Here is a 57,671-nt window from a genome sequence, read left to right on the forward strand (position 1 = left end):
ATATACTCTGTTGATGGCTTTGATCAGTACGTCTTTTCTTACATCTTTAGGGAGATACCCAGACACGCCATATTCCAGTGCTTCTGAAATAAACTCTTCTGATATCTCCATAGACATTAGAATAATTTTTGTTTCTGGAGCCGTCTCTTTTATTTTTTTGAGCGCTTCTATTCCTGTCATTTCTGGCATCATGATATCCATCAATACAACATCTGGTAGATGATGCTCTACACGGATAATCGCTTCTAGTCCGTTGACCGCTTCTGCCACGATATTGATATTGTCTTCATATCTGAGCATGGCGTGGATCCCATCACGAATGAGTCCATGATCATCAGCAATTACTAATTGTATTTTCTTCATTTGTCGTTAGATTTTCATATGGTATATTAATAGATATAGCAGTTCCTTCGTTTGGTTTTGACCATAAATCCAAGTAGCCATATAGTACTTTGGCTCTTTGTCTTAGGTTGGTCAATCCATTTCCTTGTTTCGTTTTAGGGTCATTCAAATCAAAGCCTATCCCATTGTCTTTGATGACAATGGACAAACTATCTCGTTCCTCTTTGATGGTCACCAATCCGGCAGTAGCTTTCGAATATTTAAGCATATTATTGATAGACTCCTGAACCATCCTATAAATGCTGCGCCTTGCATTTTCACTGAATTGTACATCTTTGGTACAATATTCCAAATTAATCTTTAGTCCCAGTAAATCATGAGCCTGCGTACATAACTCCATGATTGCCTTCTCCAAACCCAACTCGTCCAATATCTTCGTTGACAAATTGCGTGTGATTCTTCTTGCCTCATCAATGGTCATCTCCAGTGTTTTGTGAATTTTATCATGCTGCTCCGCTTTGTGCTCTTCAGGCATACCTTCCATAGCGGACAAGTTAAACTTGGTGGCAGCTAATAGCTGACCGATACCATCATGAACCTCACGGGCAATCCTCGCCCGTTCCATTTCTTGTCCTTCAATCAAGGCACTATCCATTTCCTGCTTGTCAGTGATATCCTCGATCGTCCCAAACAAATGCTCCGGTTGATCTGTCTTGTCCTTTTTAAATCGGCCTATGGCACGGAGCGTTTTTATTTTTCCATTGGGTAGCAGAACCCTATGTTCAATATCATAGCTATTACAATCAGACAATGCATCAAATATCTTGTTGCGTGTCAACTCTCTATCGGATGGATGAATCCTTTCAATGTAATTGTCAAAGCTGGCCCATATGCCACTGGGTTTTAAATCTAGTATGGTTCTAAACTGATCCGTACAATGCAGTACATTTTGTGAAATACTCCAATCAAAACTACCAATATTAGCGATTGCTTGAGCCTCATCCAGTAATTCCCTCTTCATTAATAAGCGCTGATGAATATTTTTATGTTCTGTGATATCTTGAACAGTTCCTATTATTTTGTCTACCACGTTTGACTCATTGATGACTACCTTGCCTTTGATGCGAACCCAAACAATTCCACTCTCTGCCTGTACTACCCTATGTTCTATATCTATATTTTCTCCTTCGAGAATGGCATTTTGCAATGCAGACAAAAATTCGTCTTGATCATCTGGATGACATTTATTGATAAAAACACTGTAGTGCCAAGTACGCTTAGACAATGACAAATCAAAAATTTTCATCATTCCAATAGATCCAGTTATGAGCTCCCCTGCTACCGTAAACTCCCAGCTACCAATTCCAGCTATGTTTTCTGCCTCTAATAATAATGCTTCGCTTTGCTTTAACTCTTCTTCTGCATTAACACTAAGGGTTATATCTCTACATGCCCCCACTATTCCTATTATGTTTTTTGATTCATTAAAAAAGGGTGCATTGTGACTGTCATAATAAGTTACCCTTCCGTTTTGTCTCTCATATGAAAGAATGGAGCTAACATTTTCTTGTTTTTCAAAAATTTCATCATCTATATTACTGATCTGTTTGGCAAGAGATTGATCCATGAAATCCTTATCTCTTTTACCTACTATGTCCTTTTCTTTGACTGAAAATGTCTTCTCAAAGGCCTTATTCACCATTACATACCTACCCATTTTATCTTTTAGATATATTATATCTGTAATCGTCTCCATAAGGGTTTCAAACAACTGGTTTTTTTCCTTGAGTTGCCTTTTTATATTGACTTGTTCAGTTACGTCTTCAAATGTCCCAATAAAAACATTCTCTCCCAAAGTATTTTGATGTGGGATACATGTGAAATTGATATAGCGATCCTTCTTATTGTTTTGAATTATAATAGACCTGCTGTTAGTAGGGTGCTCCTCTTTTAACCATTGTTTAAGTGCCATTTTTTCTCGAGTGTCCAACAAATCAAATAAGGAAGGCGATTTTTGCATGATGCACTCTGTGATTCGAAACAAATACTTCCCAAATTCATTAATAGACAATATCTGACCTTCTAGGCTTAATTCACTTATTCCAATAGGAGCGAACTGAAATAACTGTCGTTGGTGTTCTTTTAACTTCCTAAGTTCTTCTTTGGTTTGTAGGTCTTGTTCACGCTTTCTCAAATCAGACAAAGCTCGTTTAACTACTATAGGCAATCTTGGTAAATTATCTTTAAGCACAAAATCAGTAGCTCCCATTTTCAACAAATCCACTGCTTTTTCTTCGCCTAATGTACCTGTCACAATGATAAATGGTATTTCAGACTTGAAAGCAATGGCATCTTGAAGCGCTTCCATACCGGTATATGAAGGTAAATTATAATCAGATATGATTAGATCAGGTTTGAACTCACGTAAACTTTGATTAAAATCCTTTTGGTTATCAGTAATATATACCTCCATTTTTATCCCTTCTTTTGATAAACTGCGTTTGATCAGATCTACCTCAAAAGGGACATCTTCTAATATTAAGAAGCGATATTTATTATGGTTTAAATTGGTTGATTCCATAACTAATCCTTATTCAATAGTTCGGTTAGTCAAAGTCCAGTACAAGCCTATCTGTTTACATATCTCAGAGAAAGCATCGTATTTCACAGGTTTTACGATATAGCTATTAACCCCTAATTCATAGCATCTATTCAGATCTTTTTCATGATTAGAAGAAGTCATTACTACTATGGGAATGTTTTTGGTAATAGGGTTAGATTTTAATAATTCTAACACTTCAATCCCATTGATCTTTGGTATGTTTAGATCCAGTAATACAAGTTTTGGTTTCGCATAATTCTTGTCGTTCACAACACAATCTTCACCAAGGAAGAAATTCCTAGCTTCTTCTCCATCTTTTAACCAAATGAGCTTATTAGCTAAGTGACTTTTCTTTAAAGCACGGATAGTCAATTCGGCCTCAAAGTGATTATCCTCCACAAGTACTATTTCAATATCATCAATGTTTTCTATCATGCCTGTCTGTTTTAGTTGGTTACTTTTTTAGAGAAAAATAGAATATAGATCCTTTGTTTAGAGTACTCTCAGCCCAGATATTTCCTCCATGCTTTTCGACGATACGTTTGCATAATGCTAATCCTATTCCTGTCCCTTCAAATTCATCTTGTGCATGTAGTCTCTGAAAAACCGCAAATACTTTTTCATAATACCTCATATCGAACCCTACCCCATAGTCGTTAAAACTCAATTGAATCTGATTATCAAGATCTTTCCATGCTATGTCGATTCTCTTGGTTCTAGATGTGCCACTATATTTAAAAGCATTACTCAAAATATTGATTACTACTTGCTTGATCATATTTCGATCAGCATATAGTTTTGGGATTCCTTCACTCACATTGATTTCAAATTGACTGATATCACATATAGATCGCATATAACCAAGGCATTCTTCAACCAATTGTCCTCCATCCATCTCCACTTTTCTCAATTCAGTCTTGCTTAGTTTAGAAAAAGACAACAGCTCCTCAATCAAATGATTCATATTAGAAGCATTCTTTATGATATTGAAAAGTAAACGATTACCCTCCTCATCTAACTTACTCCCATACTCGTCTTTCAAGATTCCTGCATAACCATTAATTATTCTCAACGGTGCTCTCAAATCATGTGAAACTGAATATGAAAATTGATCAAGTTCCATGTTTTGAGATTTTAGCTTCTCATTTAGTTCTATTATAGGTGTCAAATTGTTGTGTGCTCCAAGCATACGTATGGCTTTTCCGTTCTGATCACGAATAGCTAACCCTCTACATCTGATCCATACTATGCCACCATTTTTATGTCTGTACCTCACTACTTGATCATAAGGATGCAACGGATCTTCTAAATGTTTATGAAAATTGGCGATGGCTAGTTCTAGATCACTTTGATCAATTATATCTTGCCAAGCAGATGCTAAATGAGGTTTTTCGGCAGGATCATAACCCAATTCAGTCCAAAATTTGGCGCTCATCCACTCGTGCTCAGGACTCTCCAAGTCCCAAAACCATACCCCGTCTAACGATGACTCTTGAATAAAATCAAAAATGGTATCCTCCCTTTTCACCAACTCATACAATTCCTTCTTTAAATAGTTTTCCATCTTCTTACGCCTTTAAAATTTACCTGGAATACAAACACTCTCTTTTTATGAAAGTCTTCTTGGTAATTCTTAAATAATGAAAATGTGCTAATAATAAGACCTTTTAAGCTTTGGAGCTCGAACTCTAACCGTGGTTGGACAACCATGCGAGTAATAATGTTCTCTTCTAAAAATTGAAAATGTTTAATAAACATAGGAATGTTGATAATGTGAAACATACATTACTAATAATCCTCCCCGTCTAAATGCTGAAATCAATATAATTAAAAAAACATGAAACACAAACTACCTTTTAATAATAGAAAAACTAATACTACGCAGTTAATGAACTGACTATAATCAATCTTTCAAAGAGTTCATGGGTGGTTTCCCGATAAATAACATTACAGAAATCACCGATTACAATTGCTTGGCTAAGAATCTACTTTTGACTTAAGCAATTAAAAAAATAGAATCATGAACACGTCAATCGAATACTTTCAGCTCCCTGGTTTAATCAGCTCTGGATTTTTAATCATCGCCATACTGATCATGTTTAAAATCAATAGTTCTATGCACGGTGGACTATACAAAACCATTTGGTGGACTGCACTCATCTTATTGTTGTTGTTCACCTATTTCAATTTACTCATCACTGTACAAGTATTGTTGGAGTTTAACCTACAGCAAAGCCCAACCTTCAACTCTATGCAACTATGTGGTTCTGTTTTTTCCTTTGTAGTGGTCTTTGCGGGACTCAAAACAACCACAGATCTAAAAGTTACCAACATCTCCAAAAGATACTTGGACAAGGTAATGAAATCCATGAGTTCTTATTTAATTGTTACAGATTCCAATTTTCAAATTCAAAAAGTCAATGAGGCACTGTGCATAGAAATGGGCATAGATGAAAGCCAACTCAAAGGAACGAATGTTAGTTCTATATTTTTTGATTGCAACCTTGAAGAATTGGTTCAAAACTATTCAGAGCAATCTGAAGCCTACATCATGTCATACAATACTGAATTAAAATCCGTCATGCTAACTGGCGAGGTTATTTACAGAAACTCAAACGAGGTAGATGGTTATGTATTCATTGCATTCAACAACTACCAAAAAGAAATCACCAGACTGTACTCTTATTTTAGATCCATTTTTGATCACTCTGAATTTGCTATTATCACGACTGACCTTGATGGATCGATCACAGGAGCTAATCCAGCCGCAGAACGTTATTTCGAAAAAAGTGAAGAAGATATGGTCATGTGTATGACGCCAGAAGATTTGCACTGTACTGAATGTCTTGATGAGTTTGCTGAGCAACTAGGTAGCACAGATGAATCTGATGCCATGAGTATTCTACGAGGACATGTCAATGAAGGTAAAACTGTCAATCAAGAAATGCTCATGCGGAGAAAAAACAACACCCTCTTCCCAGCACTCATTACTATCAATGCAATCAAAGATGAAGGACAGACCATAGGATACTTTGAAATTATAGCCGACCTCACCGAAAAGAAAAAAGTAGAGGAAGAGCTACGAAAAGTAAACAAAGAATTGAAAGACTTTGCTCACATCGTTTCTCATGATTTGAAAGCACCACTTAGAGCTATCAGCTCACTATCTAGCTGGTTGCAAGAAGATTATGCAGAACAGCTAGGTACTGAAGGACAAGAGCAATTCAAGCTCATCAATAGCCGTGTGAGTAGAATGGAAAACCTCATCAACGGGATTTTGGAATACTCAAGAGTAGGTAGGATCAAAGAAGATGAAGCAACTGAGGACCTCAATGAGATAGTCAATGATGTCAAAGATGCCATTGTACCCAAAGAAAACTTTGAGGTAATAATTGAAGGTATCCTGCCAAGTCTCAATATTGATAGAACTAGAACACAACAGATCTTTCAGAATATCATCAGCAATGCAGTAAAATATATGGACAAAAGCCTAGGTAAGATTCAGGTTGCTTGCCAGCAAGACAACAACAACTGGACTTTCAGTATCAAAGACAACGGACCAGGTATTGAGAAACAATATTTTGAAAAAATCTTCCAAATATTTCAAACGCTAAGCCCGAGAGATGAATACGAAAGCACTGGAGTAGGTCTCGCTATCGTCAAAAAAAGTGTAGAACTCTATGGAGGTAAAGTATGGTTGGAATCCATCAAAAATCTTGGAACAACCTTCTTCTTCACAATTCCAAAAACATTTAATACATAAACCATTAGCCATGAAAACCACATTACCAATACTTCTAGTAGAAGATGACAAAGTAGATCAGATGACAGTCAAAAGAGGTCTATTCCATCTGAAAATGAAAAACGAATTGATTATCCGACAAAACGGTTTAGAAGCACTCGAATACCTAAATGATGAATCTAACCCAAGACCTGGCATCATATTGTTGGATCTCAACATGCCCAAAATGAATGGCATAGAGTTCCTGCAAGAGGTGAAAAAGAATTCTGCTCACAAACTAATCCCTGTAGTAGTGATGACTACCTCCACACAAGATCAGGATAGAGTAGACAGCTTTCAACAACATGCATCAGGATACATGGTTAAACCAGTGGATTACCCACAATTCCTAAATACACTAAAAACAATTTGTAGCTACTGGCTTACAAGCGAAATAGCCCATTACTAGAATCAATCATTCACTTCAAAACAAAATACCATGAAAACGAACATACTTTTAATCGAAGACGACAAAATTGACCAACTAGCATTCGAAAGATTCTGCAAAAGAAAAATGTCTGTCTACCACATAGATATTGCTGGATCAGTAGCCATTGCCAAGGTAAAACTCTCGCAAACTGAATATGACATTGTCATTACTGATTACCAATTGGGAGATGGAGATGCTTTTGATGTGATTTCTGAATGCATCAACAGTACTGTCATTTTCATCAGTGGCGCAGGCAACGAAGATGTAATCATAGACGCCATGAAAAGTGGAGCACAAGACTTTCTGATCAAAGACAGTTCACGCAATTATCTGAAGGTTCTGCCATTGATCATTGAAAAAGCCCTGCAACAAAGAGAGGATAAAAAAATACTAAGGACGGCCGAAAAGCAAATCAAACAGCTATCCTTGATCTCCCAAAAAACAACTAACCCTGTTATACTTTTTGACAAAGATCAAAACATAGAATGGGTCAATGATGCATATTTAGAAATAACCCAGTACACTAAAGATGAAATCATTGGACAACCAGCAGGTGTACTCCAGCGAGGTGCGAATCCTTTTGATGATGAAATAGTCATCAACAAAGTTGTCCGAAACAAAGGCTCACATTCTTTTGAATCCATTAATTACACTCGTTTTGGTACGCACTATTGGGCTCACAATTCTCTAACTCCAATATGTGATGATAATCATGATGTCACTCAATATATAATAGTACAAACAGACTTGACCCAGAAAAAAGAGATGGAAGAAGCTCTTATACACGCAAAAGAAAGTGCTATAAAATCCGAGCAAACCAAACAGAATTTCCTTGCCAATATGAGCCATGAAATTCGTACTCCTATGAACAGCATCATTGGATTTACAAAGCTTCTATCTAATACACAGCTCAACGTGACGCAGAAAAAATATTTAGAAGCCATCAATTGGTCCTCTAATCACCTACTCCGTCTTGTCAATGATATACTTGACATGAGCAAAATTGAATCAGGTAAAATACAATTCGAGAAGACAGTGTTTGATTTGAAACAACTCGTGGATTCATGCATGGAATCTTTTACACAACAAATCAGTGAAAAAGAGCTCAGTATAAAAATAGAAATAGATAAGGATATGCCTCAGTTCCTAGTAGGTGACCCGGTGAGAATTTATCAAATTCTCACCAACTTGATCAGCAACAGTATAAAATTCACTTCAAAAGGTAGTATAGCAATAAAAGTTTTTAAAAAGAAAGTAGACAAAAATGGATACAGAGTAGGGTTTGAAGTCTCCGATACGGGTATTGGTATTCCAGCAGATAGGCAAGATCATGTGTTCGATGTATTCACTCAAGCCAACTCTGACACGACGAGAAAATATGGGGGTACTGGTCTTGGTTTGCCTATCGTGAAACAATTGGTTGAGTTGCAGCAAGGAAATATCTTTTTGACAAGTAAAGAGGGGAAGGGTTCAAAATTCGAATTCTCTCTACTATTGAGTGAGGCAGAAAATATCGAAAATGTAATTCAATCCAATCAAAGCCAAAACATTGAAATCTGCAATAAAAAAATATTGATCGTTGAAGACCATGAAATGAATCAATTTTTGATCAAAGCCACTTTGGATGGACAAAATCTAGATTATGACATTGCTAAAAACGGGAAAGCTGCTATTGATCTACTCAAGAAGAAGGAATATGACCTTATATTGATGGATCTTCATATGCCAATAATGGACGGTATAAGGACAACGCAAATCATAAGGAATCTATACAACGAACCTATCAAGAATATTCCAATCATTGCAATGACAGCTAGTGCAATGAGTAGTGACCTTCATGACTGCATGAACTGCGGAATGAACGATTACATTTCCAAACCTTTCAAAACCGAGGAGCTGTTTTCTAAAATTGAAAAATGGTGTAACAACCCTATTATGGTAACAAAAAAAGCTTCTTAAATATCATATTAGTCTAAATAATATAATCATGATAAATCTTAATTATTTAAATACGCTCTTTCCTAATCAACCCCAAATTATAGAAACAGTCATTAGTCTTGCTATCTCTGAGTTTCCTCAATTCAAAAGAGATTTTAAGAGGTGTACCAAAAATGAAGACAAACATGGACTGAAAAAACTTGCGCACAAATGGCAATATACTGCTATGATATTAGGGATAGATGATATAAAACATAATTTGGAAAAATTTCGAGAATGTGAAAAATTTAAAGCAATCCAAATTGCACAATTATCTTCGGAGGTTATCAATCAACTTGAAGGTGTAGTAAAGGAGCTACATCACTTAAAATCAGCAGCTTGATAATTTACCGGTTATGCACTATGAGCGGCAAAGGATCATAGCCACGATTAGATTTTTGGCAGGGCAAGTCACTCTTTATCAACATTGGACTTGCAACAAAAAAGTGGACATCCCCTTGCAAAACTGGAGCTTGACCATACAACAACTAGCTATTAAATTTGGAGATAGATTATCATTAGAATTAGATCATAAACCTAATGAGTAAACAAAGAAGTCAGAGTTGGACTTGCAACAAAAAAGTGGACTGATCATACCTCAAAAAATGGGACAGTGAGTTTAGTTCAGAAATGACAACTAAATTTACTGATATGACACGTAAAAAGTATACATCCAAATTCAAGACGAAGGTGGTTCTAGAAGCCATAAAAGAGCAATCCACAGTAGCGGAGTTAGCACAGAAATATGAGCTTGCTCCACAGCAAATCAATATGTGGAAAAGGGAGTTTTTAGCCAATGCAGAAGGCGTTTTCGAGAAAAAAGGCAAGAGCAAGAAGTCTCAAGTCGAAGATGAACGTGATCAGTTGCTTAAAGTAATTGGCCAACTTAAAGTGGAAAATGATTTTTTAAACGACGCCTTGCGGTAAGGCCACTTCCTGAACGGCGATCATTAATTGAGTCTAGCCAAACAGTGCAAACTGCTGTCGCTACACCGTTCAGGGATATACTATAGGCCCAAAGAAGAATCTGAGTTGAACTTAATGCGCATGATGGACGAGCATTATCTGCACCATCCTTTTAAGGGAGCCGGCAGGATGCATACCTGGCTGACCAAAGACCAAGGAATGCAAGTGAGCAAGAATAGAGTCGAACGCCTCTATTACCGCGTGATGGGGCTACAAGCTGTGATGCCTGGCAAACACACGTCCAGACGTCATAAAGCCCATAAAGTATACCCATATCTGCTTCGTAACCTGACCGTGGAGCGCCCCAATCATGTCTGGGCAATGCCTGTCTGCCGACAGGCAGGGACATCACCTACATCCCAATGAAGAAAGGGTTTATGTATTTGACAGCCATTATTGACCTCTACAGTAGGTATGTGGTCAATTGGTCAGTATCTAACTCAATGGATGCGGATTGGTGCAGAAACTGCCTAGAAGAGGCTATAGAAACACATGAAAAGCCAGAAATCCTCAATACCGATCAAGGCTCACAGTTTACATCGGAGGTCTTCGCTAACTTCGTCTTGAGTCAGGACATCAAACTGAGTATGGACGGAAAAGGAAGGGCTATCGATAATGCCTTTATTGAGCGGTTGTGGAGAAGTGTAAAGTATGAAAAATTGTACCTCAATCCACTAAAGGACGGTATGGATCTGTACCTACTAATGGCAGAATACTTCAACTACTACAACATGGAAAGAAGGCATACAAGTATCAAGGATCAGAGGCCGTTTGATCTCTATCAAATCACCCAAAAACAGGTCGCCTAATGAGTAGATCATTTTTGGGTTTTATTGTTAATGAAAGGAATATTGAACACTATTGCAGAACTTAAAACCGAACAAACCCTGTCCTAACTATTGGGGTATGATCATAACTCCTACGAGCTTAACTTACTGTCTCTTCAAATGTAGCAAGTTCAACTGGTCAAAATATCAGTCTGATCTAATAGCTTTTTCATAAAGACCATTCCACTCCAAGGGGGTGATTTCTTTGCCCGTGAAAATTAATTTTCAGCTTCATCAACCTGTGTAAGCTTCCCATTTTTAGGACAGCTGTAATTTATAATTATTGTCTAATACTTCAACCTTCAGAGAGTCCAAGAGGGTACCCTCTTGGACTCTCTGAAGGTTTTCTCCGAACATTTTTGGAGTAATCCTACCAAGGCTATCATGCGGGCGATGGTTATTGTAATCTTCCATCCACTTATCTACTTCTTCTCTGGCCTGGTCGATGTGCTCAAATACAAACGCATCAAACACGCCCCGGCGCAGAGAGCCATTGAACCTTTCGATGTAAGCATTCTGCGTGGGCTTGCCTGGTTGGATGTAACAAAACTCAATTTCTTGCGCATAACTCCATGTTTGGGTCATTAAGGCTATGAATTCTGGCCCATTATCCATCCTGATGCGCTTTGGTTTTCCTCTCCTATTGATCAGGTGGTTCAGTACCCAGATCACTCGACTGCTTTTTAGTGAAAAATCTACTTCTATATGCAATGCCTCTCTGTTTGCATCATCCATTACGTTGAAACTTCTGATTTTTCGACCATTTACCAATCTATCCTGCATAAAGTCTATTGACCATGTATGATTAAGGTGATTCGGAGCCTCAAGATGCTGCTTGGACCTAGCGGGGAGACGTTTCTTCTTCTTGACCCTTAAGGATAGCCCCAGAGCTTTGTAAACCCTATATACCCTTTTATGATTCCAATGCTTGCCCTCTAGTCTAAGGCGGCCATAAGCCTTCCAAAAACCTTCTCTGGGAAATTGTGCAGCCTTATCATTCAAAGCCACTTCAATCGGGGTGTCATCCTTTTGGGGTTTATAATACATCACCGACCTAGACACATCCATTACACGGCACGCCCTGTTGATACCGTATTTAGGCAGCTCTTTACTAATCCTACGCTTATCACAGGGCTTTAGAGCTTTTTTTCTATGATCTCTTTGGCCATCTGGTGATCCAATGCCAGCTCAGCATACATACGCTTTAGTTTGGCATTCTCCTCCTCCAGAGCCTTCAAACGCTTCAGGTCTGAGGCTTCCATGCCGCCATACTTCTTGCGCCAATTATATAGCGTGCCTTGGCTTATACCATGATGGCGGCATACCTCTTGTGCCGATTTACCTTGTTCAAATTCCTTGAGAATCTTAACGATTTGCTGGGGACTAAATGTACTCTTCTTCATTTCTACAGTTTAAATCTATTCATTTTTAAACTGTCCTGTTTTTGGGGAAGCTTACACCTGTAAGAAAATAAGCACAGTCAGTTTTGAGGAAAATTGATAAGGCATCTAATATTACGAGAATCTAGTAAACTTTTAATTACGAAAATCACGAGTTACAAAAGCGTAGATAATAGCCCACTTTTGAAATATATAATCACAAACGCTAAAATCTAAAAGCCATGAAAACGCTAAAAACAATGCTCGCCATTACAATACTAACTGCTATTACAAACAACATTTTTGGACAAGACTTGAAATTATCTGTTTATTCAAAACCTAACAGAGAATTGAGCAATATGGGTACTTCAATTGGACTACTATTACTAGGTACTATTGGGGATATCGAAGTAGGAGCATTCTATGAAAAAAATAATCAATTCAACACTCAAAAAGTAAATACTGATATTAATATTCAGAACTCTGCCAATTACTCTGGAATATATTCCACAATCTATCTACTAGGCACCAAAAACTTGGTTGCAGGGATCAATATGAGAGCTGGAATGGTCAATACAGATCGTGTAGTTATCACATTCGCTGCTGTCACAGAATACTACATCAATCATAACATATCAGTAGGGGCTGCTGCACGGTTCATTAGCAAAACACCAGTAATAGAAGCCAAATTATCATTAAATTTGGCTGGATCCAAGCGAAGAACTCAACGTCAAAAGAAATATGCAGAAAACAAAAATTTCTACCGTACACTTAGAACCTCTAGGAACTAAAATTTTTATGATTGTCAACAATTGCTTAAACAGTGGCACAAAGGGCTACTGTTTTTTTACATAACCACGTCAAAAAGCACTCCTTAATTATACTTCTTAGGTAACTCCTGAGCAAGTAAGAACTATAAGTTGCTATGAACTACTAATATATCAAAACTCGCTGGTAAAGTGGAACTCAATGTCTGGAAAATTGTCTTGCACCATTTGCAACCAGGCTTTGGATTCGGCCATGAAGACCAGCTTGCCATCTTTGTCTTTGGCAATATGTCTGAATTTGGATTTAATGAACTCATCCAGTTTTTTCTTATCCTTGCTCGTAAACCAACAAGCTTTGAACAAATTCATCGGTGCAAATCTACAAGAAGCACCGTACTCATGGAGCAACCTGTGCTGGATCACCTCGAATTGAAGGGCTCCCACAGTCCCGACAGCCTTTCTCGACCCCATCTCGTAGGTAAACATCTGAGCAACCCCCTCATCCATCAATTGCATCAGGCCCTTGTCCAACTGTTTGGTCTTCATCGCATCGGTGTTGATCACCTCTCGGAATATCTCAGGAGAGAAACTTGGAATGCCTTTGTAAGAGCCTTTTTCTCCTTCACTTAGCGTATCTCCTATTTTTAGATTGCCTGTATCATATAAACCCACGATATCTCCAGGCCATGCTTCATCTATGATTTCCTTGCTTTGCGCCATAAAAGCCGTCGCGTTAGAAAATCTAAATTTCTTATCCAGTCTGGTGTGGTAATAGGTGCTACCTCTTTGGAATTGACCTGCACATACTCTCACAAATGCTATACGATTTCTATGCTTAGGATCCATATTGGCGTGAATCTTAAATACGAATCCAGAGAATTTTTCTTCTTCTGGTTCTATGACGCGCACATCCGTTTCGCGCTTCATTGGGTTGGGGGCGATATCGATGAAACAATCGAGCAACTCCTGCACTCCAAAATTATTCACCGCACTACCAAAAAAGACCGGAGCAACCTCCCCACTTCTATAAGTCTCGATATCAAATTCAGGATATCCACCTTCTACAAGCTCCACATCTTCACGCAAAGTTTTGGCATAGTTGACCCCAATCAATTTATCCAATTGAGGATCATTGATATCATCGATGCGGATATCATTCTCCGTATCCAATTTCTGCTTGCTGGCTGTAAATAACTTCAACCTCTTTTCATACAAGCTGTACACTCCTTTGAATGTCTTTCCCATGCTGATGGGCCAGCTCAAGGGACGTACCTTGATATTCAACTTCTCTTCTATCTCATCCAAGAGATCATAAGGATCCTGCCCCTCTCTATCCAGCTTGTTGATGAATACCATCACAGGCGTATTGCGCATTCGACAGACCTCCATCAATTTTTCAGTCTGAATCTCCACTCCTTTCACACAGTCCACAACCAAAACCACACTATCCACAGCTGTCAAGGTTCTGTAAGTATCCTCTGCAAAATCCTGGTGACCAGGTGTATCCAGCAGATTGATTTTTCTATCCTTGTATTCGAATCCCATCACCGAGGTAGCTACAGAAATCCCCCTCTGCTTTTCTATTTCCATAAAATCCGAAGTAGCATGCCTGTCAATCTTATTTGACTTGACAGCCCCTGCAGTTTTGATCGCTCCTCCAAAAAGCAAAAGCTTTTCTGTCAAAGTGGTCTTACCAGCATCAGGGTGACTAATGATACCAAATGTCCTTCTCTTCTGTATTTCTTGCTGTATACTCATGGATTTGATTCAAAATGAGGCGCAAAGATAGCATGCCATTTTTTAGTTGTGAAAGAATGTTGACAACTACCCTCCAAATTCATCGCTCTCAAAATCATTTCATAAGACAGCATAGATATTGTGTGATATTTTTTATTTTACTGACACTAACAAAAAAGCCAAATACTATGACCCTTGTTTTGATCAGATTGATACTGTCAGCCATAGCTGTTTTGATATGTACCTACATTTTACCTGGTGCGCAGGTCGATGGGTTTTGGACGGCTCTCGTAGTAGCTGGTGTTTTAGCAGTGGTCAACATCCTATTCAAACCCATTTTTGTGATTTTGACTATCCCCATTACGCTATTTACCCTCGGGCTTTTTTTACTCGTCATCAATACACTGATGATCATGCTAGTCAGCGCGTTAGTTCCTGGATTTATAGTTGATGGATTTTGGTGGGCTTTTCTGTTCAGCTTAGTTCTATCTGTAATCAACTCCGTATTGGGAGGCATGAGTGAAAGCCAATAGTTTATAAAAACGTGCAGATCACCATCCCAAGTCCAAGACTACCTTCAAATTAAAAATCAATCTTTGTTTCAATTCTGGAGGCAAATCACCTAGTTTTTTGACCAATCATCGATTATCTATCGCCCTGATTTGATCGACCAACACATCTGATTCTATATCCAAGCCAGCCATCCCCATTGGTACACGCAGACGAAGTACCTCAGAGTCATCCACTAGATTAGTGGTCAGCGGACAAACCAGCGTGCTTAAATGCACCTCGTTGAGTGTTGAGGTCTGTCAACCAGATTTCAAAACGCTTGACCTTCATCAGTCAAGCAGGAATCCATCATCCTCCAACTCTTCTAACTCTCTGAGTACCTCGACCGAACTAGCGTACACTGCCTGTGACTCTGCTACCAGCTGATGACGCATCATCCTGCGTTTTTGGAGTTTGTTGTAGAAACTCAAGGCCTCATTGATGTATTTGTTTCGCTTTTTGTTGATTTGAGTGATTACCTCCTCGGTTTCTTCAAAAATGCTTTCTTCGAGTTTTAAGGATAGACTTTTCATCTCTGTTTGTTTATTCTCTTCAAATACACTAAAAGTATATACTAAGTTTAATCCTTCTAGTTTTATTCTCCAATTCTTCTACTCAAAACTGTCACCCACTCCGCTAACCTGACATAAGGTGTGGACATTCAGCACACTTAGTCGGTCAATATTCCCCAATACAAAGTCGTATCTATGACAATGTGTCACTTCTGTCAGTCAAATCCTAATTGGCACAGCTGTTGCGTAAAGCTGAATATCAGTTTGAAAAAGAAGTTAAAAGAAGCGATAAATTAAAATTAGATCATGGGAAAAATAATCGGAATCGATTTAGGAACTACCAACTCTTGTGTCGCCGTTATGGAAGGTAACGAGCCAGTTGTCATTCCTAACAGCGAAGGCAAAAGAACAACTCCTTCTATCGTTGCATTTCTAGACGGTGGCAAAGGAGAGAGAAAAGTAGGTGATCCTGCTAAAAGACAAGCAATCACTAACCCTGAGAATACTATTAGCTCAGTAAAAAGATTCATGGGTAAGAAGTTCGGTGAGGTATCTGAAGAAGCCAAAACCGTCTCTTACAAATTAGAAAGTGGCAACAACGATACTGTCAGAGTAGCGATTGGTGACCGAAAATATACAGCGCAAGAATTGTCAGCGATCATCCTTCAGAAAATGAAGACAACTGCTGAGGATTACCTAGGCACTGAAGTAAAAGAAGCAGTAATCACTGTCCCTGCGTACTTCAACGATGCAGAACGTCAAGCAACCAAAGAAGCAGGCGCTATCGCTGGTCTTGAAGTCAAAAGAATCATCAACGAACCTACAGCAGCAGCCCTTGCATACGGTTTGGACAAGAAAAATGCAGACATGAAAATCGCAGTGTTCGACCTTGGTGGTGGTACATTCGATATTTCAATCCTAGAGTTGGGTGATGGTGTATTTGAAGTAAAATCTACCAATGGTGATGTTCACTTGGGTGGAGATGACTTTGATGCAGTAATCATCAACTGGTTGGCTGACGAATTCAAAAACGACGAAGGATTGGATTTGAAAAAAGATCCAATGGCACTTCAGAGATTGAAAGAAGCTGCTGAAAAAGCGAAGATTGAATTGTCTAGCAGCAACTCTACAGAAATCAACTTGCCATACATCATGCCGGTAGACGGTGTACCAAAGCACTTGGTAAGAACTTTGACAAGATCCAAGTTCGAGCAATTGGCTGATTCTTTGGTCAAGAGATCAATGGAACCTGTCAAGCAAGCATTGAAAGATTCAGGCTTCTCATTGTCAGAAATCGACGAAGTAATCTTGGTAGGTGGATCAACCAGAATTCCAATCATCCAAGAAGAGGTAGAAAAATTCTTTGGCAAAAAACCATCTAAGGGTGTGAACCCTGATGAAGTAGTAGCTATCGGAGCTGCAATCCAAGGTGGCGTATTGACTGGAGAGGTCAAAGATGTATTGCTACTAGACGTGACTCCATTGTCACTAGGTATCGAAACTATGGGTGGTGTATTCACCAAATTGATCGATGCGAACACCACGATCCCTACCAAAAAATCCGAGGTATTCTCTACAGCAGCTGACAACCAGCCATCTGTTGAGATCCACGTACTACAAGGTGAGAGACCATTGGCCAAAGACAACAGAAGCTTGGGTAGATTCCACTTGGATGGTATTCCTCCATCACCAAGAGGTGTGCCTCAGATCGAAGTGATCTTTGACATTGACGCAAACGGCATCATGCACGTGACCTCTAAAGACAAAGGCACCAACAAAGAGCAAAGCATCAGAATCGAGGCTTCTTCTGGATTGACAGATGAAGAAATCGAAAGAATGAAGCAAGAAGCTGAAGCTAACGCTGACGCAGACAAAGCAGAGAAAGAGAAAATCGAAAAAGTAAATGCTGCTGATTCGATGATCTTCCAAACTGAAAAGCAGTTGAAGGAATTTGGCGACAAATTGTCTGATGACAACAAAGCTAAAATCAACACCGCACTAGAGAAGCTAAAAGAAGCGCACAAAAATGCAGATCTTGCAGCTATCGATTCATCACTAGAAGAACTCAACGCTGCATGGCAAGGAGCTTCTCAGGAGATGTACGCTGGTGGTCAGGACGGAGCAGCAGGTGCAGGAGCACAAGCAGGTCCAGAAGCTGACGCAAAAGCTGATTCAGATGTTTCTGACGTAGAATTCGAAGAAGTCGAAGACAAGAAGTAATTGCATTAGATACTAGATATTAGATGCTAGTATTTAGACAAATACAAAAAGCCTTTCTGGAATCCAGAAAGGCTTTTTTCATAATCAGCCACATACCTTCAATCTTCCTTTCGCTGCTCTCCCATGAGAAATTTGCCTACAAAGGTTGCAATCACCACTACCAGATAGAATTGACCAATTAGACCTAGGACTACCACCATGCTGCGTGCCGCAGGTGAGACAGGCACGATGTCTCCATACCCAATCGTAAGCATAGTCACATAACTAAAGTATACCAAATCCTGTATCGATTTTTCATCATCTCCTACATTCAAAAAGGCCTCTGGATAAAGTACATGAATCAATAGCATCATCAAAGAGCCGATATAGCCTATCAACACATAACCATCCATAGCTCCCATGATTTCATTGAATTCAATACTCTTCTTCCCTATCAGGTCACTGAATAATTCATAGGTCACTATGGCTATAAACAAAGAGAATATCAATAACCCAACTACTTCCGTTTCACCTCCAAAAATATTGATCAACAGACCAATTCCGCCTATCACTCCAATTGCAATAACAGCCTTTTTGAGTTTTTGTACGATCAACATCGAGGCTGCAAAAAGCATCACGTCCAAAATCGGGCTGATGATGCCGTCTCCAAAATTAGAATTGAGAATTGAAGGAAAGAATAGTTTACCCATCATCACTACAAACAGGATGATGTATCGATACTTGATAAAAAACCGTTCTTTGTGTTTCTTGAAAAAATTCATTGTATCATTCAATTGAAATGTTATTCAAACAAAACGTAGATCACAGAATCTTACTTTTGCATAAAGTATTGTGCCAAATACGAAAGTTAAAGACTTTCATGATCTAGAAACAGGATCAAGATATTTTATCCCATAATTTTTTGACTATCCTTTTTAAATTAAAACGACATAGATATCTTGGACTCAAATCCATCCAAAACATGAATTTGTTTCAAAAATTATTAAGACTCCTAGCTATTTTATCCACAGGGCTATCTCTTGTTTCCTGTGTCTCATCCAAAGGATTAGAATTGAATGCAGTATGGGAAAGTGATCTTTACGAATCCAAAAAGTATAGAAAAATCGTGGTTTTTGGACTCACAAAGAGCATGCACAATAACCACAGTTTTGAAATAGACGCGGTCAAATACCTAAAATCAAAAGGAATCAATTCGGTAGCTGGCCATGAGGTCTATGACATAAAAACAGACGGCAATATCAATCCTACTCATATGAAGAGATACCTGTTTTCTTTGGGGTTTGATGGCATTCTTACTGCTTCCCTGATTGATCCAATCGATAGTCAAGACGAGCATGTCAGTCAGGAAGCATTGGGTCATCATGGTGAAGGGATGTATCGCTTTGGACAATACTTCCAAAACAGGTATGAAACACTAGAATCATCCGAAAAAACAGATTTTGCCATCTTGGAGACTAATTTTTACATGATGATGGATTACAATGAATTTGACGGTAGTGGCTTAGTATGGATTTCTCATTACAACATTGACCAAGAATTGCGCAATGATTTCCCTATAGATGAGTACGCTAGGACGATTACCAAAAGCCTGTTGCATGACGGGGTGGTTATGACCAAATAATTCATTTGTATTACTAAGTTTAACCTCCAATACAGCACAAAACATGATGAATTCCCGTAGACATTTGGTGACATCCCATCCAATGATTTGTCAGCAATCTAATCTCATGTTTTAATAGATTGACTATATTAGAGGAGTGCAGAATGAGATAAAATTGAGTTCTCTTATTTCTATTTTTGACTTCTGCCAAAACCAAGAATTACACAACGTTAACATTAAAAATACACAAGCATGAAAATACTGGTTTGTATAACACACGTACCCGATACGACTTCCAAAATCTCTTTTACCGACGGCAATACCCAGTTTGACAAAACAGGTGTGCAATTCATCATCGGTCCATACGATGATTATGCACTGGCAAGAGCAGTCGAACTCAAAGAACAGTCCAACGGGACTATTACCGTGCTAAATGTCGGAGAAGCAGAAACAGAGCCTACATTGAGAAAAGCCTTGGCTATTGGTGCAGATGATGCCATCCGTGTCAATGCCAATCCTACTGATTCTTATTTTGTAGCAAATCAAATTGCCGCAATTGCCAAAGAACACCAATATGACTTGATCTTAATGGGGCGTGAGTCGATAGACTTCAACAGTGGCGCAGTGCACGGAATGGTTGGCGAAATACTAGGTATTCCTTCTCTCTCTCCTATCATGACACTTGATATCGATGGCACTACCGCCAAGATGACTAGAGAAATCGAGGGAGGCAAGGAGACCTTAGAAGCCGAACTACCCTTGGTTTTGGGATGTCAGGAACCAATCGCTGAGTGGAAGATTCCAAACATGCGAGGCATCATGACCGCCAGATCCAAACCCCTCAATGTCGTAGAACCCACTGACAACTCAGTGAGAACTCAGTTGAAAGAATACCAAATGCCTCCTGCCAAAGGAGCCGTCAAGATGATCAGTGCTGACAATGTCTCAGAACTCGTCAATCTCTTGAAAAATGAGGCAAAAGTCATATAAACCTCAACTGGAAAACATTTGTTAAACATTGAACCAAGAAAAACATGTCAGTTTTAGTATTTATAGAAATATCAGAAGGAGCAATCAAAAAATCATCATTGGAGGCAGTGAGCTTTGCTGCAGGATTTGACTCCAATGTGACAGCCATTGCATTTGGCGAAGCAAGTGCGGATTCACTCAAAATAGCTGGAAAAGCAGGAGCCAGTAAAGTTCTGCACGTCGGGGATACCAAATACAACGATGGCAATATTCAAGCTTATGCTTCGGCCATTGCCAAAGCAGCTGATTCAATAGCAGCAGACACTGTGGTACTTGCCAATTCATCTTTGGGTGATCCAGTGGCAGCAAGACTCTCCATCAAAATGAATGCCTCACTAACCAGCAATGTCATCGAACTCCCGGACACTTCCAACGGCTTTGTAGTCAAGAGAAGTATTTATACAGGCAAAGCATTTGCTCAAGTAAACTTGACCGAAGGAAAGAGAATCATAGGAATCAAAAAAAATGCTACCACAATCAAAGAAGATGGAGCAGATGCCAGTGTTGAGGCGTTCTCAGCAGAGGATAGCACAGATGATTTCAAAGTAAAAATACTATCTAAAGAGAAAGCAACTGGAGACGTATTGCTACCCGAAGCAGACATCGTCGTGTCTGGTGGTCGTGGACTCAAAGGCCCAGAAAACTGGGGAATGATCGAAGACCTAGCCAAGACACTAGGTGCTGCCACTGCATGTAGCAAGCCTGTGTCAGACATGGATTGGAGACCTCATCACGAACATGTTGGTCAAACAGGCATTAAAGTGGCTCCTTCTTTGTACATTGCGGTCGGAATTTCGGGGGCGATTCAGCATCTAGCTGGAGTCAACTCTTCCAAGTGCATTGTTGTCATCAACAAGGACGAAGAAGCGCCATTTTTCAAGGCGGCAGATTACGGCATAGTAGGTGACGCATTCGAGGTAGTTCCAAAATTGACAGAAGCAATAAAAGCGATAAACGGATAAAGTAGTTTGGATAAAATTAAGTTAGATATCGTTGGTCTCTCCTCTAGTCACGCGCAATCGGGATCGTTTGCCTTGGTGCTAGGTGAGAGCAATGGAAAGAGAAGGTTACCTATTATCATAGGGATGTTTGAAGCACAGGCTATCGCCATTGAGATTGAAAAAATCTCTCCAAACAGACCCATGACCCATGATCTATTCAAATCCTTCGCAGGCAGCTTTGGGATTCAAGTCAATCAAATTTTGATTTCTGACCTGAAAGAAGGTGTTTTCTTTGCCCGAATCATCTGTGAAGATGTGGATGGAAAAATCGTTGAAATAGACTCTCGACCCTCTGACGCCATCGCCATTGGTATCCGCTTCAATGCTGACATCTACACCAATGTAAAAGTGATAGAAGAAGCAGGCATCGTCGTAACAGATGAGTTTGAAGAAGAACTGGACACGATAGTGGCCAACGAAGAAGAGGAAGAAGATGAACCAATAGGCTCTCCAGAATATCTAAAAAACCAAACCATAGATGGACTCAATAGACTGCTAGAACAAGCACTCACAGATGAGGACTACGAAAAAGCTGCCAAAATCAGAGACGAACTCAATCGCAGGAACTAAGTTGGCAGCTACATAAAAGTAAGAGCCAAGAATCAAGATGTAACAGTCTTGGTTCTTGGCTCTTTTTAGTTAGTTGATTGTCTACTCCTTCTCTTTAAAATCCAAAGAGGCAGAGTTGATACAATACCTAAGACCTGTCGGTGCGGGACCATCCGTAAACACATGACCAAGATGACCGCCGCAGTTGCTGCAAGTGACTTCTGTGCGCGTCATCCCGTGCGAACGATCTACATGATTGGTCACTTTAGACTTGTCTGCGGGCTGGAAGAAACTGGGCCAACCACAACCTGCGTCAAACTTGGTCGATGATTCAAAAAGTTCCTCTCCACAACCTGCACAGTAGTATTTCCCATCTTGGGAAAAATCCCAATACTTACCTGTAAACGGACGTTCTGTCCCCTTTTCGCGAAGCACATGGTATTGTTCTTCGTTCAACACTGCTTGCCACTCCTTTTCTGTCTTTTCCATTTGTTCGACGTTTAAATTCATTAACAAATCTGAACCAAATAAGTTCTCATGATTTTAGCTATAAAAGCTCTTCTCCTTCTTTTTGATAAAAATCTGCCTGAAGCTGTTGCCAGTAAAAGCGCCCAAAGCTCCTGCAATTCCTCCCAACACACCAGTGGCAATGATGATCATGTTGACATCATCGATAGGAAAAAGTTGAATGATCTTGGTAGACATGATGGAGTTGGTTTCTACGTCGACTTTCCACGCCATCACCATCCACAGCAGGCCTCCTCCCAGCAATCCACTCAATATGGCATTAAAATTACCTCCTGGTAAAATAAATGACAGAATACCCGCCACTAAGATCAAAATCCACCAAGGCATGACCAAGGATAGCAGGTAGCTAAATATTGCTATTAACAAAAGTCGGATGATAAATTTCATGATTAATTGGATTTAAGTGTTTGGGTGAATACCAGGTTTGCGTTTTCTTCTTGTTCAGATTTAAGGAAGTTGAGTGGATAGTACTTGCCTACAGACCAGTTTTCGATCATCTCAGCATAGGCTGGATTGCCAGGGTTGCCTGACTGACTACCTGGATATACTCCCCAAGCCCTGACCTGATCAGGTCCCAGCTCAACCACCATCCTCCAAGATGGTCCATGACCAGAACTCGCTGCATTCACAATGTTGTTGTTGCCACCTATTTTGATTTTCTCTACAGAAAATGGAGCCAACTTCAACAAATGCCTGGCAGTTGTGTTTTTATACTCATACCAATTGACCTGGTCATTTTCATTTTCTGTTTTCCAAGCCTCAATCTTCTCCAAAGATGAGACGAATGATTGATTGATCAAATCAGTAACCGACTCCTTCTGAGGCGTAGATACCTGATCAAAATATTTGTTATATGGATCTCTATTCATCAGGTAGATCGTATTGAACACGTGAGGCTTTTTCAATGCTACTTCTCTGTCCACAAATTCATCCCAAATCATCGCATACAAATCATTCCACCACGCTTCGTAGTAGCTTGGTGCCTGCATTTCAGGCTCATTGAAATAATCCCATCTTCTCAGAATATTGTATGCCGCTTGCGCCTTAGAAGACATGTTGGCTGTATCCAGACTATCCAACATCAGCGGTAGACTTTCTGAGGCGCGGTAGTTATAATTGTCATTCTGCAACTTCATCATGTCTCCTACTTCCATTCCACTCATTAGCTTGAGCCGATCATTGATTCTCCTGTTTCTATAGAATTCATAATTATAGTCATAAGCATAGTATGGATAAGTAGAATCCACTGGGTGTTGATTGGCAGAACTGACGAATCCTTGCTCTGGATTCAATATGTATGCACTTTGATTGCGTGGAATATCTCCAGCCCACTCTTGTCTTGAATCGCTACCATTCATCAAGAACTTCCCTTGTTCATCCCATTTGATTGGAAAACGGCCATTAACCCACATGGCAATGTCTCCAGATGCTGATGCAAAGGCAAAATTTTGAGCAGGTGCTACGAAGTATTGTATCGCATCTACAAACTGGTCATAGTTCTTGCTCCTATTCAATTGGTAGAATGCCTTGAACTCCTGCGACTCTTCGTGTGCCGTCCATTTCATCGCAAAATTGATTTGCTCTCCGTTGCCCATAAAATTTCTATCATACACTACTGGTCCATAGTGAGTATGAATAATCGTGTCGTACACTGTACTACCATCCCTCACCTTGATTTTTTCAATGACCTTTTCGGTCTTCAGCCACTTATTATCATAGCGGTATTCTTCCCTGCGAGAGTTTCTAAACTCAATTTGATACCAATCGACTACATCACGTTTGGCATTGGTGACACCCCATGCTATAGAGTCATTGAATCCCACAATGATCCCAGGTACTCCTGGCAAATTAGCTCCAAAAGTATTGATACCTGGAGCATGCAACTGCGTCACATACCAAATCGAAGGCAGATTCAGAGCCAAATCTGGTTCATTGGCCAACATGACCTTGCCGTGTGCAGATTTTCCCCTGCCAACCACAAAATTGTTTGAGCCATTGCGTGGGTCTGGTTTCGCTATCGTGGATGGAGTCAAAGTCTGAGGAAAGGTAACATCGGGTCGTTGAACAGGTATAGGATCAAAATCCCACTTTCTAGAGGTCGGGATCACAGGGTCAACACCTCTGAATGATTCAGGAAACAACAACTCAAAATCTGCCCTTCCAAACAGTGTCAAAGCATTGGTATTCTCCAAATCTGCTTCCCCGGAAGACAGCATATCGGCCATATACTTGAGTAGCAAGGCACATTTGAGTTTAGTCCATGGCTCTGGGGCATAATCGAGCAATTTGTACTCAATCGGATAATCTTCATAGGACAGTGAGTTGATCCAGTAATTGATCCCATCGGTATAGGCCTGCACCATGTTGTTGAGATTAGCATCCTTTTCCATGAGTTCTATTGATCTCTCAGCTGCGTACTTCAATCCCTTTCGCCTGTTGGTCTTGTCAAAATCCAGTGCCTTTGCACCAATGATTTCAGAGATCCTGCCTTCGGTCGCCATCACTTGAAACTCCATCTGCCAGAGTCTATGGTAAGCCGAAATATACCCTTGGGCAAAATACAAATCGTAATCGTTTTTGGCAAAGATGTGAGGAATGACCTGGTCATCAAACTTGATCACGACATCTTCTTTGAGCTGCTTGGCCTTCAACTTGGACGGCATGTCAATTCTGTCCTTTTCACCGTTTTTCCAAAATCCAGTAAAAGGACTCATAAACTTGCCTAATGGAGGGATATCACCTTGCTTAAAATTGACATAGAAGATGAAAAGTATCGTCAGAATGAGGGCTAACAGAAACCTAAAAATTTTCATAGTGGTTTAATGTGAATTGAAATCCTAAGATAAGAGAGATGCAGCGAGCTGGCAAAGAGAGTCAATAATAAGTTACAAATATTCTTGAGACACAGAGCGTCTAAAAGATATCAATTGCTTAAATTTCGCCTTGAACTAGAATTAATGTGATATAATCTCGGGGGTTTGGGGAACTATTCGATCAAAGAACTGGAACGGCTATCTGGCATCAAGGCACATACCATTAGGATTTGGGAGAAGCGCTACCAACTCATAGAACCATCACGCTCTGATACCAATATCAGATCCTACAACGACGGTCAACTCAAAAAAATCCTCAATGTATCCTCTCTGGTGGCTCTTGGATATAAAATATCCAAGATAAGTCAGATGAATCCCGACGAAATCACCTCGATTTTAGAAGAAAATCAGCGTTCTATACTGGAAGATAACAACACAGATGTCACCATACATCAGTTGATCAAACATGCCATAGACTTCAACGAAAAGGAACTGGATGACTTGATCAACCAAATCATCTCTCAATCCAGTTTGGTAGACGCTTTTACAGAGATACTATTCCCCGTACTCAATCGCATAGGTTTCCTCTGGACTGCCAACAAAATCACACCTGCACACGAGCATTTTATGTCTCACAAGGTAAAACAACTCCTGTATGCATCTATGAGCGTAGGCAAGAACACCGAGTCGACTGACCTAAAATACCTGTTGTTCTTACCACAGTGGGAGGAGCATGAGATCCTACTACTTTTTTGCAACTACCTACTGAAGAAAAATGGAATGACTACCATCTATTTAGGTAGTCGTGTACCTTTAGAAAACTTGATCGAAACCATCAAGGACACCCAACCTATTGCGCTGGTCTCTATCCTAACCACACCCAATTATATCAGTGAATTCAAAAAATATCAGAAGAAAATCACGCAAACCAACCCTGAAATAAAATCCATACTTGGAGGTGCAGAAGTGTACAAAACTCAACTCTCTCAACTTCCAAATGTGACTTGGGTTGACAATACGCCTGAGTTTCTATCTTTAATTAATGTTTAACAAATTGTGTTTTTAATTAAACAAAGTGTAAATTAGTACCATGAGCATCTCCAATTCACATAAGATCACAGTTTTAGGAGCTGGTTTTGCGGGCTTGTCCGCTGCGGCTGTCCTGTCACAACATGGTGCTCAAGTTGATCTATTTGAAAAAAACAGTGGACCAGGGGGACGTTGTAGGGTGTACAAAGAACAAGGATTCACCTTTGACATGGGACCCAGCTGGTACTGGATGCCCGATGTATTGGAAAAGTTTCTGAGCAGGTTTGACAAATCGATTTCAGATTATTTTGACTTGATCAAACTAGACCCAGGGTTTAGGATTTATTTTGGCAGAAACGAATTTATTGACATTCCCAATACACTAGAAGAGCAAAAGGAGCTTTTCGAATCACTCGAACCTGGTAGCGGTGTAAAACTGGAAAAATTCCTAAAGGAATCGAAAATCAAATATGATGTAGGTATCTCAGATTTGGTGTACAAGCCCTCTTACTCCATCATGGAGTTCTTCTCCTTTGACATCATCTACAAGATGATCAAAATGAACGCCCTGCAATCCATTCACAGTTACCTAAGAAAATCGTTCAAACACCCCTATTTACTCTCACTACTAGAGTTTCCAGTGCTATTCCTAGGAGGAACTGCCAAAAGCACCCCATCTTTGTACAGTCTGATGAACTATAGCTGTCTCTCACAAGGAACCTACTACCCAATGGGGGGCTTTTACAAAGTAACGGAGAGCTTGTACCAACTGGCTCAAGAACAAGGCGTCAATTTCCATTTTGATGCCCCTGTTGACAACATTGACATTCGAAACCATAGTGCTCGAAGCATCCACAACGGTCAAACGCACCACACCGATGGCATTGTATCATCTCTTGACTACCATTTTCTAGAAAAAGAAATACTAAAAACCCAATCTAACTACAGCGAAAAATACTGGAACGAGAGAACCATGTCTCCTTCGGCGCTGATCTTTTATTTGGGCGTGAAAGGAAAAGTAAAAAACTTGATCCACCACAATTTGTTCTTTGACGAAGATTTTGATGAGCACGCCAGAGACATTTACGAAGACCCAAAATGGCCCCAAAAACCATTGTTCTATGTCTGTTGCCCATCCAAAACTGATGACTCGGTTGCTCCAGAAGAGGATGAAAACTTGTTTATCTTAATGCCTCTAGCGACAGGAATAACCGACAATGAAGCAATCAGAGAAGAATACTATCAAAAAATCATTTCTCGACTAGAAAGAATCATCGATGATAAGATTTCTGATAGAGTCATCGTTAAAAAATCATATTGTATCAATGATTTTAAAGAAGATTATAATTCCTTTAAGGGAAATGCATATGGTCTAGCCAATACCCTAGGCCAAACTGCTATGTTCAAACCGAGTATGAAGAGTAAAAATGTAAAAAACCTATTTCACTGTGGACAGCTCACTGTGCCTGGCCCTGGTGTACCCCCAGCTATTATTTCTGGTCAATTGGCCGCCTCACAATTGTTGTCTTATCTAAACAATACTTCTTATGAAAAGTATCTTTGATGAAGTATCTTTTCTTTCTAGCAAACTGATAACTAGGCGCTATAGCACTAGTTTTTCATTGGGGATTTATTTTCTACATAGAGAAATTCACAACCCCATTTATTCCATTTATGGTTTTGTCAGGTTGGCAGATGAAATTGTAGATTCATTCCATGATTTTGATAAAAAAGCCATGCTGTCCAAGATCAGACAGGATGTCCAAGAAGCCATTGAGCAAAAAATAAGCATCAACCCCATTCTCAATGCTTTTCAAAAAACTGTACACGACTACCAAATAGAATGGGAGCTGATAGATACTTTCCTCAACAGCATGGAAGCTGATTTGACTGAGGATATTCACGATGTGGCCTCTTTCGAAAAATACGTTTTGGGTTCGGCTGAGGTAGTGGGATTGATGTGCTTGAGGGTATTCTTAGCCAATGATGGTGACATGTACCAAAGACTCAAACCCTCCGCCATGAAGTTAGGTTCGGCTTTTCAAAAAGTGAATTTCCTCCGAGACCTAAAAGCTGATTATCAGGCACTCGGCAGAAGTTACTTCCCTGGCATAGACCTTAACAGCTTCCAAGATGAAGAAAAAGCCAAGATAGAAAAAAGCATCGCCCAGGACTTTGAAGAAGCATATGAAGGCATCAAGCAGCTACCATCCAATTCTAAACTAGGGGTCTACATCGCCTACATTTATTTCAAGCATCTACTGATCAAAATCTCCAAACTCCCTGCACATCAAGTAATGTCCAGAAGAGTGAGAATATCCAATGGGCGCAAACTGCAACTGATGGTCAATTCGATCTTCAAATACCAAATGAAAATTATTTGATTTTAGAGAAAGTGAAAGTGTGAATATTTTTGCATCCAAAAGACAGAAAGAAATGGAAGAGGTAGTATTGGTGGATCACATGGATAACGAAATTGGGGTCGCAGAAAAATTGTCAGCTCATCTGGATGGTTCATTGCATCGGGCCTTCTCTATTTTCCTATTCAACAGCCAGGGAGAGATGCTGATACAAAGGCGAGCTTCGGACAAATACCATTCCTCCGACCTCTGGTCCAACACTTGCTGCAGCCACCCTCGTCCCAACGAAAATTTGCAAGCAGCAGCAGAAAGACGACTCTACGAAGAACTAGGAATGAAGACAGACCTCACTTGGTTGTTGAGTTTCAAATACAAAATCAGCTTTGACAATGGCCTGATCGAACACGAACTGGATCATGTCTTTGTAGGAACGACCGATCAGGAAGCCAGCCTCAATCCAAAAGAAGTCTCTGAGGTGAAATACATCTCACCTGAAGACCTGAAACTTGATCTTGCCCAAAACCCTGACCACTACACCTTTTGGTTCAAAGAACTCGTTGACAAAGTCATAGAAAACTACCCAAAACAATGATGTATATCAATATAGCCGTCATGTTGGTCACCACCCTCCTCATGGAAGGTGTAGCGTGGGTCACACACAAATACCTCATGCATGGTGCTCTTTGGTTTTTGCACAGAGACCATCATGACAAGAAATCAAAAGGCTGGTTCGAAGAAAATGATTTCTTCTTTTTGATCTTTGCTATTCCAGGAATTGTATTGACCTATCTTGGATTTTATACCATGACCACCAGCATTACATTTTGGATCGGGGCGGGTATTACCTTGTATGGTTTCCTTTATTTCTCCATTCACGACATCTTCATCCACCAACGGTTCAAGTGGCTATCGAAAGCTTCACACCCTTATTTCAAGGCAATCAGAAGAGCACACAAAATGCACCACAAACATACTGGCAAAGAAAATGGTGAATGCTTTGGGATGCTCTACGTACCTAAAAAATACCACGACCAGTACAAAAAGAATCAAGACTGATGACACAATACACCTACCTTTCTATAGATCTCGGTGCCTTGTTGATTCCACTCATCTTTAGCTTTCACCCAAAGATTAAATTCAATCAGCAATGGCCATTCTACCTTCCTGCCATGATCATGGTTGCCCTCCCGTTTTTGGTGTGGGATGAATACTTTACCACCATCGGTATATGGGGATTCAATCCTGATTACCTCAGTGGCCTATACATAGGGCACCTGCCTATCGAAGAAATCCTATTTTTCCTGTGCATTCCCTATGCCTGTGTATTTTCTTACCATTGTATCAAAGTAAGTGAATACAAGCCAATCTCTGACAAAACAGTTAAAATCACTACTGCGATGATATGTCTGGCATTGGGGATACTCTTGGCACTCAACTTCGGCAAATACTACCCTACATCCACTTTTGTATTGCTGATTACGAGCTTGTTATTTTTCACCTTTGTAAAACCTAGCCCCTATCTCAACACTTTTTACTTCACCTATCTTATCCTCCAAGTTCCCTTTTTCATCACCAATGGATTGCTGACAGGCTCATGGATCGATGAAGCCATCGTTTGGTACGATGATAGTGAAAACCTAGGCATAAGAATCGCTACCATTCCCCTGGAGGACACTTTCTATGGTATGCTTCTCATCCTATGGAACATTGCCGTCTATGAGGTGATCAAGTCGCGTTATTCAAAAATCTCCTGAATGGGTCTTCCTGTCGCTCCGCTAGGGATTCCTATGTTGAGCAACATCGAAAGCGTAGGCGCAATATCCGTCACAGGATGGTATTGTACTGTCTTCCCCTTTTTGATTCCCCATCCATAAAACAACATCGGCACATGGGTATCATAGGTATAGTGTGATCCATGTGTAGTGCCATGGTGTTCACCTTGTGGATTTCCGCCCAGCCATCCTGAGTTGGCGATCAATAGCACATCCCCCGATCGCTGCTGGTTGTAGCCTGCTGCGAGCATCGCCACATCGTAGTTGGTTCCAGAGTAGTTGCTGATCTCCTCAGATGGATAGACCGCATTGATGCCAGTGGTTTCGGTCAACAGAGCCATCACTGCACGTTTTACTTCAGACAGAGACAAACTCTTCTCTTTGATCAAACCATGATTCAAAAACACCTGCTCATTGCTGACATTCTCGACCAATGGGCTAGCGCCAAATGTCGCATTCAGACTTTCGTTGAGTACAGCATGTATAGTGTACTCATCCCAATAATCCGCTGGGATTTTCTTGGCTTTCATGGCTTCTGGTATAGCTGCCACCGCATGATCCGCGGACAAAAACATAGACCATTGTCCTTTACCTACCTTTTCATCCAACAGGTTGAACAAAGACGCCAAATCTCTATCCAGTCTCACATAAGTATCCTCTATCTCCTTAGAATAAGGCCCAAAAGCATGACCGATGTAGTCAGTTGAAGAAAAACTAATCGCTAAAAAATCTGTGATATCATCCGTACCAAAATCCTCTGCTTCTAAACATGCCTTGGCAAAATCCATCAAAATCGTGTTGCCCCATGGTGTAGTCTTGATGACACTGCTTTTTTTATCCGCCTTATTCAAGTCGTATGGGAATACGGCCTTCGCTCCTTTGATCAGGGCATGCTCGGTAGGTCGATCGTCCTCAGCAGACTCGACATATTTTTGGATGGGAAGGAAAGTATCCCACCTACCATTCATGTATTGAGATACCAAATCCCTCTTGTTGAACTTTTGAACCCACTTGGGTAGTTCTTTCATATAATAATCACTCGACATGAATTGTCCAGTCTCTGTATCGTACCAATAGGCGGCATCAGGATTATGTCCAGCTGGCAACACCGCGCCACGGTCTTTGATCGACATGCCTATGATTTTGGATCTGTCCTGAAAAAACAACCCCAACTCGTCGGTGATTGTCGTAGTCTGCAAATTTACCGGCGAGATATAGCCTGTCTTTTGAGACCCTCCCACATTCTTGGCTGCTGGATCAGAGACACAGTACATCTCTTCTTTGCTTTGCTTGTCATACCACTCATTGGCAATGATGCCATGTACACGAGGAGTCGTACCTGTATACACCGACGCATGCCCAGGTGCGGTCTTGGTAGGGATGTAATTGAAGTGAGCGTTCTTGACTTCAAACCCATCATTCATCATTCGTTTGAATCCTCCCTCGCTATAGTGATCATAAAATCGGTAGAGATATTCCTCTCTCATCTGATCCACGATTATCCCTACGACCAATTTGGGTCTCTCTACTTTGCTTTGTCCCTGAGAAACTAAACCAGACAACAAAGTCATTATCACTAAAAGCGTTCTTTTCATTCTATCAAATTTTGGAGTTTTGAAGTTATATCAAACATTGCCAATACATGTTAAGCCAGTTTTAACTTTTTAAAATTATTTTTGGCAAAATTATAGATTTGAATTTAGCTGAGCATTTAATTCCCAAAGACATTTTTGATCAGGTTTCTCTCTCCGCACAACAATTGCAGGTAGAAGCCTACGTCATCGGTGGATTTGTACGTGATATATTGTTAAAAAGACCCTCCAAAGACATTGACTTTGTTTGTGTAGGTAGTGGGATTGACTTGGCAGAAGCCAGCGCCAAAAGACTAGGCATCAGGCAGGTCACTACCTACAAGAACTTTGGTACGGCCATGATCAAACATCATGATCATGAAATCGAATTCGTCGGAGCACGCAGAGAGTCCTACCGGCAGGAATCGCGCAAACCTACCGTAGAAGATGGCACTCTAGAAGACGATCAAAACCGGCGAGACTTCACCATCAATGCACTGGCGATAGGCATCAATCCTGACAACTACGGAGAGCTAATTGATCCTTTTGATGGTCTCAAAGACCTGAAAAAGAAAATGATTCGTACTCCGCTGGAGCCGTCGATTACTTTTTCGGATGACCCCTTGCGCATGATGCGGGCAGTGAGATTTGCCAGTCAGCTCAATTTTGACATAGCACCTGAGACCTTCGAAGCGATCCAAAAAGAAGCCCACAGGATCAAAATCGTATCAGGAGAGCGAATCATTGTAGAGCTCAACAAGATTATTCTGTCCAAAAAACCCAGCTATGGTTTCAATCTGCTCTTTCAATGCGGCCTCTTGGAGCTGATCTTCCCTGAGATGATGGCGCTGCATGGCGTAGAAACTATCGACGGCAAGTCGCACAAGGACAACTTCTACCACACTTTGCAAGTCCTAGACAACATCTCTGAGCATACCGATGATTTGTATCTCAGATGGGCAGCTATCCTACATGACATAGCCAAGCCACCAACCAAGCGATTCAACAAAAAAGTGGGATGGACATTTCACGGTCACGAAGACAGAGGTGCAAGGATGACACCCGCTATATTCAAGCGACTCAAGTTGCCACTCGACGAACGTATGAAATACGTGCAAAAACTGGTCAAACTCCACTTGCGCCCCATTGCTCTGGTCAAAAAAGAAATCACAGATTCGGCGATCAGACGATTGCTCTTCGAGGCTGGAGACGACATAGACGACCTCATGACCCTGTGCAAGGCCGACATCACCAGCAAAAACTCCGAAAGGGTCAAACGCTATTTGCTCAACTTCAAGACGGTAGAGCAAAAACTCAAAGAAATAGAAGAAAAAGATCAATTGAGAAACTTCCAACCACCTGTGTCTGGTGAGGAGATTATGGAAACCTTTCATCTAAAACCCTCACGCATCGTGGGAGACATCAAAAACGAGATCCGAGAAGCGATCTTGGAAGGCATCATACCCAACAACAAAAAAGAGGCACTGAATTTGATGTACAGCATCGCCAAGGAAAAAGGGTTGGAGTTCTGACTCATTCCACACTAATTTACCATTTCAAATTAAACAGCTCATGAAACAAATATTAGCAATCCTCATACTATCCAGTCTCACACTAGGACTACAGGCCCAAAAGAAGGAGAAAGCCCCAAAACAAGAGAAAACAGAAAAAGCCGAGAAAACAGAAACCACCCAGGCTACAGACAATACTCAATCACAGGACTCGCTCAGCTACCCTGAGATGCAAATGAGGAAATACTACAGCATCTACCAACTAGCCAATCAGTTCAATGACCCAGCGGTCGCGAGAATGGCTCTCTACGAAATGTTGATGTACACGGGCAATCAGCCTGCACTTTTGGACACCCTGGCGATTACTTATTATGCTGCGAATCAGTTTGCCTCCTCTGCGCTGGTGGCACAAGAAAATCTGATGATCAATCCAGACAACGAAACAGCCCTGGAAATTGCGGCACTTTCGTTCCAAAACCTAGGTGTACTCACCAGAGCGTTGGACAACTACGAATCGTTGTTCTTGAAAAACAACAACACCAACACACTCTATCAAATGGCTTTTTTGCAGTATCAACTCAAGCGATACAAGGAATCCAAGACTTCCACCGACTTGCTGCTACAGCGCAAAGACGTAGATGAAATCCAACTGGTATTCAACAAAATAGACAAGAGCACCCAAGAGGTAAGCATGCGTGCTGCACTACTCAACCTGCAAGGTCTGATTGCCAAAGAAGAAGGAAGAAAAGAAGATGCTAAAAAGTTGTTCCTTGACGCGCTCAACGTCGCTCCAGGTTTTGAGTTGCCGCAGGCCAACTTGAGTAAGCTAACAAAAGGACAATAAGAATAAAGAAGTAAAACATAAAGGGCCAGTTCATCATTCCAGTCGGGATCAAGAGCTGGCCTTTTTTGATGACAGTCACCCTCCCTTGGCCGACATCTGCCATGATTCTCATGAACACCTGCCGAGATTTTTCTTCCTAGCTGCTGTGACTTTTCTTTAAACACGCGCGGGTTTTAAGAAAAACATACGTATCTTTTCATAAAAAGACAGGTATGTTTTTCTTAAAAGATAGCTATCTTTTTCAATGGAGTTACAGGGGTTTTAGATAGAAACAAAGGTGATACAAAACAAAATCTACGCATCATGGCAATCAAATATAAGGTAGTAAGCAAAAGACCAGGCGGCATAGCTGGTAAAAGACCCACAAGATACTATCCTGTACTCACCAGACGGAGAGTTGCCGACACTCGATACCTCATCAACCATATCAGCAGCATGAGTACGCTCAGTGGTGCGGATTTAGTTAGTGTATTCGAAAGCCTTAGAACTATCATCCCAGAACTACTCGGGGATGGAAAAAATGTGCGAATTGATGGATTGGGGACATTTAGCATCCACGCCCACAGCAAAGGAAAAGATACAGCAGACGACGTGACATCTAGAGATATAGACAGCCTAAAGATCAGCTTCTTGCCCGACAAAGGTGTCAAAATGATGCTGAAGTCCATCAAATTTGAAAAAGTCCAGTAAACCCAGAAACCACCTCTCTTCTACTAGCACCGTACTAACCTGAGTTCGACTCTTAAAGAGGGCTCATGACCCACTATAGGGCAAAATCAAAATGACCTTTGATTAAACAGTGCAGAAAAACCCTTCAAAGGTTCTCTTTCCAGATCATAGGCAAAACGAATGGTAAACTAAATTCTCCCAAAAAGCCCTTGAAGGGATATTTGCCTGCGATCAGTTGTTGGCTGTCATACTCATGAAAAATGCTTAATCTGCTCGGTCGCAATTGTTTTGCGATTGAAACATTCAAGATCAAGTGAATACTGTCCATAAGAAAGTAATGAAGGCAGCTATCTACCAAGATTTCGGTATATTCCTATGATCATCGCATCAAACCGACCATTGTTTTGATCAAATATGAGGCTGAGGTGTTAGTTTTGGTAGTGACCCCAGTCTAAAAAAGACAAAGAATATTTTATCTACTAGATTTGGTAAAAACATATAGTGGATATCATACAATGGCATTGTACACAATATTGACACCCAATGAGATACTTAATAATCATCATAATCTGCCTGATTTCAAGTTGTTCTGAAAAATCAGAGATTGCGCAAATTAAACGAATAGACGGTTCGACAATAGCAGAAGCTGAATTGGACACTAATATTAAAACCCTTGTTGACACAGCAAATGTGACGGGTTTGACCGTTACTATTTTCAACCAAGATACAGTAGCATATCAAAAAGCATTCGGATTCTCAAACCTCAATAAAAAGGATAGTTTAAATCTTAAACAAGTGTTTTATGGCGCTTCTTTGAGTAAAGCTGTTTTTGGTTATCTAGTGGCGCAGCTTGCTGACGAAGGAATAATTGACCTAGATAAACCATTACAGGAATACTTCAGTACAGCCATCCCTGAATTGCAATTTGAGAAAGAATGGAGGGGATTCAAAAATCTATCGGATGATGAACGATATAAGAAAATAACAGCAAGAATGTGCCTGTCACATACAACTGGTTTTCCCAATTGGAGATGGATAAGTAGAACTGGAGAGTTCACTCCTGAGGGAGATATTTTGTTTTATTTTGACCCTGGAACTGATTACAGTTATTCAGGAGAAGGAATGATGTTATTACAGTACGCTATTAAAAACCTAACTGGAAAAGGATTAGAAGAATTGGCAAAAGAACGAGTTTTTGATCCTTTAAAGATGGATATGACCAGCTATTTATGGCAAGAACGATTTGAGGACAATTATTGTAATGGACATACGACAGAGCAAAAAGTAATTGATAAAGATAAAGCCGATGAACCTGCCGCTGCAGGTTCAATGTCAACAACTCCTGTGGATTACTCAAGATTCTTAGAAAAAATACTTGCCTTATGTTCCCTTAACTCCCCTGTTACCAAATTGATGTTTTCTCCTAATATTCGCATTAAGTCAAAGAAACAATTTGGACCACTTTCCATAGAAAAATCTAATGCAAATGACAGTATTGATTTAAGTTATGGTTTGGGATGGGGAATATTAAAATCGCCATATGGATACGGATATTTTAAAGAAGGTCATGGAGAGGGCTTTCAGCATTATTCGATCCTCTTTCCAGAAAAGAATATAGGAATTCTCCTAATGTCAAATAGTGACAATGCAGAAAGTGTTTTCAAAGAAATCCTTGAAATAGGAATCAAGGATATTTATACATCTTGGTACTGGGAAGATTACATTCCATATAATGAAAAATAAAAAAACGCTCGGTCGCCATTGCTTTGCGATTGAAACATTCAAGATCAAGTGAATACTGTCCATAGGAAAGTGATGAAGGCTACTGTTCCCCACCAAAAACGGGATAGGTTACATCTTCATGCCACAGTACGGAATCGGTCATGCTGATGGGACAACTCAAATGCTAACCGTGAACTCATTGCTAAAATTCATTCTAGAGAAGGGAAGGGTTTGAATTACATGCCACGTCATCGCCGGTTAATACAAAGACTACATACGCACCATTCTTCAATCTATTTTTTCCTACGAATCATGCTCTTGGCATTGGAAAGGTCTATCTCGTACTCCTCATGATGGAATATCTTGGTGATGGCGCCAGATTGGATGAGTGATGCTGGATCACCAGATACGATGGCCGAGTTGAAGTCCATGAGCCAGAGCTGATCTGCAAACTGCAGCGACAGATCTAGCTCATGAGTAGAAACCAGGATGGCCTTTTGGGTCTTGGACTTGATGGCTGCAAACAAACCAAACATATCGATACGATTGACGATATCAAGATGGGCAGTCGGTTCGTCCATCAGGATGAAGTCCGTGTCCTGCGCCAGTGCTCTGGCTACCATGGCTTTTTGAAACTGTCCATCACTCAGCGTGCCTAGCTTGGCGTGCTCGATGTAGTTGATCTTGCACAGATCGATGGATTCTTGGATTTTGCGTTTGTCTTCGGTACTCTCCTTTCCTATCCAGTTGGTGTAGGGAAATCTACCCAGTGCGACCAACTCTCTGACACTCATGTTGGACATCCCGATTTTGTCAGTGGTGATGATGCCGATTTGCTTGGCAAGATCCTTTCTATCCATGTTGCTCAGTTTTTCCTCCCCGATCATGACTTCACCAGACAGCGGTGTTTGTGTGCCAGACAGCGTCCTAAGCAAAGTGCTCTTTCCTACCCCGTTCTGTCCCAGTAGACAGATCAGTTGCCCTGGTTGCAGGGCTAGGCTGACCTCCGAGGCAATGATTTTTTCGCCATACCCGATACTTAGATGTGCTGTACTGAGTGCCTTCATGTCAAAATCCACTTTGAATGTTCTTTCGTTTCACAATCAGCCAGATCACCAGCGGTCCACCTAGCAGAGAGGTGATGGCGTTGAGTGGCAGAGACTGAGCCAATCCAGGCAAGCGAGACACCATGTCACAAAACAACAACACCACGGATCCCATCACGGCTGAGTAAGGAATCAACTTCTTATGATCGGAAGTATCCAATATCATCCGCGCGATGTGTGGCCCAGCCAATCCTATGAAAGCAATCGGTCCACAATAGGCCGTCACCGTCCCCGCCAGTAGGGCCGTCACGCAGATGATGGCGTATTTGGATCGTTGCAAATTCAGGCCCGCATTGCGCGCATAGGCATTGCCGATTAGGTAGATATTCAGAGGTTTCAGCAGGAATATGGAAGAGACCAATCCAATCATGATGAGGGGTACCATCATTGTCAACTCTCCCATCGTCACGCTGCCCAAATCCCCAAAAGTCCACATCAGATAGGCCTGTATATCCTCAGGATTGCTAAAATACTGTAGCACACTCACCACGGCCCCTGTCGCCGAACTAAACATCAGACCAATGATCAACAGAGAAGTATGATCGGCCACTTTGGTAGAAAAGTAAATCACTACCAAGAAGACCAAAAAAGAACCCATAATAGCACCCAAAGTCGTAGATATCCCTGCGTAATAGGTCAAGCCTATCACAGAAAAAAATGAACTCCCCAGTACGACCAAAGCCACGCCCAAACTCGCACCAGAGCTAATTCCCAACACAAAAGGTCCTGCCAAGGGATTGCGGAAAAAGGTCTGCATAAACAAGCCACTCAGACTCAAAGAAGCCCCCGCCAACAGTGCCGCCAACGCACGTGGCAGGCGGTAATTGAAGATAATATTTTGCCACACCCGTGTGTCATCCGATGGGTCGGTGATGATCACGTATAGATCTGATGGCGGTATCCATACCGAGCCCACGACGATATTGAGCACAAAAAGCGCTGCACAAAGGAGTCCTAGAAAGAGAATGGATTTGAACACTTAGAGTTGAAAGTATAGAGTTATAAAGTTGAAAGTATAAAGCTGAAATCGTTTTCAATGACTATACTATTTAACCAATAGCCATTTTCTTTACCTCCAAATAAAGCAAAGCTAATAGAATATTTGAGTAAAAAACTAGGAATAGCTATCCTTCCTGTGTCCTACTTTTCGAATATCAACGATTCTAATTTCGTCATCAATGGTGTAGAGTACTCTGTGGTTTCCTATCCTTATACGCCAGTTTTGGGAGTTCCCTTTTAGCTTTTTGGCTCCACTGGGGCGTGGATCATTCGCTAATAGATTTGAAAATCTTGTTATTGACACTTTTGGATATCCTTTATGACAGTAGCAAGCGGTACTGTCAACTGGCGGTTTTGCTCCTGATGTCGTCGGGAAGGTTTCTAGCACGCAGAATTTGTCCCTGCAGCCTGCAGGAAGGTTTTCAAGGTCTCGTTCTAAAATAAGTTGACAGGTTATAGATAAATACTGATATGAGTTGACCATGATACTAGGAAATTGACCTTCAGGATAGCCCTATTCGAGAAAGAACCCTGTCAGGGTTACTCTCAATCAAAAAATCGTGGTTTCGAAACCATCCATGTCTAATATCAATACAACCCTGATAGGGTTGATACAGCAGAGAAACTCTACATACAGCACGCCTACCGCAGTAATCAGTGCGGCTTATCAAAGCTATCTCGGCTTACTCCAATTTCTTATAATAGTACAGTTCATAGTCCGGCAACAGTTCTGGATGGAGGATTTTGATATGATCGGCCAGCAAGAGATGCGGATTGGCGTTGCCTGACTCAAAGTAGTCATTGCCTCCATTGGCAGTGGATCGCTTGGTGTAGGTATATACCTGTCCAGTTTTGAATGCCTTGAAATCCGCATACCTTTCGTCTGCTGCGACTATGTCTGCCAGCGACTCATAGTTGGCCGCACCGATCCAAAAATCCGCATCGTGTGCTTTGGCATACACTGCTTCAAAGTCCAGATTCAGCCAGCCGTTGCCCTGATCATCCGACCAGAGATAGTTACCTCCAGCATCGTTGATCATCATACCGTTGTAGTTGTTGCCCGCAGGCATGAACCATGTGCCGCCGTACAAAGTACCCGAATAAACGGTGGGTCGATTCACCTCAGTCACCATAGCAAGCAATGAATCATAGGCCAAGACCACTTGATCAAAATATGCCTCAGATTCCTTTTCCTTTCCAGTCAGATACCCTACAAATTTGATCCACTCTGCCCGTCCCAAAACGGTGTTCTCCATGTAATCAGGAGTCAAGACAATGGTCTGTCCTAGCTCCTGCAATTTCTCCAGTTGGCGATTTTCACCCCTTGCCACAAAGGCCAATACGATGTCTGCTTTCAGATTCAATACCTGCTCTACATCTATTTTTCCTTCACTCCCGATCTCTACCATATGCTGAGCATCCAATAGTTGATTGATCTTGGACGAATAGATATACTGTGTTTGGGCAAAACCCTTTAACTTCTCCTCAACCCCCAAAATCTCCAAAAAAGAAAGATGGGTAGTAGAGTTGGAGACCAAGCTATTGACCGGATATTTGATGGGGATGAAATGATGATAAGCCTCTCCCTCAGGGATGGAATCATCATAAATCATGTAAGTCAAAGCATCTTCATTGCCTTGCCAAGGTTGGTTGACCGTGATGATGCGATAGCCCTCCATACTTTCTATAGAGAAGCGCTCGGCGTATTGGACGATTCCTACATTGGGTTCTGAGGTGGTGGTATGAGTTTCATTGGGCTGACATGCCCAAAAGCCAAAGACAATTAAAAAGGGAACAAGATTTTTCATAAGTTCCGCAAGCTCGGACAATTTTTGATGAACTCCGAAACTTGATTCAAAAGTTCTACCCTCAATTTAATGGCGAAATAAAAATGGATAAATCCAATAAGCAAACGATTACCACCTATAGCCCAGGGTTTAAACCCTGGGCTATAGGAAATGCAAGGTACAACCCAACCGTTTCAACGGTTTAAAACAGACGACCATGAAGCATTCATTCAATAAAATGATTCTACCATTACATTCGTGGTAGTACCGATTCAAATTTACCTTCTCACGAAAGAAGATCCTGCCTCCATGGTAGCATAGGATTTAATTTCTTCAAAATCTTCAGAGGACATGTTGTCTTCCGCCTTTCCCTTGTTGGGCAAGACAAAGCCCGTATCATTTTGCCACCATTGTGCGGCTAGCTGTTTGGTTTCGTCTTGGCATACCTCAAAATGATCAATACAAGATTCGCAAGTCATCCAAACAATCTCTTTGCCTGCGGTCTTTTCAAAGATGATTTTTCTCATCATCGTAGCACGCTGATCTTGGTTTTTGAAATGAGCAGTAGTGTACGAGAGCGTTTCAGGTTCTACCATTTTGCGATCCCAATATTTGCGCGAAGACACCACTTGCGCTGTGGACAAGGCAAATCCATCATTTTGATTCATTATGGATTTACAAATACTGCAAGCTGCCTGCTTCTTTTTGGGAGGAGACTTGAAAATTTTATCTAGGAATCTCATAGGTAGTTAGTTTGTATGCAACATCTCTGTAGATGCTTTTGATTCTTGTTTAGTTGCACCAAGACTTGCATTATTACGAGTCAATCTAAAAATACCGAATATTTCTTACCTTCTGTCTAACAATACTCTAAAATCCTTTAACATTGCGGTAATTATTGGTTTGGACGTTGCCTGCTGCATCGTCTGATTAAAAGGGAATTCGGTGATTCTCGTTCAGAAAGAAAAATCCGAAGCTGTCCCCGCAACTGTAATCCTTGATTCTAGCAAATAGAATACATTTTTGATCCACAACACCACTGGTCATGTACTGGGAAGGTTATCAAAAATCAGGAAAGCCAGGAGACCTGCCTATAATTTTGATTACTGAGCTTTCGGGTGAAAGGTCTTGGGATTGAGATGGAATATTATCCTTCTACATCTTGGGCTGCTCTGTATTTTAATCTGATTCATATGCGGAGAGTTGTTATTATGTCCCTTTTATGTTTACTATGTCATTTGGCATGGTCACAGCAGGATTCTGTCCTGCTGGATGGGGTCAGTGTCTATTCCAGTCGCATGAGGACTTTTGCCGCTGCTGACAAAATCATCCTCATTGATAGCGGTATTCAAAAGATGAACGATGGCAATTCCCTAGCCATGCTCCTGACCAAAATCGCTCCACTCAACATCAGAGCTTATGGTATCGGTGGATTGTCCACACCATCTCTGCGTGGAACTGGCAGCAACCAAACAGCAGTGGTGTGGGAAGGACTCAACCTCCAAAGTCAGATGAACGGCAGTCTGGACCTCAATCTCGTTCCATCCATCATGGTAGACGATGTATCGATTCAGTTTGGTGGTAGTAGCTCCATGTTTGGATCGGGTGCCATGGGTGGGACGATCCAAATGGGAAGCAGTGCCCCTTCCTTCCAGTCTGGCATCTCCGCCTCTCTCCACGAACAACTTGGCAGCTTCGGACTACAAAGTCACGCATTCAAAGTGAAGGCTGCCACCCAAAAGTTGAGTTTGGGAGTCCGAGCCTTCCTCAAAGAAGCCGACAATGATTTTGAGTTCTACAATGTGTACAACCAGTCAGACGAAACCATGCGCAATGCCCAAGTCAAGCAATATGGCATCTTGACAGAACTCGCCTATCGACCATTGCCCAACGGTCTGTTGGAGCTAAAACACTGGTACCAGGACAACGATACCCACGTCCCCAAAACAGCAGGTGCAGGACAGGAATCCAATGCGATTCAATACGATCAATTCCATAGAGCCATCTTAAAATACGATCAAAAACTTAGCAATGCTTGGCGACTCAATTACAAATTAGGGCTACTAGATCATGTGCTAAACTATGACGACAAGATCAACACCCATTCGCACAGCCACTCTCAATCCATCATCAACGAGGCTTTGTTCAACTACAGAGCCAGCAGACACCTCCAATTAGAAATTGGTCTCAATGCTACCCACGAGAGTGGCGATGCAGACAACTACAGTGACATACAGGATCGAAACAGAATGGCACTTTTTGTTTCCAGTCATCTTGCAATCAGGCAAAAATTGGAACTCAACCTGGCCATCCGTACAAATATGGTCGATGGAGATTTCAAACCGATCCTTCCTTCACTTGGACTGAACTACCACACCAACTCTTGGCTAGATATCAAAGCCAAAGTGGCTAAAAGTTACCGCATACCTACCTTCAACGACCTCTATTGGTCAGGATCAGGAGCGAAAGGAAATCCAGACCTAGTCCCCGAAAACGGCATGAGTTACGAGATTGGCTATTTGATCCATGCCAAAAAAGAATCACTATCCTTCCATTACGAAGGTACCGTCTTCTATAACCACATTCTCGATTGGATATTTTGGAATGATCTCGGCAGTTACTGGACACCTATCAACCTCAAAGAGCTGTGGTCCTATGGCATAGAACAAAACCTGCATGCCCAATATCAGCTCAATCAAAACAGCCGAATCACCTTGGATGGCAATTATCAATTTGTACTATCCACCCCTGAGAAACCTGACGAGCTATTTGGGAATCTCCAGCAAGTCTATACCCCCAAGCATCAGGGGAATGCCTTTGTACAGTACCACTGGCGCAGTATCCAAGCAGGCGTCAACCTCATTTATGCAGGCAAGCAATATTCTGATGATGGTAATATAGAGATCAGAGCAGTAGATCCATATGCCTTGACTGATTTGAGTGTGGGATACAAATTTGCATTGGCACAAAAGCACGCAATTCAAAGCACACTACAGGTCAAAAACATTTTCGATACTTCGTATGAAGTGCGACGCGCCTACCCTATGCCAGGCATCAATTATCAACTCAACCTTGTTTATACATTCAATTAACATAGAATCCATGAGATAATTATTCATATAATCCTAAACAAGTATTGCTGATTCTAAACCAACATATTTTCAAATTAGATTTAATATAACACATGAAAACAAACACACTTTTCAACAACTTTTTGAAAGCCTCTTTATTGGTTTTCGTTCTAGCATTTTCTGCATGTACAGAGGATGATGGCAGCAAATTCACGCCTGGACAGGATGGATTTTTCATCGTCAATGAGGGAGCTTGGGGCAATGCCAACACCAGTTTATCTTATTTCGACAAGGCTACATTAACAGTAACCAACAACCTGTTCGAAACCAACACAGGCAGACCACTGGGTGATCAAGCACAATCCATGACAGTATTCAATGATCTAGGATATATTGTCGTACAAAACTCATCAAAGCTAGAAGTAATCAGTACTTTGGATTATTCCTCAGTAGCTACGATCTCTGAAGGACTTTCTTCCCCAACATATTTCTTGGGAATAAGTGCAAACAAAGGATATGTATCTGATTGGGGGCCTGATGGTGTGACAAGTTCTATCAAAATAATCGATCTTACTACCAATACCATCACCGATTCCATCAGTACAGGTGCAGGAACCAATCAAATGGTTTTGGTGGACAACATGGTCTATGCAGCCAATTCTGGAGGTTGGGGTTATGATAACACTGTAGTGGTCATAGATACTGAGACAGACGAAATCATCAAAACAATAGAAGTAGGGGACAATCCATCTACTTTGGCTGTCGATAAAAACGAAAATGTGTGGGTGACTGGTAACGGCCTTACAGACTATGTCAATGCTGAAAACTCTACACCTGCATTCTTAGCTAAGATTGACTCAGAAAACAATACTGTAGAATTGAAAATCAATGCACCAGAAACAGGCATAGGCCCTTCGCGTTTGAATATTGACTCAGAAGGTAAAACTCTTGTTTTCAAATACAAAAGCGGTATCAGTACTGCACCTATCGAAGTGACATCTGTATCAGACTTTACAGAGATCATCGCAGCAGATCAATTTACCAGCCTGTATGGTTTTGGCATAGACAAGTCCGAAAACCACATCATAGCAGGTGATGCTCCTGATTTCACCAACCCTGGGTCTATCAAACGATACGAATTGAATGGCACTTTCATCGACCAATATACTGTTGGCATTGGTCCAAATGGCATTGCATATTAATCCCCAATCCACCTACATAAGATGCTCTGCAAATGCAGAGTATCTTTACATATTATGATCATATATATTACAGGAGGTGAGCGGTCTGGCAAATCAGGCTTTGCACAACAATTGGCACAGGATTTTTCTGACAAGCCTTATTATTTGGCAACAGCCAAAAAATGGGATCAAGAATTCGAAGAGCGAATCTCTCGACATCAATCAGATCGGGACGAGCGTTGGACAACTATCGAAGAGCAAATATATCTAGGCGATGTTCTCCCAGAAAATACCACTATAGTCATCGACTGTGTCACCTTATGGCTCACAAACATCTTTTCTACCCAGCAGTATGAAAGAGACAAATCATTTGCCCAGGCCAAAGAACAATTCTTAAAACTCATCGCCTATGAGGGCACCTTGCTCATCATCTCCAACGAAATCGGAATGGGCTTGCATGCAGACTCCAAAATGGGCAGAGATTTCGTAGAATTGCAGGGCTGGACCAATCAGCTCATAGCACAACATGCCGATGAGGCATATTTCCTGATCTCAGGTTTGGCACAGAGGATTAAATAGATAGGCTATTGATATAAAACTCAAGAGCAGAAAATGCGCATTGGCAATCAAAAACTCGGTTTGTAGTTTTCCTGAAACTCTTCCCATGGAGTGGACTTGTAATTATCACCCCCGTAGTACCTGATGATTTTATCAAACACCCCTACTTCTAAATATCCAGGGACTGGTGACAACAACCTAAATTCTTCGTCCATAAACACCACAGTGGGGTAACTCATTTTGCCATTGAGCAGGGAATAAGCCAATTCGTGGATACCATTTCTCCCTGTGTCTTGCCACTTAAAGGTGTGATCATTGAATTGAATGTCTTCACGTTGCTCTGCGTTCAATTTGACTGGATAATACTTTTCATTGAGGTATTTGGCAATTTCTGGATGATTGAATGTGCCTGCATCCATTTTCTTGCACCATCCACACCAGTCGGTATATACGTCTATAAAAATTTTCTTGGGTTTGGTTTTGTTCAATGCTACGGCCTCTTCGAAAGTGTACCACTTTACTTCTGTTGCTTTGGGTTCTTTTTCAACCAGCGCATAAGACGACCCAATCACTGCTACAGCGACCAAAATCATGAATATCTTTGTGTAATCTCTCATCTCAAAATATTTAACCCTCATACAAAAATAAGGTTTTTATATCAATACACTAGCAATACAGCATCCACTGCAAAAAAGTTTCGAACACAATGTTTTCGTATTACTTTTCCATGGTTTATTTTAAGGCAAAAATTTAACCATGGAAAACTGCAACAGATGTCAAAAAAGGGCTGTATTCAAATGCAAGGGATGTGGTCGTGTGTGGTGCAAGGCCTGCCATGAAGAAATAGGCAAGCCTGGGCTATTTGCTGGAAAATGTGGTGCTTGTGAAGGAATAGTGGTGAGGATGGAACATGCCTGACTTAACCCCCCACCAGTTCTCTCAGACTATGAATCAAACTTTCCCACAGGTCTTTTAGCTCTTGCTCATCATCCATATCAGAGTAATCTGTCACTCGAATGAAAACTTCCTGAGTCAGTTCATTCATATCCAATTTGAACTCCAAATAACTGGGATCTTCATCATCAGAGATAAAATCAAATCTAACCTGACTATTGGTTCGATGTGATGTCATTTGTGCACGACTCTCCTCTCCATCCCAATAAAAAGTAAAATTCTTATCCTCATCTATGTTCACATTGTCTGCAAACCACTGTGCTAAACCACTAGCGGTAGATAGATAAGGATATAACATCTTTTTGGACGCCCTTACTTCGTACTCACCTACATATTTGAATTTACTCATACTCAATACACTATGTGCTTCAATGAAATTTTCTCCTAAGCTAACTAATTTTTTTTCTATTCTTCCATTGATAAATCAACAATATGAATAGCTTTGCACCTCCAAAATCAATGGCGAGGTAGCTCAGTTGGTTAGAGCGCAGGATTCATAACCCTGAGGTCACGGGTTCAACTCCCGTCTTCGCTACTTTTTCAAACCCTTGTATTCTTGTAATATAAGGGTTTTTGTTTTTTTAACTAGACTTTTCAATTATTAATTGCTGCGGTTAAATCCCCATATTCCATTGAAGATTTATCCCCAATTCACAGGCAGATTTTTAACAAAAAAAATAGCTTTGCAAGCAATTAAATCAATCTTGAATCAAGCACACTATGGCAGAATACAACCACTCCGAGATCGAAAAAAAATGGCAACAATACTGGTCAGACAACCAAACTTTCAAAGCTGAGGTTGATCCTTCCAAACCCAAATTCTATGCTTTGGACATGTTTCCATACCCATCAGGAGCAGGCTTGCATGTCGGGCATCCATTAGGGTACATTGCCTCTGACATCATCTCAAGATACAAGCGCACCAAAGGATTCAACGTACTGCATCCAATGGGTTTTGATGCCTTCGGTCTGCCTGCCGAGCAATATGCCATCCAAACTGGTCAGCATCCTGCAATCACAACAGAAGAAAACATCGCTCGATACAAAGAGCAATTGAAAAATATAGGTTTCTCCTTTGATTGGAGCAAAGAGGTCAGAACCTGTGACGCTAGTTATTACAAATGGACTCAGTGGATTTTCATCCAATTGTTCAACTCGTGGTACAACAATGACAGCAACCATGCAGAATCTATCGATAGTTTGATTCAAATATTTGCCAAAGAAGGAAATAGCAAAGTCAATGCAGTCTCGGATGATGCAGTCAATACATTCTCCGCCTCAGACTGGAACGGCTATTCCGAAAAAGAAAAACAAGAAATCCTCCTTCAGTATAGATTGACCTATCTATCTACCACCACGGTCAACTGGTGTCCAGAACTAGGTACAGTACTCGCGCAAGACGAAATCAAGGATGGTTTCTCCGAAAGAGGTGGCTTCCCTGTGGTCAAAAAACAAATGAAGCAATGGAGCATGCGCATTACTGCCTATGCGGAAAGATTGCTGCAAGGCCTGGACACACTAGATTGGTCTGAACCTTTGAAAGAAATGCAGCGCAACTGGATTGGAAAATCTCAGGGAGCTGAAATGACCCTAGATATCGAGGGTCATGAAGAAAAAATCACCGTGTTTACCACTAGGATAGATACGGTACTAGGTGTGACTTTTCTCGTATTGGCACCAGAACTTGAACTCATCAAAAAAATCACTACAGATGAGCAAAGAGCTGAAGTAGAAGCATATGTAGAGGTCGCGAGAAACAAATCCGAAAGAGACCGCATGACCAACGTCAAAACTGTCTCTGGCGCATTTACAGGAGCGTATGCCATCAATCCTTTCGATGGGCAGAAAGTCCCAGTATGGATAGCAGATTATGTACTAGCAGGATATGGTACAGGAGCAGTAATGGCTGTACCTGGTGGAGATCAACGAGACTATGATTTTGCCAAGCATTTTGATCTCCCGATCTTGCCAATCTACGAAGGCATGGATGTAAGTAAAGAAGCCAATCCTACCAAAGAAGGTAAAATTATCAACAAAGGCATGCTAGAAGGTCTTACCTTCAAAGAAGCCACAGCTACCGCAATCAAATTCCTAGAAGACAAAGGTATCGGTACTGGCAAGATCAACTACAGAATCAGAGATGCAATTTTCGCAAGACAGAGGTATTGGGGCGAGCCTGTACCCGTTTACTTCAAGGATAGCATTCCGTATCCAGTGGACGTGGCTGATTTGCCCATTGTATTGCCTGAGATCGACAAATACCTACCTACTGCTGATGGAGATCCTCCGCTGGCGAGAGCAGAGAACTTCACTTACACGCCCAAAGGAGAAACGACAAGCTATCCTTTGGAGATGAGTACTATGCCGGGCTGGGCAGGATCGAGTTGGTATTGGTACAGATACATGGATGCACAGAATGACGAAGCATTCGTAGCGGATGACGTGCAAAAATATTGGAAAGATGTAGATCTCTACATCGGTGGTACTGAGCATGCGACTGGTCACCTACTCTACTCTCGTTTTTGGAACAAATTCTTGTTTGACATGGGATATGTGGAGCAAGAAGAACCTTTCAAAAAACTGGTAAATCAAGGAATGATTCAGGGACGATCCAATTTTGTCTATCGCATCAAAGGAAGCAATCAATTCGTTTCTTTCAACAAAAAGGAAGAATACGACTACTCTCCTATGCACGTAGAAGTGAGCCTTGTCAACAATGATGTATTGGATACAGAAGCATTCAAGGCTTGGAGACCTGATCTAAAAGATGCAGAATTCATCTTGGAGGACGACAAATATGTCTGTGGCTATGAGGTAGAAAAGATGTCCAAGTCCAAATACAATGTCGTAAATCCAGATGACATCATCGAAAAATACGGCGCAGATACACTTAGAATGTACGAGATGTTCTTGGGACCATTGGAGCAGTTCAAGCCGTGGAACACGCATGGTATAGACGGTGTATCTAAGTTCTTGCGCAAGACTTGGAGACTATTCCACAATGCGCAGGACGAGTGGGCAGTATCTGAGGAGAAAGCCACTCCTGAGGAACTAAAAATCCTGCACAAAGCAATCAAAAAGATAGAGGATGACATCAATAACTTGTCTCTCAATACTTCTGTGAGTACGCTGATGATTGCCGTCAATGAATTGACTGCATTGAAGTGCAGCAAGAAAGAAATATTGGAAGACCTCGTCATCATTCTTTCTCCATTTGCACCACACATCAGTGAAGAGCTATGGCTGAAATTGGGTCATAAAAATGGCATCAGCACAGCTACTTTCCCAGCTTTTGACGAAAGTCTCTTGACAGAAAGTACACACGAGTACCCTATCTCGATCAACGGAAAAGTGAGAGCCAAAATCAGTTTCCCCACAGACATGGACAAAGGGGAAATTGAAAAACAAGTATTGGTTCACGAGGTAGTCCTCAAATGGACGGAAGGAAAAGCACCGAAGAAGACCATCATCGTCCCCAACAGAATCATCAACATCGTTGTTTGATTCTATGAAGGAGATCATTCTCCTATCATTCCCTTCGGATCAATGAAAACATGAGATAGCACCAAGACAAAGCTTGGTGCTATTTTTTCTTTGGCAAAAGTGCGTTTAAGTTTGATACTCATCAAACCACCATGCGCTCCTGAATTATGTTATTCAAAAGAGAATAGTATCGTCTATTATTCCTGCGGTGTTTTCGCCACACAATACCCAATATACGGGAAGTTTCTCTACATAAAACTGTTCGTTGTCCTCCTTCTCATTGCCAAAAAAGCTTTGGCATGGTTTATTCTTTCTTCCCCATCAGAATCAAACGCTAAAAAAATGGCCTCTAGAATTAAGAATGAGAAACAATACGAAGCATTGAGAGATCAAGGCATGTCAAAAGAGAAAGCAGCCAGAATTGCCAATACCCCTGACAGTGGTAAAAAAGGTGGTCAAGCCGCTCCGTACGAAAAAAGAAGCAAACAAGAGCTCTATGACCAAGCAAAAAAAATTGGCATAGAAGGGAGATCAAGCATGAACAAAGCTGAATTAATCTACGCATTAAGAAACCATTGAACCATGAACATACTACTCGCAACGGATTTTACCGAGGCAGCCAAGCATGCCATCAATTGCATCCATCAGATCACACAAACTTGGACAAGCAGAAAAGAAATACATTTCACACTTGTGCATGGATTCAAACCACACGTACCATATTCTAATACGCCAAGCATTCCGGTCTATTACGATCCCAGCTTAAAAAGTAGTCTACAGCAAAAATTAGAACACGAAAAAGGTAGTTTACAATTCACCATGCAAGTAGACACTCTTTTTGAAGAGGGTCCGCTACCGCTCGTCATCGAAAGTGCTGTAAAAAACAAAAAAGCAGACCTGATTGTCATGGGAACAAGACAGAAATCTGCCTTTGAACGGGTGACTGTCGGATCCAATACAGCTGAAGTCATGCAAAAGGTAAATACCCCCATTTTAGCCATCCCTTTGGAGGCTAAATGTAAGCAGATGAAGTCAGTAGTATTGACGAGTGACTTAGAGTCTATAAATATTGACCACATTCATTTCATCAAAAAATGGCTGCAGGATAATCACGCACAACTAAAAATCCTCCATGTGTCTGACAAAGACAAAAATCATGAAACACTCATCAAAAAAACAGCTATGCATCATCATTTTTCAGAAACAATGCACGAGCATCATTTTGTCTACAACAATGATCCAATAGCTGGGATTCAGGAATACATTGGAAAGGAAAAACCAGACTTATTAATTGCCTTACCTCGTGACAAAAACTTCTTCCAAAAGCTATTTCATATCAGTGTAACCGAAGACATGGTCTATCATACCCAAATACCAATTCTCATCCTACCCTAAAAACAGATAAACTTCCAATACTAGGCACAGACTACTTTATGTCTCTGATCCCTAGACAACCCTCTCTCCACATAAAAGAATCGAAATTTTAGAAAAAAAAAGGGTCAACAAATGTTGACCCTTTTTTAGTAGTAGCGGGAGCTAGACTCGAACTAGCGACCTTCGGGTTATGAGCCCGACGAGCTACCAACTGCTCCATCCCGCGATGTATCAACCACTTCGTCTGTGATTGTGATGCAAAAGTAGGCAGCCATTTAGTAAAAAGCAAGTACCTTTGTTAATATATTAGTAATATGGATCAAACAAATTTCAAATCAGGCTTTGTAAGCATAATAGGCAAGCCAAACGCCGGAAAATCAACATTGATGAATGCATTGGTAGGCGACAATTTGTCTATCATCACTTCCAAAGCACAGACCACCAGACATAGGATTATGGGAGTGTTGACAGGAGATGATTTCCAAATTATCTATTCTGACACACCTGGTCTACTCAAGCCTCTTTACTCCTTGCAAAAATCCATGATGAGTTTTGTATCCTCCTCCTTGGAAGATGCAGACATGGTCATCTATGTCGTGGATCTCATGGAAAAACAGGACGAGGAAGAAGAGATTCTTGAAAAAATCATAGCCAATAAAACGCCCGTTTTGTTTGTTATCAACAAAACTGACCTAGACAAAGGGTCGAGACTAAAAGACAAAATTGATTACTGGGAATTGATCCACCCCAATCTTGAAATCATCTGCGTCTCTGCTTTGGAAAAAATCAATATTGACAAACTCTTTGCTAGAATCATGGAGTTGCTCCCTGTACACCCTCCCTATTTTCCAGCAGACACTTTGACAGACAAGCCAGAGCGCTTTTTCGCATCCGAGATAGTCAGAGAGTCAATATTCAAAAACTACAAACAAGAAGTACCTTATAGTTCGGAGGTAGAAATCACTTCTTTTGTAGAGGAAGAAGACATCATACATCTCCGAGCAGAAATTTTCGTCGAGCGCAAGTCCCAAAAAGCCATCATCATAGGCAAGGGTGGAGAGGCCATCAAAAAAGTAGGGATTGAATCACGATTGAAACTAGAAGCCTTCTTTGGAAAGAAGGTTTTTTTAGAGACATTCGTCAAAGTAGAAGAGGATTGGCGAAAAAAGGACAGAAGCCTCAAGCGATTCGGGTACAAGAGTTAATATCTTAGCAGATTAATAAACAAGGAAGGAAATGAATATAAAGGACACTTTGTTGTGGAAGGTGATACTCAGGATATATGGTGCATACTGTGTGATTTTGTTTGTCACTACGTTTATTTTACTATTTCCTTTGTTTGTGATTGCCGACAAGTTCAAAATGCCAAGGTTTGGATTGATACTCAACCATTATTGGGCGCATGTTTTCTTCTTCTTGATCGGTGTGCGGATGGAGATTACTCAAAAAGTAAAACTGTCAAAAACATCCAGCTACATATTATGCCCTAATCACTTCTCCTTTTTAGATGTAGCCATCTTGCCTTTCGTGCCGATCCCATTCAAATACGTAGGGAAGTTATCCATCGCCAAGGTTCCATTTTTTGGTTACATGTTCAAAAAGTTTCACATCACAGTAGATCGTTCCAAGATGCGCGAACGCTACGCCACATACAAGCAAAGCATCGATGCACTGCACAACGGTTTTTCACTAGCAGTCTTTCCAGAGGGAGGAATCAAAAGCACCGAGCCACCCAAAATGCATGCATTCAAAGAAGGGCCTTTCAGAATGTCTATAGAAACAGGTGCACCCATCGTCCCAGTTACACTAGCCGACAACTGGCACATGTTCCCTACGGATGGAAAATATTTTTTCAGAAGACGCAAATGTAGAATCGTAATACACGAACCTCTAGACCCTAAGAAATACTCGATGGATAATATCAAAGATTTTCAAAATGATGTCTACAACATGATCCAGTCAGAACTCAACAAAAAAAACAATCTAATCACCCAGTCATAGAGATGAAAACAACACAGTGGATAGACCTGAGAAGTGATACCGTCACCAAACCTACTGCCCCTATGTTGGAATCTATGATGGAGGCATCAGTCGGTGACGATATCTTCGGTGAAGATCCAACTGTTAGTCTACTAGAGTCAAAAGTCGCTCAACTCTTTGGCAAAGAAGCGGGTATTTTTTGTCCGTCAGGTACTATGACCAATCAAATTGCGATCAAGATACACACTCAACCAGGAGATGAGGTGATTTGTGATCAAACTGCTCACATCTATCATTACGAAGGTGGGGGCGTGGCGTACAATGCTGGCGTGTCTCTAAGAATGATCGCAGGAAACAAAGGTCGCTTCACCGCAACAGACGTTTTGGACAATATCAACCCAGATGATATTCACTTTCCTAAAACCAGCCTCATTTCCATAGAAAACACCTCCAACAAAGGAGGTGGGAGTATTTGGGACATAGAAGAAATAAAAAAAATTGCTCAAGTCGCGGCACTCAACAATTTGCGCATGCACCTAGATGGCGCTCGTGTGTTCAACGCCGTGATAGAAAGTCCCTATTCTACTCAAGCACTAGGAAAATACTTCAACACCATTTCCGTATGCCTATCCAAAGGTCTCGGCGCACCTGTCGGTTCGGTGCTAGTAGGAAGTCACGAAAGTGTACTAAAGGCCAAGAGAGTACGCAAGGTTCTAGGAGGAGCCATGCGCCAAGCTGGCTATCTGGCAGCTGCAGGCATCTATGCATTGGATCATCATATTGATCGATTGGCTGAGGATCATCAACGAGCCAAACAACTGGAAGAAATATTTGTTACCAAACCATATGTACAAGAAGTACTTAATGCTGGCACTAACATCGTTGTTCTAAAAATCGACCCCAAGATCGATACCAATCTCTTACTCTCCGAATGGAAAGAAAAAGGATTGTTGGCTGTTGGTTTTGGTAAAAATCAAATTCGTCTAGTAACACATCTAGACTTTACGGATGAGCAATTGCAAAAAATCAAAGAGATAAAACTACTTTGACGTTTGGATAGAACTTCATCTCTCATTATTAAAGAGATCTCCTCATTTTCCAAGCTTATGACTACATAACAGTAGTGTATGAGATAGGTTCAAATCAGGGTCTTTGATGCCTATCACCCTTTTTGGGGATTTTTATATATCATTATTTATAGTGATTCTTTTGGTTCAGTGATCATCTAATTTTGGATTTAAACACACCACTATTCAAGATTAATCATGAAAACAACATTCAGCTTTCTACTATGTATACTTTTAATCACCATTGGAAAGTTATCAGCACAAGATTCCTTTATAACTACCTGGAAAACAGACAACCCTGGCACCAGTACAGAAACCCAAATAACAATACCAACCTATGGTACTGGAGTGACTTATGACTATTCGATCTATTGGGAAGAAGTAGGTAATAATACTCACAATGGTACCGAAACAGGCCTCACCGGCTCACATACAATTGAATTTTCGACAGCAGGTACCTATCGAGTCGAAATATCTGGTACTTTCCCTAGAATTGCATTTTCCGACGGAGGAGACAAGCTAAAAATACTTACTGTAGAGCAATGGGGCTCTAACCCTTGGTCTTCAATGCAATATGCTTTTCAAGGGTGTAACAATCTGACAATCTCTGCCACAGACGCTCCAGACTTAAGCAACGTGACCCATTTAGGAAGCATGTTTCAGTCTGCACACATGCTTAACCAAGATATAAGTGGCTGGGATGTCAGTAATATTACGAACATGGAATTTATGTTTAGAGATGCCACCAATTTCAATGTTGATTTAAATACTTGGGATGTATCTCAGGTAGAAACCATGTTTGGGATGTTTTGGGATGCTACTAGTTTCAATGGCAACATTAGTGATTGGGACGTATCTAATTTACATCAAATGGCCTACATGTTTAAAAATGCTACAGTATTTAATGGAGACATCAGTGAGTGGAATGTAAGTAATGTAACCAACATGGCTTCCACTTTCAGTCAATGTTCCAGTTTCAATGCTGACCTTAGTTCATGGGACGTAAGCAGTGTAACCACGCTTAGTTCACTTTTTTATGAGGCTACAGATTTCAATCAAGATATAGGTGATTGGAATGTAAGTAAGGCGGAACGTATGAGCTGGATGTTTTGTAGAGCCACTAGTTTCAACCAAGACATTAGCGGATGGGATGTAAGCTCTTTAATCAACATTGAATACACTTTTTACCAAGCTAGCAGCTTTAATCAAGATATTGGCAATTGGAATGTAAGTGGCGTAAATAGTCTGAAATATACTTTTGCGGAAGCAACTAGCTTCAATCAAGATCTGAACAATTGGGATGTAAGTAATGTAACTAGTATGCTAGGTACATTTGGTGGAGCCACCAACTTCAATGGTAATGTGAGTGATTGGGACGTAAGCAACGTTCTTGACATGTCAGGGACTTTCTATTTAGCATCCAATTTCAACCAAGATGTAAGCAAGTGGGATATGAGTAAGGTCATGAGTACCTACGGCATGTTCTCCAGTGCTCTTCTATTCAATCAAGACATCAGTGACTGGGACGTAAGTAGTGTAATCAACATGGAATCCATGTTTGATAATGCCCCAGTATTTAATCAAGATATCAGCAACTGGGATGTCAGCAATGCCGAAAATTTAGCCTGGATGTTCAATATGGCTACCAATTTTGATCAAAATATTGGTAATTGGAATATTGAAAATGCTACAACTATGGAACATTTCTTTGATCTCAGCGGCTTATCCGTAGTTAATTATGACCTTACCTTGCAAGGTTGGCTTGCACAACCTATTCCAGCCGACATCAGCTTAGGAGCAGATGGAATAAGCTATTGTAATGCTCGTGCTACGAGACAAGAATTGATTGATGACCATGGATGGGATTTTATAGCAGACGTTGGATGCATTCAAACAATCACATTTGCACCTTTTTCTGTAAAAAACTATGGTGACGAACCATTTGAATTGAGCGCTAGTGGGGGGGCATCTAACAACCCAATATTCTTTACAAGTTCCAATTTAGATGTCGCTACCGTTGAAGGAAACACGGTCACCATCCATGGAGCAGGAAGTAGTATTATTATCGCTAACCAAGATGGAAACGATATCTATGGACCTGCAACTCCAGTTCCACTTACATTGACAGTAAACAAGGCAGAACAACTCATTACTTTTAGTCCAATAGTATCAAAAACAATCCTAGATACACCATTCGAATTGAATGCGGAAGGTGGAGAGTCTGGTAATCCAATAACATTTACCAGTTCAAATCTTAATGTAGCTACTATCTCTGGTACATCCGTCACGATAATCGGTGCTGGTACCACTATCATTACTGCATCCCAAGATGGTAATACTAATTACAACCCTGCCACTCCTGTCGAGCAAGTATTGGAAGTAACAATCATCACAAGCGTCAGAGAAAATCTCAGCAGATCTATCATTGTCTATCCTAATCCTACATCTCAGTACATTTCCGTTCAATCCGATGAAGAAACTATCAATCAGCTTGATGTTTTTGATATACATGGAAAAGCAATGAATATAAAATCAACTGGTAATCAATTAGATATAAATCAGTTGAAAAGTGGTTACTATTTACTAAAGGTAGTCACAGATCAAAAAACACATATCAAATCGTTTATCAAACAATAATTTTTTTTTCACTAGTAATTAAGCATACCCACAACAACCATCAGATCGTTGGCAAGCATTCCTAGAAAGCGAAGTTTGCTGGCCAACGACTGATTTTTAGTTCAACAATATAAACACATACTACACACCATAAACCAACACAAAGAAGCCTCCCAATTATTAGTATTAATCGAAAATAATACACAACAATAATTCTGCATTTCACCTAACAAATCCTACACTTCACCGATTTCAACTTTAGAAGGCAACCAATTGATGATATCATTGCATTGTAGTTATAGCAAAGAGAAGAGAAATAGAGTAGTTGACTACACGAACCGAAAGGTTCCACCAAAATAGAATAGTAATTTAGTCTTTCATAATCATGCTTAAGCTGCTGATCCGGAC

At 40.8% G+C, this 57,671-nt stretch carries 54 protein-coding genes, 2 tRNA genes, 1 pseudogene and 1 riboswitch (1 of these 58 only partly in view); of the genes and pseudogenes, 36 read left to right on the forward strand and 21 right to left on the reverse strand.

Translation table 11 applies throughout. The features are described 5' to 3' along the window. The 4 genes in view from N6H18_RS17340 to N6H18_RS17355 are tightly spaced (at most 19 nt apart) and all read right to left on the reverse strand, a layout consistent with a single transcriptional unit that may run on beyond the window. Positions 1-363, reverse strand: partial view of a response regulator transcription factor gene (locus tag N6H18_RS17340; RefSeq protein ID WP_262309547.1) — the 5' portion only. Its footprint begins 294 nt before the window's first position; the window shows 363 of its 657 coding nt (coding positions 1-363); it begins with the start codon at positions 361-363; its stop codon lies off the left edge, out of view. Beyond that, positions 335-2,923, reverse strand: coding sequence for a PAS domain-containing protein (locus N6H18_RS17345; RefSeq protein ID WP_262309548.1), 2,589 nt, complete (start codon positions 2,921-2,923; stop codon positions 335-337). The genes N6H18_RS17340 and N6H18_RS17345 overlap by 29 nt, the downstream gene beginning before the upstream one ends. Positions 2,924-2,932: 9 nt before the next feature. Then, positions 2,933-3,379, reverse strand: a complete 447-nt coding sequence (locus tag N6H18_RS17350; protein WP_262309549.1) for a response regulator — start codon at positions 3,377-3,379, stop codon at positions 2,933-2,935. 19 nt (positions 3,380-3,398) lie between these two features. Then, positions 3,399-4,508, reverse strand: coding sequence for a sensor histidine kinase (locus tag N6H18_RS17355; RefSeq protein ID WP_262309550.1), 1,110 nt, complete (start codon positions 4,506-4,508; stop codon positions 3,399-3,401). 456 nt (positions 4,509-4,964) lie between these two features. Between N6H18_RS17355 and N6H18_RS17360 the strand changes: the two genes are divergently transcribed. The 7 genes from N6H18_RS17360 (at position 4,965) to N6H18_RS17385 (ending at position 10,907) form a co-directional block, all read left to right on the forward strand. Further along, positions 4,965-6,707 (forward strand): ATP-binding protein, encoded by a 1,743-nt coding sequence (locus N6H18_RS17360; RefSeq protein WP_262309551.1) that lies wholly within the window; start codon positions 4,965-4,967, stop codon positions 6,705-6,707. A 10-nt stretch (positions 6,708-6,717) separates the two neighbouring features. Then, positions 6,718-7,134, forward strand: coding sequence for a response regulator (locus N6H18_RS17365; protein ID WP_262309552.1), 417 nt, complete (start codon positions 6,718-6,720; stop codon positions 7,132-7,134). Positions 7,135-7,164: 30 nt separating this feature from the next. Continuing rightward, on the forward strand, positions 7,165-9,114 hold the full coding sequence (locus N6H18_RS17370; RefSeq protein WP_262309553.1) for a response regulator: 1,950 nt from the start codon (positions 7,165-7,167) through the stop codon (positions 9,112-9,114). Positions 9,115-9,142: 28 nt separating this feature from the next. Further along, complete coding sequence (locus N6H18_RS17375; protein ID WP_262309554.1) at positions 9,143-9,475, forward strand: hypothetical protein; 333 nt, start codon at positions 9,143-9,145, stop codon at positions 9,473-9,475. Positions 9,476-9,783: 308 nt separating this feature from the next. After that, positions 9,784-10,059, forward strand: coding sequence for a transposase (locus tag N6H18_RS17380; RefSeq protein WP_262309555.1), 276 nt, complete (start codon positions 9,784-9,786; stop codon positions 10,057-10,059). A 120-nt stretch (positions 10,060-10,179) separates the two neighbouring features. Next, entirely contained in the window at positions 10,180-10,464 is a 285-nt protein-coding gene (locus N6H18_RS18815; protein ID WP_407692830.1) for an IS3 family transposase, read from the forward strand. Then, positions 10,455-10,907, forward strand: a complete 453-nt coding sequence (locus N6H18_RS17385; RefSeq protein ID WP_262311629.1) for a DDE-type integrase/transposase/recombinase — start codon at positions 10,455-10,457, stop codon at positions 10,905-10,907. Before N6H18_RS18815 ends, N6H18_RS17385 begins: the two co-directional genes overlap by 10 nt. Positions 10,908-11,183: 276 nt before the next feature. On the opposite strand, the gene N6H18_RS17390 is transcribed toward N6H18_RS17385, so the two are convergent. Further along, positions 11,184-12,328 (reverse strand): IS3 family transposase gene (locus tag N6H18_RS17390; RefSeq protein ID WP_262308022.1). Its coding sequence is split into 2 segments (ribosomal slippage): positions 11,184-12,067 and positions 12,067-12,328, totalling 1,146 coding nucleotides; the frame shifts between segments, so codons are not numbered across the junction. A gap of 218 nt (positions 12,329-12,546) precedes the next feature. Between N6H18_RS17390 and N6H18_RS17395 the strand changes: the two genes are divergently transcribed. Then, positions 12,547-13,095, forward strand: coding sequence for a hypothetical protein (locus N6H18_RS17395; RefSeq protein ID WP_262309556.1), 549 nt, complete (start codon positions 12,547-12,549; stop codon positions 13,093-13,095). Positions 13,096-13,245: 150 nt separating this feature from the next. Here N6H18_RS17395 and N6H18_RS17400 read toward each other — a convergent pair whose 3' ends face one another. Then, complete coding sequence (locus N6H18_RS17400) at positions 13,246-14,829, reverse strand: peptide chain release factor 3 (protein ID WP_262309557.1); 1,584 nt, start codon at positions 14,827-14,829, stop codon at positions 13,246-13,248. Positions 14,830-14,996: 167 nt separating this feature from the next. Between N6H18_RS17400 and N6H18_RS17405 the strand changes: the two genes are divergently transcribed. Then, entirely contained in the window at positions 14,997-15,341 is a 345-nt protein-coding gene (locus N6H18_RS17405) for a phage holin family protein (RefSeq protein WP_262309558.1), read from the forward strand. Positions 15,342-15,446: 105 nt separating this feature from the next. On the opposite strand, the pseudogene N6H18_RS17410 reads toward N6H18_RS17405, so the two are convergent. Next, positions 15,447-15,602 (reverse strand): annotated as a pseudogene (locus N6H18_RS17410) (type II toxin-antitoxin system PemK/MazF family toxin); the annotation flags it as partial. A gap of 45 nt (positions 15,603-15,647) precedes the next feature. Continuing rightward, positions 15,648-15,890 carry a hypothetical protein gene (locus N6H18_RS17415; RefSeq protein WP_262309560.1) on the reverse strand — a complete coding sequence of 81 codons (243 nt, stop codon included), beginning with the start codon at positions 15,888-15,890 and terminating at the stop codon, positions 15,648-15,650. A gap of 285 nt (positions 15,891-16,175) precedes the next feature. Between N6H18_RS17415 and dnaK the strand changes: the two genes are divergently transcribed. Continuing rightward, positions 16,176-18,089 carry a molecular chaperone DnaK gene (dnaK, locus tag N6H18_RS17420; protein WP_262309561.1) on the forward strand — a complete coding sequence of 638 codons (1,914 nt, stop codon included), beginning with the start codon at positions 16,176-16,178 and terminating at the stop codon, positions 18,087-18,089. A gap of 98 nt (positions 18,090-18,187) precedes the next feature. Here dnaK and N6H18_RS17425 read toward each other — a convergent pair whose 3' ends face one another. Then, a complete protein-coding gene (locus N6H18_RS17425; protein ID WP_262309562.1) occupies positions 18,188-18,850 on the reverse strand; it encodes a potassium channel family protein in 663 nt (220 codons plus the stop codon). Positions 18,851-19,050: 200 nt separating this feature from the next. Between N6H18_RS17425 and N6H18_RS17430 the strand changes: the two genes are divergently transcribed. From N6H18_RS17430 to N6H18_RS17445, 4 genes are all read left to right on the forward strand, one after another. Then, on the forward strand, positions 19,051-19,710 hold the full coding sequence (locus N6H18_RS17430; protein WP_262309563.1) for a hypothetical protein: 660 nt from the start codon (positions 19,051-19,053) through the stop codon (positions 19,708-19,710). A gap of 231 nt (positions 19,711-19,941) precedes the next feature. Beyond that, complete coding sequence (locus N6H18_RS17435) at positions 19,942-20,679, forward strand: electron transfer flavoprotein subunit beta/FixA family protein (protein WP_262309564.1); 738 nt, start codon at positions 19,942-19,944, stop codon at positions 20,677-20,679. Positions 20,680-20,723: 44 nt separating this feature from the next. Then, the gene (locus N6H18_RS17440) at positions 20,724-21,680 is read left to right on the forward strand and encodes an electron transfer flavoprotein subunit alpha/FixB family protein (RefSeq protein ID WP_262309565.1); all 957 of its coding nucleotides are present in this window, start codon (positions 20,724-20,726) and stop codon (positions 21,678-21,680) included. A 6-nt stretch (positions 21,681-21,686) separates the two neighbouring features. Continuing rightward, on the forward strand, positions 21,687-22,289 hold the full coding sequence (locus N6H18_RS17445; RefSeq protein WP_262309566.1) for a bifunctional nuclease family protein: 603 nt from the start codon (positions 21,687-21,689) through the stop codon (positions 22,287-22,289). A gap of 81 nt (positions 22,290-22,370) precedes the next feature. Here N6H18_RS17445 and msrB read toward each other — a convergent pair whose 3' ends face one another. From msrB to N6H18_RS17460, 3 genes are read right to left on the reverse strand one after another with little or no spacing between them, the layout of a single operon-like run. Then, positions 22,371-22,757 (reverse strand): peptide-methionine (R)-S-oxide reductase MsrB, encoded by a 387-nt coding sequence (msrB, locus tag N6H18_RS17450; protein ID WP_262309567.1) that lies wholly within the window; start codon positions 22,755-22,757, stop codon positions 22,371-22,373. Positions 22,758-22,811: 54 nt separating this feature from the next. Then, positions 22,812-23,183 (reverse strand): hypothetical protein, encoded by a 372-nt coding sequence (locus N6H18_RS17455; protein ID WP_262309568.1) that lies wholly within the window; start codon positions 23,181-23,183, stop codon positions 22,812-22,814. A gap of 2 nt (positions 23,184-23,185) precedes the next feature. Further along, positions 23,186-25,609 (reverse strand): penicillin acylase family protein, encoded by a 2,424-nt coding sequence (locus tag N6H18_RS17460; protein ID WP_262309569.1) that lies wholly within the window; start codon positions 25,607-25,609, stop codon positions 23,186-23,188. Between the two features lie 165 nt (positions 25,610-25,774). On the opposite strand from N6H18_RS17460, the gene N6H18_RS17465 reads away from it, so the two are divergent. The 6 genes from N6H18_RS17465 to N6H18_RS17490 are packed head-to-tail and all read left to right on the forward strand — an operon-like array spanning position 25,775 to position 30,752. After that, the gene (locus N6H18_RS17465; protein WP_262309570.1) at positions 25,775-26,659 is read left to right on the forward strand and encodes a MerR family transcriptional regulator; all 885 of its coding nucleotides are present in this window, start codon (positions 25,775-25,777) and stop codon (positions 26,657-26,659) included. 40 nt (positions 26,660-26,699) lie between these two features. Further along, positions 26,700-28,202 (forward strand): phytoene desaturase family protein, encoded by a 1,503-nt coding sequence (locus N6H18_RS17470; protein ID WP_262309571.1) that lies wholly within the window; start codon positions 26,700-26,702, stop codon positions 28,200-28,202. Continuing rightward, on the forward strand, positions 28,186-29,022 hold the full coding sequence (locus N6H18_RS17475; protein WP_262309572.1) for a phytoene/squalene synthase family protein: 837 nt from the start codon (positions 28,186-28,188) through the stop codon (positions 29,020-29,022). Before N6H18_RS17470 ends, N6H18_RS17475 begins: the two co-directional genes overlap by 17 nt. A gap of 52 nt (positions 29,023-29,074) precedes the next feature. Continuing rightward, positions 29,075-29,590, forward strand: coding sequence for an isopentenyl-diphosphate Delta-isomerase (gene idi / locus N6H18_RS17480; RefSeq protein ID WP_262309573.1), 516 nt, complete (start codon positions 29,075-29,077; stop codon positions 29,588-29,590). Further along, positions 29,587-30,054: a sterol desaturase family protein gene (locus N6H18_RS17485; protein WP_316044821.1), complete on the forward strand. Its 468-nt coding sequence runs from the start codon at positions 29,587-29,589 to the stop codon at positions 30,052-30,054. Before idi ends, N6H18_RS17485 begins: the two co-directional genes overlap by 4 nt. Next, on the forward strand, positions 30,054-30,752 hold the full coding sequence (locus N6H18_RS17490; RefSeq protein ID WP_262309574.1) for a lycopene cyclase domain-containing protein: 699 nt from the start codon (positions 30,054-30,056) through the stop codon (positions 30,750-30,752). Before N6H18_RS17485 ends, N6H18_RS17490 begins: the two co-directional genes overlap by 1 nt. Here N6H18_RS17490 and pafA read toward each other — a convergent pair. Beyond that, positions 30,734-32,365, reverse strand: a complete 1,632-nt coding sequence (gene pafA, locus N6H18_RS17495; protein WP_262309575.1) for an alkaline phosphatase PafA — start codon at positions 32,363-32,365, stop codon at positions 30,734-30,736. The genes N6H18_RS17490 and pafA overlap by 19 nt on opposite strands. Positions 32,366-32,463: 98 nt before the next feature. Here pafA and N6H18_RS17500 point away from each other — a divergent pair, with 98 nt between their 5' ends. The 4 genes from N6H18_RS17500 to N6H18_RS17515 all read left to right on the forward strand — a co-directional run bounded on the left by N6H18_RS17500 (position 32,464) and on the right by N6H18_RS17515 (position 37,108). Beyond that, positions 32,464-33,873, forward strand: coding sequence for a CCA tRNA nucleotidyltransferase (locus N6H18_RS17500; RefSeq protein WP_262309576.1), 1,410 nt, complete (start codon positions 32,464-32,466; stop codon positions 33,871-33,873). A gap of 40 nt (positions 33,874-33,913) precedes the next feature. Beyond that, positions 33,914-34,696 (forward strand): hypothetical protein, encoded by a 783-nt coding sequence (locus N6H18_RS17505; RefSeq protein WP_262309577.1) that lies wholly within the window; start codon positions 33,914-33,916, stop codon positions 34,694-34,696. 303 nt (positions 34,697-34,999) lie between these two features. Then, positions 35,000-35,386, forward strand: a complete 387-nt coding sequence (locus N6H18_RS17510) for an HU family DNA-binding protein (RefSeq protein ID WP_262309578.1) — start codon at positions 35,000-35,002, stop codon at positions 35,384-35,386. A gap of 522 nt (positions 35,387-35,908) precedes the next feature. After that, entirely contained in the window at positions 35,909-37,108 is a 1,200-nt protein-coding gene (locus N6H18_RS17515; protein WP_262309579.1) for a serine hydrolase domain-containing protein, read from the forward strand. A 272-nt stretch (positions 37,109-37,380) separates the two neighbouring features. Here the strand turns inward: N6H18_RS17515 and N6H18_RS17520 are convergent, their stop codons facing one another. From N6H18_RS17520 to N6H18_RS17540, 5 genes are all read right to left on the reverse strand, one after another. Beyond that, a complete protein-coding gene (locus N6H18_RS17520; RefSeq protein ID WP_262309580.1) occupies positions 37,381-38,154 on the reverse strand; it encodes an ABC transporter ATP-binding protein in 774 nt (257 codons plus the stop codon). Between the two features lies 1 nt (position 38,155). Then, complete coding sequence (locus tag N6H18_RS17525) at positions 38,156-39,172, reverse strand: iron ABC transporter permease (RefSeq protein WP_262309581.1); 1,017 nt, start codon at positions 39,170-39,172, stop codon at positions 38,156-38,158. A gap of 135 nt (positions 39,173-39,307) precedes the next feature. Continuing rightward, the gene (locus N6H18_RS18820) at positions 39,308-39,676 is read right to left on the reverse strand and encodes a type II toxin-antitoxin system RelE family toxin (RefSeq protein WP_407692831.1); all 369 of its coding nucleotides are present in this window, start codon (positions 39,674-39,676) and stop codon (positions 39,308-39,310) included. A 199-nt stretch (positions 39,677-39,875) separates the two neighbouring features. After that, the gene (locus N6H18_RS17535) at positions 39,876-41,000 is read right to left on the reverse strand and encodes an ABC transporter substrate-binding protein (RefSeq protein WP_262309583.1); all 1,125 of its coding nucleotides are present in this window, start codon (positions 40,998-41,000) and stop codon (positions 39,876-39,878) included. 257 nt (positions 41,001-41,257) lie between these two features. Beyond that, positions 41,258-41,722: a hypothetical protein gene (locus N6H18_RS17540; protein ID WP_262309584.1), complete on the reverse strand. Its 465-nt coding sequence runs from the start codon at positions 41,720-41,722 to the stop codon at positions 41,258-41,260. 139 nt (positions 41,723-41,861) lie between these two features. Next, a riboswitch (cobalamin riboswitch) is annotated at positions 41,862-42,088 on the forward strand. A gap of 102 nt (positions 42,089-42,190) precedes the next feature. Here N6H18_RS17540 and N6H18_RS17545 point away from each other — a divergent pair. The 3 genes from N6H18_RS17545 (at position 42,191) to N6H18_RS17555 (ending at position 45,810) form a co-directional block, all read left to right on the forward strand. Beyond that, on the forward strand, positions 42,191-44,071 hold the full coding sequence (locus N6H18_RS17545; RefSeq protein ID WP_262309585.1) for a TonB-dependent receptor: 1,881 nt from the start codon (positions 42,191-42,193) through the stop codon (positions 44,069-44,071). A 92-nt stretch (positions 44,072-44,163) separates the two neighbouring features. Beyond that, complete coding sequence (locus N6H18_RS17550; protein ID WP_262309586.1) at positions 44,164-45,252, forward strand: YncE family protein; 1,089 nt, start codon at positions 44,164-44,166, stop codon at positions 45,250-45,252. A gap of 54 nt (positions 45,253-45,306) precedes the next feature. Beyond that, positions 45,307-45,810 (forward strand): bifunctional adenosylcobinamide kinase/adenosylcobinamide-phosphate guanylyltransferase, encoded by a 504-nt coding sequence (locus tag N6H18_RS17555; RefSeq protein ID WP_262309587.1) that lies wholly within the window; start codon positions 45,307-45,309, stop codon positions 45,808-45,810. Positions 45,811-45,857: 47 nt separating this feature from the next. Here the strand turns inward: N6H18_RS17555 and N6H18_RS17560 are convergent, their stop codons facing one another. Beyond that, entirely contained in the window at positions 45,858-46,406 is a 549-nt protein-coding gene (locus tag N6H18_RS17560; protein WP_262309588.1) for a thioredoxin family protein, read from the reverse strand. A gap of 139 nt (positions 46,407-46,545) precedes the next feature. Between N6H18_RS17560 and N6H18_RS17565 the strand changes: the two genes are divergently transcribed. Further along, the gene (locus tag N6H18_RS17565; RefSeq protein ID WP_262309589.1) at positions 46,546-46,707 is read left to right on the forward strand and encodes a hypothetical protein; all 162 of its coding nucleotides are present in this window, start codon (positions 46,546-46,548) and stop codon (positions 46,705-46,707) included. Position 46,708: 1 nt separating this feature from the next. Here N6H18_RS17565 and N6H18_RS17570 read toward each other — a convergent pair whose 3' ends face one another. Continuing rightward, complete coding sequence (locus tag N6H18_RS17570) at positions 46,709-47,092, reverse strand: START-like domain-containing protein (RefSeq protein WP_262309590.1); 384 nt, start codon at positions 47,090-47,092, stop codon at positions 46,709-46,711. Positions 47,093-47,204: 112 nt separating this feature from the next. Between N6H18_RS17570 and N6H18_RS17575 the strand changes: the two genes are divergently transcribed. The 4 genes from N6H18_RS17575 to N6H18_RS17590 all read left to right on the forward strand — a co-directional run bounded on the left by N6H18_RS17575 (position 47,205) and on the right by N6H18_RS17590 (position 51,621). Then, positions 47,205-47,278: transfer RNA gene (locus N6H18_RS17575), tRNA-Met, on the forward strand. 185 nt (positions 47,279-47,463) lie between these two features. Then, a complete protein-coding gene (gene leuS, locus N6H18_RS17580) occupies positions 47,464-50,247 on the forward strand; it encodes a leucine--tRNA ligase (protein WP_262309591.1) in 2,784 nt (927 codons plus the stop codon). 111 nt (positions 50,248-50,358) lie between these two features. After that, on the forward strand, positions 50,359-50,805 hold the full coding sequence (locus tag N6H18_RS18660) for a DUF7218 family protein (RefSeq protein ID WP_316044822.1): 447 nt from the start codon (positions 50,359-50,361) through the stop codon (positions 50,803-50,805). Positions 50,806-50,808: 3 nt separating this feature from the next. Then, positions 50,809-51,621 (forward strand): universal stress protein, encoded by an 813-nt coding sequence (locus N6H18_RS17590; protein ID WP_262309592.1) that lies wholly within the window; start codon positions 50,809-50,811, stop codon positions 51,619-51,621. A gap of 132 nt (positions 51,622-51,753) precedes the next feature. Here N6H18_RS17590 and N6H18_RS17595 read toward each other — a convergent pair. Then, positions 51,754-51,826: transfer RNA gene (locus N6H18_RS17595), tRNA-Met, on the reverse strand. Positions 51,827-51,914: 88 nt separating this feature from the next. Between N6H18_RS17595 and era the strand changes: the two genes are divergently transcribed. From era to N6H18_RS17615, 4 genes are all read left to right on the forward strand, one after another. After that, positions 51,915-52,805: a GTPase Era gene (gene era, locus N6H18_RS17600; RefSeq protein ID WP_262309593.1), complete on the forward strand. Its 891-nt coding sequence runs from the start codon at positions 51,915-51,917 to the stop codon at positions 52,803-52,805. A 31-nt stretch (positions 52,806-52,836) separates the two neighbouring features. Continuing rightward, positions 52,837-53,601 carry a lysophospholipid acyltransferase family protein gene (locus N6H18_RS17605; RefSeq protein ID WP_262309594.1) on the forward strand — a complete coding sequence of 255 codons (765 nt, stop codon included), beginning with the start codon at positions 52,837-52,839 and terminating at the stop codon, positions 53,599-53,601. Positions 53,602-53,603: 2 nt separating this feature from the next. Continuing rightward, a complete protein-coding gene (locus tag N6H18_RS17610) occupies positions 53,604-54,629 on the forward strand; it encodes a threonine aldolase family protein (RefSeq protein WP_262309595.1) in 1,026 nt (341 codons plus the stop codon). A 216-nt stretch (positions 54,630-54,845) separates the two neighbouring features. Then, entirely contained in the window at positions 54,846-57,284 is a 2,439-nt protein-coding gene (locus N6H18_RS17615; RefSeq protein WP_262309596.1) for a BspA family leucine-rich repeat surface protein, read from the forward strand. Positions 57,285-57,671 lie beyond the last annotated feature (387 nt).

Origin of the sequence: Reichenbachiella agarivorans (assembly GCF_025502585.1) — a bacterium.
Taxonomy (GTDB): Bacteria; Bacteroidota; Bacteroidia; order Cytophagales; family Cyclobacteriaceae; genus Reichenbachiella; species Reichenbachiella agarivorans.

Bases quoted from the DNA above. Each gene is read 5' to 3' on its own strand.
- N6H18_RS17345 (WP_262309548.1), bottom strand. From the start codon at position 2,923: ATGGAATCAACCAATTTAAACCATAATAAATATCGCTTCTTAATATTA.
- N6H18_RS17350 (WP_262309549.1), bottom strand. From the start codon at position 3,379: ATGATAGAAAACATTGATGATATTGAAATAGTACTTGTGGAGGATAAT.
- N6H18_RS17355 (WP_262309550.1), bottom strand. From the start codon at position 4,508: ATGGAAAACTATTTAAAGAAGGAATTGTATGAGTTGGTGAAAAGGGAG.
- N6H18_RS17360 (WP_262309551.1), top strand. From the start codon at position 4,965: ATGAACACGTCAATCGAATACTTTCAGCTCCCTGGTTTAATCAGCTCT.
- N6H18_RS17365 (WP_262309552.1), top strand. From the start codon at position 6,718: ATGAAAACCACATTACCAATACTTCTAGTAGAAGATGACAAAGTAGAT.
- N6H18_RS17370 (WP_262309553.1), top strand. From the start codon at position 7,165: ATGAAAACGAACATACTTTTAATCGAAGACGACAAAATTGACCAACTA.
- N6H18_RS17375 (WP_262309554.1), top strand. From the start codon at position 9,143: ATGATAAATCTTAATTATTTAAATACGCTCTTTCCTAATCAACCCCAA.
- N6H18_RS17380 (WP_262309555.1), top strand. From the start codon at position 9,784: ATGACACGTAAAAAGTATACATCCAAATTCAAGACGAAGGTGGTTCTA.
- N6H18_RS18815 (WP_407692830.1), top strand. From the start codon at position 10,180: ATGATGGACGAGCATTATCTGCACCATCCTTTTAAGGGAGCCGGCAGG.
- N6H18_RS17395 (WP_262309556.1), top strand. From the start codon at position 12,547: ATGAAAACGCTAAAAACAATGCTCGCCATTACAATACTAACTGCTATT.
- N6H18_RS17400 (WP_262309557.1), bottom strand. From the start codon at position 14,829: ATGAGTATACAGCAAGAAATACAGAAGAGAAGGACATTTGGTATCATT.
- N6H18_RS17405 (WP_262309558.1), top strand. From the start codon at position 14,997: ATGACCCTTGTTTTGATCAGATTGATACTGTCAGCCATAGCTGTTTTG.
- N6H18_RS17415 (WP_262309560.1), bottom strand. From the start codon at position 15,890: ATGAAAAGTCTATCCTTAAAACTCGAAGAAAGCATTTTTGAAGAAACC.
- dnaK (WP_262309561.1), top strand. From the start codon at position 16,176: ATGGGAAAAATAATCGGAATCGATTTAGGAACTACCAACTCTTGTGTC.
- N6H18_RS17425 (WP_262309562.1), bottom strand. From the start codon at position 18,850: ATGAATTTTTTCAAGAAACACAAAGAACGGTTTTTTATCAAGTATCGA.
- N6H18_RS17430 (WP_262309563.1), top strand. From the start codon at position 19,051: ATGAATTTGTTTCAAAAATTATTAAGACTCCTAGCTATTTTATCCACA.
- N6H18_RS17435 (WP_262309564.1), top strand. From the start codon at position 19,942: ATGAAAATACTGGTTTGTATAACACACGTACCCGATACGACTTCCAAA.
- N6H18_RS17440 (WP_262309565.1), top strand. From the start codon at position 20,724: ATGTCAGTTTTAGTATTTATAGAAATATCAGAAGGAGCAATCAAAAAA.
- msrB (WP_262309567.1), bottom strand. From the start codon at position 22,757: ATGGAAAAGACAGAAAAGGAGTGGCAAGCAGTGTTGAACGAAGAACAA.
- N6H18_RS17455 (WP_262309568.1), bottom strand. From the start codon at position 23,183: ATGAAATTTATCATCCGACTTTTGTTAATAGCAATATTTAGCTACCTG.
- N6H18_RS17460 (WP_262309569.1), bottom strand. From the start codon at position 25,609: ATGAAAATTTTTAGGTTTCTGTTAGCCCTCATTCTGACGATACTTTTC.
- N6H18_RS17470 (WP_262309571.1), top strand. From the start codon at position 26,700: ATGAGCATCTCCAATTCACATAAGATCACAGTTTTAGGAGCTGGTTTT.
- N6H18_RS17475 (WP_262309572.1), top strand. From the start codon at position 28,186: ATGAAAAGTATCTTTGATGAAGTATCTTTTCTTTCTAGCAAACTGATA.
- idi (WP_262309573.1), top strand. From the start codon at position 29,075: ATGGAAGAGGTAGTATTGGTGGATCACATGGATAACGAAATTGGGGTC.
- N6H18_RS17485 (WP_316044821.1), top strand. From the start codon at position 29,587: ATGATGTATATCAATATAGCCGTCATGTTGGTCACCACCCTCCTCATG.
- N6H18_RS17490 (WP_262309574.1), top strand. From the start codon at position 30,054: ATGACACAATACACCTACCTTTCTATAGATCTCGGTGCCTTGTTGATT.
- pafA (WP_262309575.1), bottom strand. From the start codon at position 32,365: ATGAAAAGAACGCTTTTAGTGATAATGACTTTGTTGTCTGGTTTAGTT.
- N6H18_RS17505 (WP_262309577.1), top strand. From the start codon at position 33,914: ATGAAACAAATATTAGCAATCCTCATACTATCCAGTCTCACACTAGGA.
- N6H18_RS17510 (WP_262309578.1), top strand. From the start codon at position 35,000: ATGGCAATCAAATATAAGGTAGTAAGCAAAAGACCAGGCGGCATAGCT.
- N6H18_RS17515 (WP_262309579.1), top strand. From the start codon at position 35,909: ATGAGATACTTAATAATCATCATAATCTGCCTGATTTCAAGTTGTTCT.
- N6H18_RS17520 (WP_262309580.1), bottom strand. From the start codon at position 38,154: ATGAAGGCACTCAGTACAGCACATCTAAGTATCGGGTATGGCGAAAAA.
- N6H18_RS18820 (WP_407692831.1), bottom strand. From the start codon at position 39,676: ATGGTCAACTCATATCAGTATTTATCTATAACCTGTCAACTTATTTTA.
- N6H18_RS17535 (WP_262309583.1), bottom strand. From the start codon at position 41,000: ATGAAAAATCTTGTTCCCTTTTTAATTGTCTTTGGCTTTTGGGCATGT.
- N6H18_RS17540 (WP_262309584.1), bottom strand. From the start codon at position 41,722: ATGAGATTCCTAGATAAAATTTTCAAGTCTCCTCCCAAAAAGAAGCAG.
- N6H18_RS17545 (WP_262309585.1), top strand. From the start codon at position 42,191: ATGTCCCTTTTATGTTTACTATGTCATTTGGCATGGTCACAGCAGGAT.
- N6H18_RS17550 (WP_262309586.1), top strand. From the start codon at position 44,164: ATGAAAACAAACACACTTTTCAACAACTTTTTGAAAGCCTCTTTATTG.
- N6H18_RS17555 (WP_262309587.1), top strand. From the start codon at position 45,307: ATGATCATATATATTACAGGAGGTGAGCGGTCTGGCAAATCAGGCTTT.
- N6H18_RS17560 (WP_262309588.1), bottom strand. From the start codon at position 46,406: ATGAGAGATTACACAAAGATATTCATGATTTTGGTCGCTGTAGCAGTG.
- N6H18_RS17565 (WP_262309589.1), top strand. From the start codon at position 46,546: ATGGAAAACTGCAACAGATGTCAAAAAAGGGCTGTATTCAAATGCAAG.
- N6H18_RS17570 (WP_262309590.1), bottom strand. From the start codon at position 47,092: ATGAGTAAATTCAAATATGTAGGTGAGTACGAAGTAAGGGCGTCCAAA.
- leuS (WP_262309591.1), top strand. From the start codon at position 47,464: ATGGCAGAATACAACCACTCCGAGATCGAAAAAAAATGGCAACAATAC.
- N6H18_RS17590 (WP_262309592.1), top strand. From the start codon at position 50,809: ATGAACATACTACTCGCAACGGATTTTACCGAGGCAGCCAAGCATGCC.
- era (WP_262309593.1), top strand. From the start codon at position 51,915: ATGGATCAAACAAATTTCAAATCAGGCTTTGTAAGCATAATAGGCAAG.
- N6H18_RS17605 (WP_262309594.1), top strand. From the start codon at position 52,837: ATGAATATAAAGGACACTTTGTTGTGGAAGGTGATACTCAGGATATAT.
- N6H18_RS17610 (WP_262309595.1), top strand. From the start codon at position 53,604: ATGAAAACAACACAGTGGATAGACCTGAGAAGTGATACCGTCACCAAA.
- N6H18_RS17615 (WP_262309596.1), top strand. From the start codon at position 54,846: ATGAAAACAACATTCAGCTTTCTACTATGTATACTTTTAATCACCATT.